This is a genomic window from Streptomyces sp. NPDC045955, from assembly GCF_056430805.1.
This window is the reverse complement of record NZ_JBWKKY010000033.1, coordinates 1-55816: the sequence shown is the minus strand read 5'-3', so window position 1 is coordinate 55816 and position 55816 is coordinate 1. Positions and strand designations below refer to the sequence as shown.

At 68.2% G+C, this 55816-nt stretch carries 55 protein-coding genes and 12 pseudogenes (1 of these 67 cut by a window edge); 32 read left to right on the top strand and 35 right to left on the bottom strand.

Translation table 11 applies throughout. The annotated features are described in order from the left end of the window. Together AC07F0_RS38165 and AC07F0_RS38160 are read right to left on the bottom strand one after the other, a co-directional pair. Positions 1-594: pseudogene (locus AC07F0_RS38165) on the bottom strand (IS5 family transposase); it reaches 264 nt to the left of the window's first position. Positions 595-653: 59 nt separating this feature from the next. Beyond that, the gene (locus AC07F0_RS38160; protein ID WP_478984757.1) at positions 654-989 is read right to left on the bottom strand and encodes a DUF6233 domain-containing protein; all 336 of its coding nucleotides are present in this window, start codon (positions 987-989) and stop codon (positions 654-656) included. 54 nt (positions 990-1043) lie between these two features. Here AC07F0_RS38160 and AC07F0_RS38155 point away from each other — a divergent pair, with 54 nt between their 5' ends. Further along, positions 1044-1382: a hypothetical protein gene (locus AC07F0_RS38155; RefSeq protein WP_478984755.1), complete on the top strand. Its 339-nt coding sequence runs from the start codon at positions 1044-1046 to the stop codon at positions 1380-1382. A gap of 129 nt (positions 1383-1511) precedes the next feature. Here the strand turns inward: AC07F0_RS38155 and AC07F0_RS38150 are convergent. Then, a pseudogene (locus AC07F0_RS38150) lies at positions 1512-1975 on the bottom strand (restriction endonuclease); the annotation flags it as partial. A gap of 102 nt (positions 1976-2077) precedes the next feature. Between AC07F0_RS38150 and AC07F0_RS38145 the strand changes: the two are divergent. Further along, entirely contained in the window at positions 2078-2278 is a 201-nt protein-coding gene (locus AC07F0_RS38145) for a hypothetical protein (protein ID WP_478984754.1), read from the top strand. Positions 2279-2287: 9 nt separating this feature from the next. Here AC07F0_RS38145 and AC07F0_RS38140 read toward each other — a convergent pair whose 3' ends face one another. Next, positions 2288-2653 (bottom strand): hypothetical protein, encoded by a 366-nt coding sequence (locus tag AC07F0_RS38140; protein WP_478984778.1) that lies wholly within the window; start codon positions 2651-2653, stop codon positions 2288-2290. A 125-nt stretch (positions 2654-2778) separates the two neighbouring features. Here AC07F0_RS38140 and AC07F0_RS38135 point away from each other — a divergent pair, with 125 nt between their 5' ends. The 3 genes from AC07F0_RS38135 (at position 2779) to AC07F0_RS38125 (ending at position 3740) form a co-directional block, all read left to right on the top strand. Then, positions 2779-3105, top strand: a complete 327-nt coding sequence (locus AC07F0_RS38135; protein WP_478984752.1) for an ATP-dependent DNA ligase — start codon at positions 2779-2781, stop codon at positions 3103-3105. Between the two features lie 100 nt (positions 3106-3205). Beyond that, complete coding sequence (locus AC07F0_RS38130) at positions 3206-3394, top strand: hypothetical protein (RefSeq protein WP_478984750.1); 189 nt, start codon at positions 3206-3208, stop codon at positions 3392-3394. Then, on the top strand, positions 3384-3740 hold the full coding sequence (locus AC07F0_RS38125; protein ID WP_478984749.1) for a hypothetical protein: 357 nt from the start codon (positions 3384-3386) through the stop codon (positions 3738-3740). Before AC07F0_RS38130 ends, AC07F0_RS38125 begins: the two co-directional genes overlap by 11 nt. Positions 3741-3844: 104 nt before the next feature. On the opposite strand, the pseudogene AC07F0_RS38120 reads toward AC07F0_RS38125, so the two are convergent. Further along, positions 3845-4051, bottom strand: a pseudogene (locus tag AC07F0_RS38120) (hypothetical protein); the annotation flags it as partial. Between the two features lie 169 nt (positions 4052-4220). Beyond that, positions 4221-4421, bottom strand: a complete 201-nt coding sequence (locus AC07F0_RS38115; RefSeq protein ID WP_388706658.1) for a hypothetical protein — start codon at positions 4419-4421, stop codon at positions 4221-4223. Positions 4422-4548: 127 nt separating this feature from the next. On the opposite strand from AC07F0_RS38115, the gene AC07F0_RS38110 reads away from it, so the two are divergent. Beyond that, positions 4549-5346 (top strand): helix-turn-helix domain-containing protein, encoded by a 798-nt coding sequence (locus tag AC07F0_RS38110; protein ID WP_478984747.1) that lies wholly within the window; start codon positions 4549-4551, stop codon positions 5344-5346. Between the two features lie 834 nt (positions 5347-6180). Here the strand turns inward: AC07F0_RS38110 and AC07F0_RS38105 are convergent. The 6 genes from AC07F0_RS38105 to AC07F0_RS38080 form a co-directional block, all read right to left on the bottom strand. Next, positions 6181-6426 carry a transposase gene (locus AC07F0_RS38105; RefSeq protein WP_478984744.1) on the bottom strand — a complete coding sequence of 82 codons (246 nt, stop codon included), beginning with the start codon at positions 6424-6426 and terminating at the stop codon, positions 6181-6183. A gap of 109 nt (positions 6427-6535) precedes the next feature. After that, on the bottom strand, positions 6536-6754 hold the full coding sequence (locus AC07F0_RS38100) for a transposase (protein ID WP_478984743.1): 219 nt from the start codon (positions 6752-6754) through the stop codon (positions 6536-6538). Positions 6755-7021: 267 nt separating this feature from the next. Next, positions 7022-7471 carry a hypothetical protein gene (locus AC07F0_RS38095; RefSeq protein WP_478984742.1) on the bottom strand — a complete coding sequence of 150 codons (450 nt, stop codon included), beginning with the start codon at positions 7469-7471 and terminating at the stop codon, positions 7022-7024. Positions 7472-7917: 446 nt separating this feature from the next. Further along, entirely contained in the window at positions 7918-8487 is a 570-nt protein-coding gene (locus AC07F0_RS38090; RefSeq protein WP_478984740.1) for a hypothetical protein, read from the bottom strand. Positions 8488-8551: 64 nt separating this feature from the next. Further along, positions 8552-9109 carry a NucA/NucB deoxyribonuclease domain-containing protein gene (locus AC07F0_RS38085; protein ID WP_478984738.1) on the bottom strand — a complete coding sequence of 186 codons (558 nt, stop codon included), beginning with the start codon at positions 9107-9109 and terminating at the stop codon, positions 8552-8554. 113 nt (positions 9110-9222) lie between these two features. After that, positions 9223-9939, bottom strand: coding sequence for a hypothetical protein (locus AC07F0_RS38080; protein WP_478984736.1), 717 nt, complete (start codon positions 9937-9939; stop codon positions 9223-9225). Between the two features lie 437 nt (positions 9940-10376). Between AC07F0_RS38080 and AC07F0_RS38075 the strand changes: the two genes are divergently transcribed. Next, the gene (locus tag AC07F0_RS38075; RefSeq protein ID WP_478984735.1) at positions 10377-10760 is read left to right on the top strand and encodes a peptidase inhibitor family I36 protein; all 384 of its coding nucleotides are present in this window, start codon (positions 10377-10379) and stop codon (positions 10758-10760) included. Between the two features lie 258 nt (positions 10761-11018). On the opposite strand, the pseudogene AC07F0_RS38070 reads toward AC07F0_RS38075, so the two are convergent. From AC07F0_RS38070 to AC07F0_RS38060, 3 genes and pseudogenes are all read right to left on the bottom strand, one after another. Then, positions 11019-11171 (bottom strand): annotated as a pseudogene (locus AC07F0_RS38070) (IS5/IS1182 family transposase); the annotation flags it as partial. Positions 11172-11203: 32 nt separating this feature from the next. Continuing rightward, positions 11204-11581: a VOC family protein gene (locus tag AC07F0_RS38065; RefSeq protein WP_478984733.1), complete on the bottom strand. Its 378-nt coding sequence runs from the start codon at positions 11579-11581 to the stop codon at positions 11204-11206. Between the two features lie 1173 nt (positions 11582-12754). After that, positions 12755-12949 (bottom strand): DUF6336 family protein, encoded by a 195-nt coding sequence (locus tag AC07F0_RS38060; protein WP_478984731.1) that lies wholly within the window; start codon positions 12947-12949, stop codon positions 12755-12757. On the opposite strand from AC07F0_RS38060, the gene AC07F0_RS38055 reads away from it, so the two are divergent. Further along, positions 12908-13456, top strand: a complete 549-nt coding sequence (locus tag AC07F0_RS38055) for a PP2C family protein-serine/threonine phosphatase (RefSeq protein ID WP_478984729.1) — start codon at positions 12908-12910, stop codon at positions 13454-13456. The two genes, AC07F0_RS38060 and AC07F0_RS38055, sit on opposite strands and share 42 nt — an antisense overlap. Here AC07F0_RS38055 and AC07F0_RS38050 read toward each other — a convergent pair. The 4 genes from AC07F0_RS38050 to AC07F0_RS38035 all read right to left on the bottom strand — a co-directional run bounded on the left by AC07F0_RS38050 (position 13359) and on the right by AC07F0_RS38035 (position 17816). Further along, a complete protein-coding gene (locus AC07F0_RS38050; RefSeq protein WP_478984780.1) occupies positions 13359-13706 on the bottom strand; it encodes a hypothetical protein in 348 nt (115 codons plus the stop codon). The two genes, AC07F0_RS38055 and AC07F0_RS38050, sit on opposite strands and share 98 nt — an antisense overlap. Positions 13707-13734: 28 nt before the next feature. Then, the gene (locus AC07F0_RS38045) at positions 13735-15027 is read right to left on the bottom strand and encodes a hypothetical protein (RefSeq protein ID WP_478984727.1); all 1293 of its coding nucleotides are present in this window, start codon (positions 15025-15027) and stop codon (positions 13735-13737) included. Positions 15028-15057: 30 nt separating this feature from the next. After that, a complete protein-coding gene (locus AC07F0_RS38040) occupies positions 15058-16545 on the bottom strand; it encodes a hypothetical protein (protein ID WP_478984726.1) in 1488 nt (495 codons plus the stop codon). Between the two features lie 143 nt (positions 16546-16688). Next, positions 16689-17816 (bottom strand): RNA polymerase sigma factor, encoded by a 1128-nt coding sequence (locus AC07F0_RS38035; RefSeq protein ID WP_478984725.1) that lies wholly within the window; start codon positions 17814-17816, stop codon positions 16689-16691. An 869-nt stretch (positions 17817-18685) separates the two neighbouring features. Here AC07F0_RS38035 and AC07F0_RS38030 point away from each other — a divergent pair. Further along, positions 18686-18907 (top strand): hypothetical protein, encoded by a 222-nt coding sequence (locus AC07F0_RS38030; protein ID WP_478984723.1) that lies wholly within the window; start codon positions 18686-18688, stop codon positions 18905-18907. Between the two features lie 309 nt (positions 18908-19216). Here AC07F0_RS38030 and AC07F0_RS38025 read toward each other — a convergent pair whose 3' ends face one another. Next, complete coding sequence (locus AC07F0_RS38025) at positions 19217-20029, bottom strand: competence protein CoiA family protein (protein WP_478984721.1); 813 nt, start codon at positions 20027-20029, stop codon at positions 19217-19219. A gap of 234 nt (positions 20030-20263) precedes the next feature. Further along, positions 20264-20599: pseudogene (locus tag AC07F0_RS38020) on the bottom strand (DDE-type integrase/transposase/recombinase); the annotation flags it as partial. An 847-nt stretch (positions 20600-21446) separates the two neighbouring features. On the opposite strand from AC07F0_RS38020, the gene AC07F0_RS38015 reads away from it, so the two are divergent. Beyond that, positions 21447-21749, top strand: coding sequence for a hypothetical protein (locus tag AC07F0_RS38015; RefSeq protein WP_478984719.1), 303 nt, complete (start codon positions 21447-21449; stop codon positions 21747-21749). A 74-nt stretch (positions 21750-21823) separates the two neighbouring features. Further along, a pseudogene (locus AC07F0_RS38010) lies at positions 21824-22205 on the top strand (helix-turn-helix domain-containing protein); the annotation flags it as partial. A gap of 323 nt (positions 22206-22528) precedes the next feature. Here AC07F0_RS38010 and AC07F0_RS38005 read toward each other — a convergent pair. The 7 genes from AC07F0_RS38005 to AC07F0_RS37975 form a co-directional block, all read right to left on the bottom strand. Beyond that, on the bottom strand, positions 22529-23509 hold the full coding sequence (locus AC07F0_RS38005; protein WP_478984718.1) for an IS481 family transposase: 981 nt from the start codon (positions 23507-23509) through the stop codon (positions 22529-22531). Positions 23510-23569: 60 nt separating this feature from the next. Continuing rightward, complete coding sequence (locus AC07F0_RS38000; protein ID WP_478984716.1) at positions 23570-23800, bottom strand: hypothetical protein; 231 nt, start codon at positions 23798-23800, stop codon at positions 23570-23572. A gap of 67 nt (positions 23801-23867) precedes the next feature. Further along, a complete protein-coding gene (locus AC07F0_RS37995; protein WP_478984714.1) occupies positions 23868-25550 on the bottom strand; it encodes an IclR family transcriptional regulator domain-containing protein in 1683 nt (560 codons plus the stop codon). Positions 25551-25686: 136 nt separating this feature from the next. Continuing rightward, a complete protein-coding gene (locus tag AC07F0_RS37990) occupies positions 25687-26520 on the bottom strand; it encodes an ABC transporter ATP-binding protein (RefSeq protein WP_478984777.1) in 834 nt (277 codons plus the stop codon). A 35-nt stretch (positions 26521-26555) separates the two neighbouring features. After that, a complete protein-coding gene (locus AC07F0_RS37985) occupies positions 26556-27353 on the bottom strand; it encodes an ABC transporter permease (RefSeq protein ID WP_478984712.1) in 798 nt (265 codons plus the stop codon). A gap of 5 nt (positions 27354-27358) precedes the next feature. Continuing rightward, on the bottom strand, positions 27359-28129 hold the full coding sequence (locus AC07F0_RS37980) for an ABC transporter permease (RefSeq protein WP_478984776.1): 771 nt from the start codon (positions 28127-28129) through the stop codon (positions 27359-27361). A gap of 98 nt (positions 28130-28227) precedes the next feature. Then, complete coding sequence (locus tag AC07F0_RS37975) at positions 28228-29202, bottom strand: ABC transporter substrate-binding protein (protein ID WP_478984709.1); 975 nt, start codon at positions 29200-29202, stop codon at positions 28228-28230. Positions 29203-29536: 334 nt separating this feature from the next. Between AC07F0_RS37975 and AC07F0_RS37970 the strand changes: the two genes are divergently transcribed. The 7 genes and pseudogenes from AC07F0_RS37970 to AC07F0_RS37940 all read left to right on the top strand — a co-directional run. Further along, on the top strand, positions 29537-30646 hold the full coding sequence (locus AC07F0_RS37970; protein ID WP_478984707.1) for an alpha/beta hydrolase fold domain-containing protein: 1110 nt from the start codon (positions 29537-29539) through the stop codon (positions 30644-30646). A gap of 1638 nt (positions 30647-32284) precedes the next feature. Next, a pseudogene (locus tag AC07F0_RS37965) lies at positions 32285-32635 on the top strand (helix-turn-helix domain-containing protein); the annotation flags it as partial. Between the two features lie 66 nt (positions 32636-32701). Continuing rightward, positions 32702-33595 carry a DNA sulfur modification protein DndB gene (locus tag AC07F0_RS37960; RefSeq protein WP_478984774.1) on the top strand — a complete coding sequence of 298 codons (894 nt, stop codon included), beginning with the start codon at positions 32702-32704 and terminating at the stop codon, positions 33593-33595. 415 nt (positions 33596-34010) lie between these two features. Next, positions 34011-34493, top strand: coding sequence for a hypothetical protein (locus AC07F0_RS37955; protein WP_478984706.1), 483 nt, complete (start codon positions 34011-34013; stop codon positions 34491-34493). Positions 34494-34738: 245 nt separating this feature from the next. Continuing rightward, positions 34739-35422, top strand: coding sequence for a hypothetical protein (locus AC07F0_RS37950; protein ID WP_478984705.1), 684 nt, complete (start codon positions 34739-34741; stop codon positions 35420-35422). A gap of 370 nt (positions 35423-35792) precedes the next feature. Next, positions 35793-36125, top strand: a complete 333-nt coding sequence (locus AC07F0_RS37945; protein WP_478984704.1) for a hypothetical protein — start codon at positions 35793-35795, stop codon at positions 36123-36125. Between the two features lie 21 nt (positions 36126-36146). Next, a pseudogene (locus AC07F0_RS37940) lies at positions 36147-36592 on the top strand (IS5 family transposase); the annotation flags it as partial. 89 nt (positions 36593-36681) lie between these two features. On the opposite strand, the gene AC07F0_RS37935 reads toward AC07F0_RS37940, so the two are convergent. The 3 genes from AC07F0_RS37935 to AC07F0_RS37925 form a co-directional block, all read right to left on the bottom strand. Then, entirely contained in the window at positions 36682-37434 is a 753-nt protein-coding gene (locus tag AC07F0_RS37935; RefSeq protein WP_478984779.1) for a hypothetical protein, read from the bottom strand. 334 nt (positions 37435-37768) lie between these two features. Beyond that, positions 37769-37939, bottom strand: a complete 171-nt coding sequence (locus AC07F0_RS37930; protein WP_356929888.1) for a DUF5670 family protein — start codon at positions 37937-37939, stop codon at positions 37769-37771. A 1190-nt stretch (positions 37940-39129) separates the two neighbouring features. Beyond that, positions 39130-39372 (bottom strand): ester cyclase, encoded by a 243-nt coding sequence (locus AC07F0_RS37925; protein ID WP_478984702.1) that lies wholly within the window; start codon positions 39370-39372, stop codon positions 39130-39132. A gap of 92 nt (positions 39373-39464) precedes the next feature. Here AC07F0_RS37925 and AC07F0_RS37920 point away from each other — a divergent pair, with 92 nt between their 5' ends. Both AC07F0_RS37920 and AC07F0_RS37915 read left to right on the top strand, forming a co-directional pair. After that, on the top strand, positions 39465-39743 hold the full coding sequence (locus AC07F0_RS37920) for a hypothetical protein (protein WP_478984700.1): 279 nt from the start codon (positions 39465-39467) through the stop codon (positions 39741-39743). 346 nt (positions 39744-40089) lie between these two features. Beyond that, positions 40090-40818 (top strand): hypothetical protein, encoded by a 729-nt coding sequence (locus AC07F0_RS37915; RefSeq protein ID WP_478984698.1) that lies wholly within the window; start codon positions 40090-40092, stop codon positions 40816-40818. Between the two features lie 435 nt (positions 40819-41253). On the opposite strand, the pseudogene AC07F0_RS37910 reads toward AC07F0_RS37915, so the two are convergent. Continuing rightward, a pseudogene (locus AC07F0_RS37910) lies at positions 41254-41465 on the bottom strand (ISAzo13 family transposase); the annotation flags it as partial. A gap of 89 nt (positions 41466-41554) precedes the next feature. On the opposite strand from AC07F0_RS37910, the gene AC07F0_RS37905 reads away from it, so the two are divergent. The 3 genes and pseudogenes from AC07F0_RS37905 to AC07F0_RS37895 all read left to right on the top strand — a co-directional run bounded on the left by AC07F0_RS37905 (position 41555) and on the right by AC07F0_RS37895 (position 42889). Further along, positions 41555-41740 (top strand): hypothetical protein, encoded by a 186-nt coding sequence (locus tag AC07F0_RS37905; RefSeq protein WP_478984696.1) that lies wholly within the window; start codon positions 41555-41557, stop codon positions 41738-41740. Between the two features lie 15 nt (positions 41741-41755). Next, positions 41756-42259 (top strand): annotated as a pseudogene (locus AC07F0_RS37900) (DUF6082 family protein); the annotation flags it as partial. Between the two features lie 33 nt (positions 42260-42292). Then, positions 42293-42889, top strand: a pseudogene (locus tag AC07F0_RS37895) (transposase). Here the strand turns inward: AC07F0_RS37895 and AC07F0_RS37890 are convergent. After that, a complete protein-coding gene (locus tag AC07F0_RS37890; RefSeq protein WP_478984695.1) occupies positions 42872-43423 on the bottom strand; it encodes a DUF6919 domain-containing protein in 552 nt (183 codons plus the stop codon). The pseudogene AC07F0_RS37895 and the gene AC07F0_RS37890 sit on opposite strands and share 18 nt — an antisense overlap. A gap of 74 nt (positions 43424-43497) precedes the next feature. Beyond that, on the bottom strand, positions 43498-45798 hold the full coding sequence (locus AC07F0_RS37885) for an FdhF/YdeP family oxidoreductase (protein WP_478984693.1): 2301 nt from the start codon (positions 45796-45798) through the stop codon (positions 43498-43500). Positions 45799-45920: 122 nt separating this feature from the next. On the opposite strand from AC07F0_RS37885, the pseudogene AC07F0_RS37880 reads away from it, so the two are divergent. Next, positions 45921-46751, top strand: a pseudogene (locus tag AC07F0_RS37880) (IS5 family transposase); the annotation flags it as partial. Between the two features lie 15 nt (positions 46752-46766). On the opposite strand, the gene bla reads toward AC07F0_RS37880, so the two are convergent. Further along, positions 46767-47708 (bottom strand): class A beta-lactamase, encoded by a 942-nt coding sequence (gene bla / locus AC07F0_RS37875; protein ID WP_478984690.1) that lies wholly within the window; start codon positions 47706-47708, stop codon positions 46767-46769. Between the two features lie 145 nt (positions 47709-47853). On the opposite strand from bla, the gene AC07F0_RS37870 reads away from it, so the two are divergent. The 8 genes from AC07F0_RS37870 (at position 47854) to AC07F0_RS37835 (ending at position 55147) form a co-directional block, all read left to right on the top strand. Beyond that, the gene (locus AC07F0_RS37870; RefSeq protein WP_478984689.1) at positions 47854-48756 is read left to right on the top strand and encodes a LysR family transcriptional regulator; all 903 of its coding nucleotides are present in this window, start codon (positions 47854-47856) and stop codon (positions 48754-48756) included. Beyond that, complete coding sequence (locus tag AC07F0_RS37865) at positions 48753-49697, top strand: serine hydrolase (protein WP_478984687.1); 945 nt, start codon at positions 48753-48755, stop codon at positions 49695-49697. The genes AC07F0_RS37870 and AC07F0_RS37865 overlap by 4 nt, the downstream gene beginning before the upstream one ends. Before the next feature lie 200 nt (positions 49698-49897). Next, positions 49898-50272, top strand: coding sequence for a response regulator (locus AC07F0_RS37860; RefSeq protein ID WP_478984685.1), 375 nt, complete (start codon positions 49898-49900; stop codon positions 50270-50272). Between the two features lie 17 nt (positions 50273-50289). Further along, positions 50290-50646 carry a response regulator transcription factor gene (locus AC07F0_RS37855; protein WP_478984683.1) on the top strand — a complete coding sequence of 119 codons (357 nt, stop codon included), beginning with the start codon at positions 50290-50292 and terminating at the stop codon, positions 50644-50646. 118 nt (positions 50647-50764) lie between these two features. Continuing rightward, positions 50765-52867, top strand: a complete 2103-nt coding sequence (locus AC07F0_RS37850) for an ATP-binding protein (RefSeq protein WP_478984681.1) — start codon at positions 50765-50767, stop codon at positions 52865-52867. A gap of 301 nt (positions 52868-53168) precedes the next feature. Further along, positions 53169-53636 (top strand): hypothetical protein, encoded by a 468-nt coding sequence (locus AC07F0_RS37845; protein ID WP_478984680.1) that lies wholly within the window; start codon positions 53169-53171, stop codon positions 53634-53636. Between the two features lie 4 nt (positions 53637-53640). Beyond that, positions 53641-54642, top strand: a complete 1002-nt coding sequence (locus tag AC07F0_RS37840) for a peptidase (RefSeq protein WP_478984679.1) — start codon at positions 53641-53643, stop codon at positions 54640-54642. Positions 54643-54661: 19 nt separating this feature from the next. Then, positions 54662-55147 (top strand): hypothetical protein, encoded by a 486-nt coding sequence (locus AC07F0_RS37835; RefSeq protein WP_478984677.1) that lies wholly within the window; start codon positions 54662-54664, stop codon positions 55145-55147. The last annotated feature ends 669 nt before the right edge of the window (positions 55148-55816 follow it).

Genomic DNA, 55816 nt, shown 5'->3' with positions numbered 1-55816 from the left:
GGAGTCGTACGCCTTGTCTGCCCCGCACTCGGTCGGGTCTCTTGCGGGGCCGCCCGCGCCCCAGCCGGGGGACCCGGATCGCCTCCAGAACCGGTTCGAACTGCGGGGAATCGCCCCGCTGTCCGGCCGTGATCAGCACGGACAGAGGCTTCTGGCCCTGCTCGACAGCGAGGTGGATCTTGGTGGTCAGCCCGCCTCGGGAGCGTCCGAGGCCGTGGTCGGCAGGCTCGACGGCAAGGCCGCCAGGCGGCTCCTTTTGCATATCCCCTTTTTCGACGCACCGGCTGCGTGCTGGCGGGCCCGGCAGACTGTGGAGTCGACGTTCACGTCCCAGGTAATCAGGCCCTTCGCGTCGGCCTGGGTCTGAAGCTGAGTGACGATCCGCGCCGAGGTGCCATCGCGCTGCCAGCGCCTGAACAGGTCATAGACCCGGTCCCACGGGCCGTACCGCTCCGGCACACGCCAGGGGGCACCAGTCCGGGTCCGCCACCGTATGCCGTCTATCAGCTGCCGCCGCGTCCACACCGGCGGACGGCCCGGCTTGATGCCCTGCGGCAACAACGGCTCCGACCGGGACCACTGGCCGTTCGTCAGGTCACCACGCCCCCCAAGCCACGATCATCGACGATCAAGATCCACTTTCGCAACAGACCCTAGGCCTCGATACCGAGCGCCGTGTCCGGCCTGCACTTCGAGCACGCCGGCACCTGATGACGTAGCGCGTCGATGGCCTGCGCCCTGGTCGCCGGCCTCACCCGCTTGCCCGGGTCCCAGCACTCCCCCGTGTGTACGGCGACGATGTTGCTGCGGTCCAGACCGCGCTCGATCAGCCACTCAGGCTCGGGTGGGCGCCGCGCTTCGCCGACGCGCCGCTCCACCTCGCGGGCCTCCTCGTCGGCGATCCACCTGCGGGTGCGGGTCAGGTCGCGCTCCTGCACGCGCTCCAGGAAACGGAGCAGCGCGAGTCGCGACACCCCTGAATCGTTCATGCGTTCGATTCTATGATCGTGGCACCACACAGCCCACCCCACCCCCAGGAGCACATGAACCACGAGGAGGCCGCACTCAAGCTCGGCGTCGACCCGGCCTCCCTCACCCCCGCCCCGCTCGCGCCCGGCTTCGCCGAGACCTGGGCGCGGATGCAGGGCGAGCCGCGCTGCTCCGTCTGCGGCCGGCAGTCCCGCACCAGCGGCGTGCTCCACGACCCGCCCCACAGGCCCCGCTGGTTGGACCGGTGCCGGGAGTGCTTCCTCGCCACCCCGCCGACCCTGCGCCGACCGCTCAGCCAGGCCATCACCGACATCCGGGAAGCATCTGCCGACGTGGGCCTGCGCGCGGTCCTCTACACCGAGGACGGCTGGCACGACGACCTGAGTGGATGACCCCGAGCGTTCTCACCTCACCCTGCCCGCCGGCGGCCGGATGCTGATGACCGGCTGGTGGGCCAAGGCCCGGGTCGAGCGGCAACCACCGGCCACAGTCCCGACACCGAGGCCAACAAGCCGCCGTATTCAACTCAGAGACGTTGGCCGCCTGGGAGGCGGTACGGCCCGCAGCAATTCCCACAGCGGCCGTGAGCCCGCCGCCCACACGGCCAGCGTCTGGCGGTCCACCACATGCAGCCGCTGCTGCTTGGCGAAGTCCGCGGCCGGCGCGGTCACCCTGCCGTTCGTCACGATCACCGCGACGTCCGCCCGTGCACCGGCCTCGCTGTCCCGTTGAGAACCTGCAGATCCGGCGTGCCGACTGCCGAGCCACGCACGCCGTGGCGGCGGTGCTTGCACTGGATCACCCAGCGCTGCCCGAGCGGATCCGTGGCCTTCACGTCCGCGCCCAGGTCACCGCCCCCGCCGACCCGCTGCGCGTCCCGGCAGCGGTCCCGGCGCATCAGGCCCCGGACCGCCTCCTCGAACTTGGCGTAATGCAGCGCGTCCAGCTGCTCCAGCCCGTAGCGCAGGCCTTGCGTGCGGACGGCAGCCTCTAACCAGTCAGAGGATGATCGAACAGCCGTGTCATTCACGCCGTATCCTGCGGTCGAGGCGATCGGTGCCGGCCGCTCAGAACAGGACACTTGACGATGACGACTCCCGCGCCGCCGGTCACCGAGCCCGACCCCTCTGCCATGACCTGCCCGGGCGATCAAGTCGGGCCGTGCGCCACGTGCCAGCGCAAGACCCACAAGTACGGCCGCGGCGGCTGCCCGCTGTGCCAGTGGTGCATGGCCCCGGCCATGGAGAAGTGGGGCCCGGGCGTCCGGTACATCAACACGCGCTCCTGACGAGCACCTTCAGCGGTCCGTGCGGATGCCCCGGAAGCCCGGTCCGAGCCCGCGACGCCTGGGCGGCCTTCGCCCCGTGCCACCCGTGGGTACCGACGCCGCGCTGTCCCGCCCCGGCGCTTGGTCGTCCACGGTGATGCCCAGGCGCCGGCGCGCTTCGGCGGGGGCGGTCGCCACCGCGGCGAGGGCCTGCGCGAGGTCCTCTCCGATGCTGCCAAGGGTGTCGGCGAGGATGTCGATCGCGTCGAGGACGTCCTCGGCTGCCGCCGTGCTCCAGCCGTCCGGGTCCGCGAGGTCCGCGAGGTGACATGCGCTCTCGACGACCTGTTCGGCTGCCTTCTCCACTCCGGGCCCGGCCTGCACCGACAACTCCATGACCACACAACGACCGTTCCGCTCGAAAGGGACCGACGAGCAGTGTCACACGGGGAGCTCACCCTGCCCGCCTGAGGCGGTGCTCGCACTCGAACGGCGGCCGGCCAGCGTGGAAGGCATGGTGCGTGACGTGGACGCTGCCGGAGCCGATGCTGACCTCGCCCGTGCCCGATCCCGATCTTCGGCCCGGCTGGGCCGCGGAGCCGAAGGTGGACGGGTTCCGGGCCCTGGTCTCCGTCGATGCGGGGAAGGTGGTGCTGCGCTCCAGGCGCGGAACCGCGATGGCCTCCGCGTTCCCGGAGGTTTTGGCCGGCGCCGCGCAGTTGCCGGACGCGACCGCGCTGGACGGCGAGCTGGTCGTGTGGGAGGAACGGCGGCTCGCTTTCGAGCGGTTGCACCCGCCGGCAAGGCCCCGGATGCCGCCTCCGCTGGCAAGCCGAAGATCTGCGTGACCTCGGCGCTCGGCAAGAACAGCAGGCTCGCCAAGCTCGCGGAGAAGTCCACGGCGAACCAGGATGTGCAGCGCGAGATGACCAGCTCATCAACAAGCTCATGGACGGCAACGACCAGCCGGGCAGGGGTTCCCAGGCGCTGTCACACGGCATCCGATCCCTTCGAAGCGACAAGGGCGCACGGCTCTTCTTCCGCGAGGTCGACGGCGGCTTCGAGATCATCGGTAAGTCCGACAAGCCGCACGAGCCCCACGTCATCAAGGAGTTGCTGAAGATCTATGGCTCATGAGCCACTGGTGACCGTGGAGACGGCCGACTTCTCCGTCACCTATGTACTCGCCCTGGATGACGACGCCGACACTGTCGAGGACGTCGACGCGGTCGTCCGCGCCCGTGGCGGCAAGGGGTGGACCGCGACGTTCATGACCCTTCGGAAGATCGCCGAGGTGATGGACGACCGGTCCACCACCGGCGAGTGCGCCGACGGCCTGTACCTGCGGATCCCTGACCTCGTGGTCGTCCGTGAAGGCGGTCTGGACGCCATGACCAGAGCCCTGGTCGACCTCTTCGGCGAGTACGGCATGGACACCGACGTCCTGCCGCGCTTCGAGGACGAGGAAGGCGAGGACGACTGACCCTGGGCACCCGCCCACCGGCAGAAAACGCGTCTGTGCCCCGCCGGGTCGAACCCGGCGGGGCACAGTCTGTTGCAGCTCCCGGAGAGGCCTCGGAGGCGGCGTCAGTCGGTGATGTACTGATGCAGCCCCGGCACGGTCAGCGTGCCGCCGAACTGGCCGGCCAGGGTGACCTTCACGTTGGTGAAGTAGATCAGCGGGATGTTCAGGCGCGGCGGGTGCTCCGGGTCGAACGTGACCGGGATCAGGCCGAGCAGGTTTCCGGAGATGCTCTCCGTGTACATCACCGTCTTGTCGTCGTTGATCGTGGTACTCCATGGTGGCCCGTGAGGAGGGTAGAACGACCAGTAACAGCGACGGGCCAGGCTGCTCCGGGAGTCTTCGCCCGGCGGTGGGCCCTTGAAGGGCGTTCTAAGGTTCGGCACCGGACCGACGAGGGTCTCGATCCCGGGCCGAGCCGGGAACAGGACTGCTGCGGCGTCAGGTGAGAATCTGGGCGAGCACGCCGGTGATGGCGGCGGCGAGGGCGAGGACGGCGGCGAAGGCCGCGCCAGCGCGGGCGAAGGCAGCGGGGTAGGTGGCGCCGTCGAGGCGGGCGAGCACACCCGCCGTCGCGCCGACCAGGAAGGCGAGCACGACGACCAGGGCGGCAGTGAGCAGGACGACGGCGACGTGGTTCACGGCGATCTCCCAGTAGAGGTCGGGGCGTTGACGCGACCGACTTTCCTGGAATCGGTGTCAAACGTGGTTGATCTGAACAAAGCTATGTACACCTGGACACTGGTGAACACCCGACGCTGGGGGGCGTGTGAGCGCGGAGAACCTTAGGCCTGAGGAAGCTCTCGTCGAGCTGCGTAGGCAGCTGGCCGACAAGCAGGCCAGCATGGAATGGGACAAGACCCAGCTCGCCCGCAAGGCAGGGGTGAGCCGCGGCACCATCCATAACGTCTTCGCGGGACCGGTGCCGAGAGCGGACACGGTCGCGCGGCTGGCCAGGGCGTTGGACTTGGACACGGGCATCCTGCTCAATCTGCGGCGGATCGCGGCTGGGGAAGCCATGGCCCCAGTGGGCGCCGGGGTGCCCAAGCCCGCCGAGAACCGGCCGCGGTTACTCTTCCGGGCTGGCTCCGCCGTCGGCAGTGCCGTCGCGCTCCAGTTCACCGAATCTGGCCGGTTCGAGGAGTTCCTGCAAGCGCTTCGGCTGATCGGCCTGGAGGAGGCTGAAACCGCACCGCTGCGTGAGATCAGGACCCGGCTGGGGCAGACCGACAAGGCTGTCCCGGCCGTCCTGATGGCGTACTCGGGCGTGCTGGACGAGGTGATTGCTCTGGTTGAGGAGCGGACCTCGCGCGCCGAGTTCCGCTGGTTCAGATTGGGCAAGCTCCTGCAGGGCATCGCCTTCGTCTCGGTGGCGGAGTGGCCGTCGGCTCCGGACATCGAAGGCGCGCGGACCGAGCTGTTCTATCTCAGTGACGCCGTTGACATGCCGGAGGGTCTGCGGGCCGAGGTTAAGGGCTACTGTCGGGTGGAACTGCCCACCGTCGAAGAGATGGACATGTTCGAGGACGCGGAGCGCCTCAGCCGGGCCTTCGACGCGATCCTCTGAGCCGTACTCGGGAGCAGGAACCGCACCCACTGTCGGCGCGACCACTACAATGGCCCGCTCCATGTACTGCTGCCCTACGGCGACGCGATCGGTGTTGACGGCCGCCACCTTCTCCAGCGTCCCGGCGAGGTCGTTCCAACAGGCGTCCGGCAGTTAGAGGTCGTGCTGGAGAATCGGATCGTCGGACAGCACCAGCTAGTCGACGCGCACCGACAGCTCCGCCCGGTAGGCGATGGCGTCGTCGACGGCGTCGTGGACGGCCAGGAGCGCGGGCCGGTGCCCGTCGAAGGTCACCGAAGGCCTCTTGGGCGTCCAGGGCGCCGTCCCACAGCTTTCCCGGCGCCTTGTCCGCCGGCGCGGACACCAGCCGCAGCCACACGGGCGCGCCCGTACCGGTGCGGGCCGGAGCACCCAGGGTGCGCCCGGCCCATCCCCAGAACTCCCCGCCCGGCTCGGTCTGCACGTCAAGGGCCGTCGCGGCGAGGGCGTGGTGGGCGCGCATGCGGCGCTCGGTGTCCGGGTCAAGGGAAGGCGAGTATCACCAGTGATCTCCCGCAACTTGGCCGGTCAGGGAGGGTTGAGCGACGGCGTCGGCTGCCTCCCTCCAGTGTGGCGCACTGGAGGGAGGCGATGAGGACGGCCGTCACTCCTGGGCATGACGCGACCGCCATAACGCACGCCATTGCGGGGGCAGGCCCGGCCGGATGAGGTCAGCGAGCTCCTAGTCGACCATGCCGGGGAGCTCGCCGCCGTGCAGCGGCGCGGAGGCCATCACCCGCAGGCCCGCGCCCACGGCAGCGGGGAGCGGGCCACGGCCGTGAAGGGCCTCCAAGGTTAGAGCGAGCTTCTCCCGGCACAGCCGACGAGGCTGCCGGTGTAGCCACCGCCGGCCCAGACGAGGATGATGTCGCGGTGCAGGCGGCGCAGCCGGGTCAGCAGGCCCGCCGCGGCGTCCCGGTCGCCGATGTTCGCGGAGGTGACCGCGACGACCAGGAGCAGGCCGAGGGTATCGGTCACGATGTGCCGTTTGCGGCCCGGAACCTTCTTCGCGCCGTCGTAGCCGCGTGAGGCGGCTGGCACCGTCGCGGCGGCCCGCACCGATGCGCGTCGATGATCCCTGCCGTGGGCTCGGCCTCGCGGCCCTCGCGCTCACGGACCTTCCTGCGCAGCCGGTCGTGGAACTCCGCGATCAGCCATGCTCGCGCCAGCGGCGGAAGAAGGCGTAAACCCGGGCCCATGCGGGGAAGTCCGCAGGCATCGCCCGCCAGGAGATCCCGCCCGCGACCAGGTAGCGGACCGCGTCCAGCAGCTGGCGGTGGCAGTAACCCTCGGGCCGTCCGCCCCGTCCTTGAAGCCAGGCCGGCACCGGCAACAACGGCCGGATGGCCGCCCACTCCTCGTCCGTCATGTCCTACGGATACCGGCGGACCCGATCGGGATGATCGGCCGCGTTGCCGTACACGTGCGCGAGGCAATCGCACGACACGGCGGGCGAGTTGAAGTCAACGGGCTCAGGCGCGTACAACAACGGCAAAAGGGCCTCCTACCGCTCGGAATGGGATCGCACCCCCGAGCTACCAGGAGGCCCTGCCTTCATGCGCGTACCGCCGGAAGATCACCCGACCTGGAACTCCGTTCGATCCACACGTTCCAAGATCGGTTGAGAGGCGACTCATCAGTCGACATAAGGCCAAATCTGGACAACCCATACCTCGAGGGGATCCTCATGCGGCCCTTCAGGAGGGAAGGGGTCGAGTGCCAGCAATGCCTCAACGTGATCTCGCCCTCGGCAGAGCAAACGCAGGTGATAGCGCCCCGGTCGCAGCGGGATCTCGCCGTAGCAGACGCCACTCAAGTCGACCACCGCGAGGCGATCTGCCATCGGAGATTGGAAAGCCCGTTCATATTCCCAAGAGCCTGATGGCTGAGGAGCGGGTCCGTCCCACACCTCTAAACGCACCAAAGGGTAAAAATCGTTGTCGCTGGAGGTAAGACTCCAGCCTTCCCCCGGGATCTGAACAATGTCGTCCTCAGCCGGCGCTTGCTCGAAGAGGATGGGGCCGATCTGGATGGTCCTGTAGGACACGCGCGGACGGACATCAACGGCGTTGATCAGGGTGGCCACTTACTCTCCTCACCATCGAGCGAGCAGGACCCGTCAGGCTAGCCCCGACTTGAACTGAAAGCCCACTCAAGTCATCTCGCAACGGCCACAGACGGGCACTCACCCCTGCCTTCAAGCACGTACCGCCGGAAGATCATCCGACAAGGACCCCTATTCGACCCACACGTACCAAGATCGGTTGATATACGGCTTCTGAGGACACCGGCGTTCACGACGTCGGTGCCGGTGGCCGCCGTGGGCCGCAGGCGGGACCGCGCGCAGTAAAGGCCGTCTGTGAAGGCACGCCCCAACCGAACGGCCCAGCCAGTACGGGCGCGGCGGGTCGGAGAGCGGCACCGTACGGGCAGAGGATCAGCTAGTGAGGCAGGGAGTGCCCCTGCCAGAGCAGGTGTTGTGCGGTTGGGGCGGCTTTGCCGCCCCAACCGCACAACACGCATGATCGCGAGTCAGGAGTAGTCGCCGCGTTCGGCCCGGTGCAGGATGTCGCGTTCCCGGCCGGTCTGGGTATCGAGTGAGTCCTCGTCGTCGATGACGATGGTGTCCTCGGCCTGTCGAGCTCGCACCTGGGAGCCGTAGGCGTCTGTCGCCTTCAGCAGGAGAGCGTCCTGGCGTGCAGCGGGCCAGCTCTGGATCAGGTACGACTCCACGACTTCGTCCACCGTCGTCTGGTCGACGGCCCTGTCCCGGCCGCGCGCGTGGACACGCAGCCGGTATGAGCCGGGGCCCTGGGACGCCAGCGAGGGCAGATCCACCGGATCGTCCATGAAGGACGTCACGAGCAGTTCCCCGGAGGGGGAATGGCATGAAATCTCAGCGATCTCTTCCCAGCCCAGGGCGGGATCGGGCCGCTGCGAGTGCGGCTCGACCGTGACCTGGACGTCTCCGGTGTGGATCCCGGTGGTCACCTCGATGGCTCCACCATCGGCGGACACCAGGCCCGTGCGGCTTGCGTCCAGGTCGTCGGCCGCAGGCCCTTGCGGGTCCGTGATCTGAAAGAGGTGGTACTCAGCGTGCACCAGGGCTGTGCCTGTACGGGCTGGCTCATTCACGGTGGCCTCGTCTGGCCTCATCTGGCTGGGTCTACCTGATCCATACCAGGAACCGGTCCCCTTCCAGTACACGGCTGTAGGTGTAGAAGCCCTTGAGATCCTTGCCAGCGTCGGTGTTCTGCTTGGCATTGACCATGCGGCGGCTGAACTTGCCATTGCCGTACTTGGCGCCCTGCCAGGTACTGGCGAAGGGGTACTCGTCGCAGAACTTGCCCGGCGGGCGCTCCAAGCTCGACGGGCACGCCTTCTCCCGGTTCTCCCTGATCTTCTTGCGGTCGGTAAGCCGTGTCAGGAAGTTCGTCGTGCCGTACTTGCCCGGGAGGCCGGTGGCCTGGGCGTCCTTGATGTGCTTGGCGATTTCGGGCCACGGCCCGGTCTGGCTGTAACTGATCACTGGCACAGCGGCGAGGTTGACACAGCCGACCTGGCGGGGGGCGCCGGGGAGTGCGTTGTCACAGCGGACGTCCACGGTGGACAGCTTCATCGGCTCAGACGGCGCCACCCACTCCCGGTTGCTGAACGTCCAGGAGGCGACGCTCCGGCCCGTTCCCCGCTGCTTGGAGGCACCGGTGTTGATGGTGGTGTCCATGAAGAACTGCCCGTAGGGCTCGGCACTCTTGGAGATCGCTTGGCCCGGGAAGCTCTTCTTCGGAACCTTGCACTTGCCGATACACGAAGCGCTCCCAGACACCGTGGTGCCAGTCACTGCCCTCCCCACCGCTTCGTCTCCAGCAGCCTCACCTGGTAGGCCCATGTCTTGGAGTCGCGGGCCGAGAAGGAGTAGCCGATGACGATGTACTTGATACCGCCGATCTTGCGTCCCGTGCGCACGTCTTCGACTTCAACCCCACTGCGCCAGATGCCGCAGCCGCGCATGCGCTCGATGTACCACGTGGAGTCCACTCCCTCGTCGATGCACCACTTGGGTTCCTTCCACGGCTTGGCCCTGGCTGCCGCGACCGCGGTGTCCGACTCGTCGGCCGGTGCAACCGACGAGGTTTCGTCTTCCGCAGCAGTCTGCGGCGTGGCTTCTGATCCGGCCTGCCCAGCGTCCGGTACGGCCGCCAGGACGGCTGACTCAGCCGCAGAGGTGTCGGCAGGCGCCTCGAGTTGTGACAGAGCAGCCTGTTCGTCGGAGGTGAGCTCGACCGCTGGCTCCAGGGGCGACGCGCAGGCCGCGTACTGTGCACCGGGAGTCTCGGCAACGTCCTTCACCCGCTCATCGCAGGTCGCCTGCCGGCCGGCGGCCAGCCCGACGCGCTCTCCGTCTTCCGCGGCGTCCGGGGCCGCCTCCGGTTCCCCAACCGTACTCTCCGCGCCCAGGGCCAGGTCTTCCGCCGAAGGTGCGGCGTCCGGGTCACCGTCGGCGGCCTCCGACTCCAGTGACACCTCATCAGCGACCGGATCGGTCAGGGCCACACCCGTGGTCAGCGAGGTGTCCGCACCCGTTTCCGGCTCACCCGCCGCGTAGAGCGACGCCCAGATGACTGCCCAGCAGCCCCAGCGTCACAGCCCCAACGGACAACAGTGTTCTCGGTCTCAAGTTGTAACCCCCTGTTTGGTCCAAACAGCGCGAACCCACCCACTCATGTGGCATGTCCGCGCCGGGTCAATGTGATCAAAGCACAGGGGACTGACAGACAGGCAAGAAAATATTCTTCAGCGACGTCCCCCTCAGGCGCCGGGACCCGGCCCTTGCCCTGGCTTTCCGAGCTTGGCCAATTGCCCGCAGCGTGCTGATGTGCCGCGCGAACCCGCCACCAGGCAGGGGCGGTTCCATTGGAGTGAACCCGCAGGCAATCATGCCCGGAGGGCGCCCGGCGGTCAGTATGTGTAGTGCCGTGATCAAAAATGTGATGCGTGCCGGGGCCGTCGCCGCTCTGGCCCTCCTGCCCTTGGCCGCTCCAGCTGGCGCTTCCAGCGAGGTCGGCGTGGCGCGGGCCGGGATCGACTGCCCGTCCGGCTACGTGTGCATCTACCCAGAGATCAACTTCGGCGGCCAGCCCTGGGTGCGGCGTGCCGTGGACGGCAGCGTGAAGGACCTCCCCTCCGCAATCCGTGATCGCGGCAGCTCCATCCGCAACAACTCCGACCGCACCGCCCGCGTGTACGAGAAGCGCAACCCCAGCGGCCGGCACGTGTGCGTCACCCGAAGCGGCGGCTCCATCCACGACCTGCGCGGCTACAACCTCAACGACCAGACCCGCTCCCTGAAAATCAACCGCAACGACTGCGGCTGACCATCCCCCACTCCCCCATCCCGGCGCCCGATGCGTGCGCAGCAGTCAGCCCCCGCCCGGCAAACATCACCGAGCGGGACTGATCAGCCTGCCCGGTCGTAAAGGGCGTCGCCTACGCGGCGAAAGGCTCTGCAGGGCTTCAGCCAAACGATCTTCCCTGCAGGCAATAGGTGAGGCCCGGGGACACTGTCCCCTTCACAACCACACTCCTCCCAACACTGCTGGCCAGACTCGTATTTCGGCAGTCCGCCCCCGTGTTCGCATGTAGCGGTGGTTGAGACGGCGGTAGCCGGTCAGCCAGGACATGGTGCGTTCGATGACCCACCTGCGACGGCCGAGCCGCTCGCTGGAGTCGATGCCCTTGCGGGCGATACGGACGCCGATGCGTTTGCCCCACAGCCATCGCCGCAAGCGAGTCTTGCTTGCATGACGTTGTGACCTCCTCAATCAGCCTCCCCAACGATGCAAAAGGGGTGCCCGACCGGATCGGTGAGAACGCGCGCCCTGACCCCATGAGGTTGATGATCCGGTTTGCCCGCACCCAGCTCCAGCAGCCGGGCTTCGACCTCTTCCAAGTCCTGCTTGACCTTGAAGCACATGTGAATCTGCTGAGGAACAGTCTGTGCAGGCCAGCGCGGAGCCCGGTAGTCATCGACCCGTTGAAAACCGATGAAGACTTCGTCCTCACAGTCAAGACCGGCGAAGTCAGCGTTCGACTTGGGATGAAGTTCCAGACCGGTGGCCTGCTGGTAGAACGCCGCCAAAGCGAGCGGATCCGGGCAGTCGAGGGTTATCGCGCTCAACTTCATCTGCAAGGGCATGACGCCTCCGGGACGATCAGTGGACTCCGTGATGCTCACCCTAGAGACGGCTGCCTACGGCTGAGTGAGAAACCAACCCCCTACATGTCCCCCCAGGCGTAGGCATCGCAGGTCGGAACACGTTGCCAGCTGCGGGGGTGTACTGGTTCGTCGTCCACCACGAGTCCCTATCGACTTCCTCGCCCGCCCACCCCCACTGCACCATCTCCACTTCCTCTCCCGGCCGGAAAAGTGCTCCTTCCAACGAGTTGGCGTGATGTTCTTGGCAGATGCGGACGTGGGCGCGCACGAACCAGCCCCGCGTAGCGAAGTGTCGAGGCGACTTGCGATCGGTCATTCAGTAGTCGCCGGCGCCGGCCGCGAAGCTCCACTGCACCACATTTGACAACCGCCGCCGCGGCCCGCTCCAGTCCTACGTCGACTGACCCACGGCACCCAGACGGCTACCGCCTGCACGTGGAGGTGTGGAGCGGGCCCAGGGGCAGTTGGTGCTTGATCGGAGGCATTCCACCGATCGGGTGATCGCGGTAGATCGGTGCTGGTCATAAGCTGGTCATCGGGCTCCAGTGACGGTAGGAGCCTCCCAACGGTGTGGTCCCTGCCCAGCGCGGGGACCACTGTGAAGGTCACGGCGCCCCAGCTACCGGGCAGCCCCTGCCCGGGGCCCCGACCGCGGTCGGCTTGCACCCGCTGGACCCGGAGTTCACCGAGATTGGGGCTTCCGGACGCCGGTGGGATGTGGAGTCGATCCTCACGGTGACGACCGGCGGCTCTGTGGCCCTGGAGTCTCCGGTCAAGGTCTCCGAAATGTCCGGAGTCGTTCTCGCTCCGGGCGTCGTTCATTTGACGTACTTCGCCGACAACCAGGGCCGTCGGGCATGGCGGAGCTCTTTGTGGCGTCTGACGGCGTCGGCCTGGCGGATGTACTTCCACCAGGCCACTTTGAGCGGGTTGGACCGCCGCCCGCAAGGGCACGGCGGCCGCCCAGCCGAATCGGGCGGCTTCAGCTGGCTGTGGCTGGTGCCCTGAGCGCCCACGCCGGGCGCGTGTGGCTCAGTCGCCGTACAACCAGCTGTCGTACCCGGCGCCGTCCGCCAGGTGGTGCAGCCCGAAGGCGCCGGGGGACAGACCAGGACCAGCACCCCGATCCGCAGCAGGACCGGGCCGCGAGAGTCACGAGACCAGCCTGGCCCCTGACGGTGCGCCGGTCGCGACAGCGACGGATGTCTCCCCCGCAGGCCACCAGAAGAAGAGCCCGATGAGGATCCCCACCGCGGCTATGAAGGCGGCGACCAATCCGACGACGGCGAGGAACGTCGTCCGGTCATGGTGGTGGCTGAAGGACAGGAAGTTCTTGGACCAGGCCATCGCCTAGCAGTTCGGGCCCGATCATTCGTCACAGCGCAGATGATGGACCTGGACACCACCACCGGCCACCTGCAATGGGTCGAAGCCGGCCATCCTGCACCGCTGCTGATCCGCAACCACGATGTCGCCGGGCCATTGGAAGGCGCCACCACACTCCCGGTCGGGCTGGACGGAGAACTCCCCACGATCAGCGAGTACCAACTCCAGCGCGGTGACCAGGTGCTGTGCTACACCGACGGGGTGATCGACGAGCGGGATGCCGAGGGAGAGCTGTTCGGTGAGGAACTGGGCGGCCGCTGTATCGGGCGATCGCCGCTGCGAGCAGCAAGACTGGATCGCGTAAGGCGCTCCCTGTCGAGGGCCTGGGGCCTGTCTCCCCGGCGACAGCCGGGGAGACAGGGCGGAAGCGTCAGCGCGGACGCCGGGTCGCCAGCCAGAGGCAGATGCTGGGCGGTACGGCACCAGCCAGTCCCGCAATCAATGCCGCTTGCGCTACCGGCTCGCTGAGCGTGGGCAGCGGCCCGGTGACCCGGCCTGCGGTGGTCGGAATCGTAACCTCGCAGCCCCGCTCGGTCATGGATGTGCCGCCGCCTTCGACGAGGAGCCCATGGCCGTCGTCCATGCACCGCTTGGCCCCGATGGCGTTGGCCCCGAACCACAGCAGCGCGGCCAGTATGACCAGCAGAAGCGCACCCGCCAGGCCCGCTCTGCGGAGGAGGCGGCTGCGATCAGCGTCCGGGTGTTCGTGTGCGTTCATGCGCGTATCCTCTTCGACGGGGCGGACGTCAGCGGTTGGCGGGGCAGTCGTAGGTGCCGTTCGCCTTGTAGGTGGGCGAGCCGCCCCGCACCCAGTCCGCGCAGCTCGGCACGCGCCAGCCGCGCGACTTGCCGACCAAGGGCTCGGTGCCGGAACCAGGCCGGTCGTAGTTCAGCCCCGTGCAGGAGCTGCCCGGCTCCATGCCGAGGTCGTTGCAGTCGTTGCTGATCTTCTGGGCGCCCAGGTCGTACGGTGAGCTGGACTTGTTGCCCTTCTCCGCGGCGATCCAGAAGTTGTAGGCCACCCCTGCGGTGAGCTTCTTCGGGTAGCCGATGCCGACGGAGAAGTCGAGCTTCTGGCAGGAGTCGGTGGTGTCGTCCCAGTCCCAGTAGGCCGCGGCCGCGCTCGGGAAGTTCCAGCCGTACTTCACTGCGTTCCACTTGAACCCGGTCGACCAGCCGGCCCAGAACTCCGTGTAGGCGCTGTCCGCACAGTAGGGACGGGTGAGGTCCCACAGATCGGTGTTGTACAGGGACATGTTGTGCTCGTACGCGAAGTCGTCACCGAAGGCGGCGATGTCGCTCGCGGAGTACCAGCGGAGGTAGTGCCGGAACTTGCGCGGCATGTCCGTGGGAGTCTCGTACGGATTGTTGTATGCCCGCATCGTCCCGTACCACGGAGCCCAGGCGTTCGAGATGTTGGCTGAGGTCGTCGGCTGCTCGACGGAGGACGATGAGGGCGACGGCGAGGAGGGCGCGTCCTCGCGGCTTTCTTCGGCAGCCGCCTTCATGGCGTCGCTGCGGCCCAGCAGGGCCTCCCTGGCCCGGGTGGCGTCGGCTGCCTGTTCGAGGGTTCCGAGGGGCAAGCGGTCTACGGACTCGGAGTCCGAGTCGAAGGTCTTGGCCTCGGCGAGCACCGGCTCGAGTGCCGTCAGATGGGCGGCGGGCACTTCGCCGTCCACGACGACCAGGAAGACCAGCGGCTCGACGCCGTACTGCCCGACGACGCTCTCGCGCATGCTTTCGATGGCCTGGTCGGCGGGGACACCGGGGCCCGGCTGGTCGCCGCCGCCGACCTCGCCGGTGTAGCGCAGCAGGAGCGGCTTGAGCCCGGCGAGAGAGACCTTGAGCTCGTCGAGGGTCTGGGGTACGGCGAACAGCAGCCGTGTCACCTTCGGCTGGGTCTGGGGGGCGGTCACCGTGGCGGAAGTTGGGGATGGTTCGTCGGTGGTCTGGGCGGTCGCCGCGGCGGCGGGCAGCAGGGTGAGGGTGAGGCAGCTGGCCGTGGCCGCGGCCCACATGGTCAGAGAACGCAGTTTCATGGGAGTGTCTGCTCCGGTATTTCGGTGTCGTCAGCTCTTGGTGTGGGACAGCACATCGCCAGTGCGGGCGTCGATCTCGAGACGCTCCACATCTGGCACCTCAGCCCCGGGGCGACCGGTGAGACCGCGGTCGACGGTGACCGTCCAGCGGTCGGCGTTCCAGGTGTCGGCCACGGCGGTGGCGGCGCCCCGGTCGTCGCCGATCGCGGTGCGGGCCACGTGGATCGCTTTGTCACGGTCGACCGTGAAGGCCGAAGCCTTCCCGGCTGCCGCTCCCTGGGTGGTTGATAGGTAGGTGACGGCTCCGGTACGGCGGTCGATCTCGGCCGTCACCTGGCGCGCGTCCGCGTGCCCGTCGTCGCCCACGGGGCGCCAGGTCAGGAGAGTGAGGGCGTCACCCTCCAGGTGGCTGATCGGCTCTGCGGCCGTCAGCTGCCAGTTGCTGTCCCATCCGGCAACATTGCGCTGGACGAACTCCTGCGCGACCGCACGGGTCTCGTCCACGCCGAGCCGTACCTCACCGCTGGTCGCCGGGGTGCCGACGAGGTCCACCAGCGAGCCGTCGGCGGCCGACCGGTACTCGACTCCCTCGGCGGTTTCGACAGTCGTCAGCGGCTCGCCCTCGGGACCTTGCGTGGTAGTCGTACGGACCGGTGTCAGGGCGGCGGTTGCGGTGAACTGCGGGGTAGCGACGGGCCGGCTGTTCAACGGCTCGCCCTCACCCGCCGGCTTGAGCTTGACCGAGCCGGGAGCGGCCGCGGCACCTCGGATCACGTAGCGGTCCCACCCGCCCGCGGAACCTTCCTTGGCGACGAGGTCGGTCCGGGCCCGGGCAAGCGCGGTGGACACGGTGACGCCCGTGGTGGCGTGGTAGGAGAACCGGCTCCAGAAGTAGTTGCCGGAGTAGTTCGTCGTACTGGCCGCCGTGCCGTACGCGGTCGCCGGATACATGACCAGGCCGGAGAAGCTGATGGCCGAGTCGATACCGCGGGAGACCGCGACCTCGTTGAAGTTCCCGAGCTGCCCGGACTGCGCGGTGTAACAGCCCGCGAGGATCAGCAGCCGCATGTCGTCGACATCGGCGTACGGCAGGTACTCGGTGAAGAACCGCAGGTTCGCGTAGAGAGGCACGAGATCCTGCGTCCGGCCGGCGGCCACGATCGGGTCCTGGTCGTCCGAGGGCCCCTCATCGGTCTGGAAGATGCCGCCGTTCGAGTGCCCGAACAGCGCGAAGACACCCGAGTCCAGCCCGTCCGTCCACGCGTCGTCCGCACTACGCCCGGCGGTGTAGCTGGTGCCCGTGTAGCCGACCGAACGGGCCGCGTCGCGGAACGCCGTAGCACTGAGCCGTGTGTCCAGACCGTCATTGAACCGCATGCCGATGCTCGTCTCCTCGACCGCCGCCGCGTGGGCGGACGGGGTGCCGACGGTCGCGGCACTCAGAGCGCAGACAAGCGCCATCGGTATGGCGAGCAGCCCACGGCGGCGCTGCCACCGAGCATGGCTTATGTATCCCATCAACTCTCCGCTTCTTCTGCCGCACCAGGTGGCGCACTGGTGCTGTCACCTGCTCTACGGAGTCAGGTGGCAGCTCCCTCGCGAAAATGCCGAAGTCTTTCCACACCTCGCGCACATGGGGTGCGGACGGGACGGCGCCAGGATCAATCCAGCGGCAAGAGTGGCGGATTCACCGACGGCAGCGGACCGGGCAGACCCGGCACGTCAGCGTTTGGCCGTGCGACGTCATCCGGCTCGAGCGCTGGTACGGGAAGGGTTGGTACCGAGGGCAGGGACGGCACCCGGGGTACAACCGGTAGGACAGGTACGGGCGGCAGCGCCGGTACGGCCGGCAGCGTCGGCAGTTCGACGGCGGGCACGCCGGGCAGCGGCCCCTGATCGGATGCAGGGCCGCCACCTTCACCGGGCCCGTCGTACCCGCGTGAGTCGTCGGCCAGCCGGCTTGCTGTCTCTGCAGCGGCACGCACACCCAGGCGCTCCTGGCCGGCGACCGCGGCCGAAGTGGCTGAGGGCCGAGCGCCCGGCTCCTGCGGCGACGACACGGACACGACGTCCGCTGCGGCGCGGGCCGCCCGCCCGCCTCGATCAGGCCGAGAAACGGGCTCTGCATCGGCTCCCGGAGACAACATCAGGACGAGCCCTGCGAGCATCAGCGCCCCCGCGGACGCCAGGATCGCAGGAGACACCGCCGTCGGCGTACCCCCGTTTATGCGTGGACGACCCCGCCACAGGCCCACGGCCACGGCGGCCAGCGTCGCCGCCAGTGCGGCCCGCAGCGTCCGCCGCGCCCGGCCCAGCAGCGACTCGGCGGCCTTGTAAGTCAGCCCCATCCGCTGCGCGACCTGAGCCACGTCCAGGCCCTGCGCCTTCAGTTTCAGCGCCACCCGCTGGCTCTCCGGCAGCGCGGCGCCCTGACGAGCGAGCCACCGCGCCTCCGCTTGGTCGCACACGACTTCCTCATGTGGTACGACGCTGGGTGCGCTCAGCATCGACTCCGCACGCCGACGTATCCCCATGTCCCGGCTGAGCTGCCGGTGCTGATCGACGCACAGTCGTACAGTCACCGCAGTCAGCCACGCGCCGAGCCGGTCACCGTCCAGGTGCGGCCGCTCGGCAGCCCTGGCCATAGCCTCGTGCACCGCGTCCTCGGCGTCCTGCGGGCTCGTCGACCGGCGCCGCGCCACCCTCAACAACTGCTCACGGTGGCTCCAGATCTGCTGCCATCGGTCGACACGCATACCGGACAGCGCGGATTCTGGAAACTGACGCATACGGCACCCTCGGCTCTCAACACGGACCAGCTCGGGCGGCAATCTAACCCGGGACCACGTGACCTGATCCCACGGGCTCACCCCCGGGTACCGCCCGCTGCCAGCACCGCAACTGCAGGTCCGTACCCGTACGACTGAGCATCACCGCCGCTACACCGGAGAGCCCGCCAGTCCTCATGGCTGCGGCGTCGTCCCGTCCTGCAACCCGGCGCAACAGCAGGGCATCCGCGAGGTCCGGGGTCAGCACGGAGAGAGGACGCCGGATGTCGTCGGTCGCGTCTGCGGCCCGGCGGGGTCCGGACGCGGATGGTCCGAGACTTGGCGGCGGGTGAGAGACAGGGCCCAGACGCGGAAGTCAGCGCCGTCGCCCTCGAAGGCGAACACCTCGTGGGCGGACAGCTGCCACACCGCCGAGGCCGCGTCAGAGGCTGCCTGGTCGTCGTCGATCCGGGCGAGCTTTGAACCTTTTGCGCCGTTGCGCACCGCAGCGCGGCAGAAGCGCAGACAGCCCGTCCCGGCCGGGCCCGACACCGCACCGCATGCGGCTGCCGGCAGCCGTAGCCCAGGTCATGCGGGCTGCGCGGGTCAGGCAGGCGACGGGGGGGTGCACCTGCCTGACCCTGCGTGACAAGCACCCGCTCACGGGGGGAAAGCGGGCCTCATGGAGCCGCCCTCGCGGCCCACCTGCTACAGCGCACCGGACGCCGCAGATGTCACACCCGAACCAAGGGGACGGTGCCCGCTTCAGCAGGCGTATCCGCGCCGGGGGGGCGTGAGTGCCTCGTGGAGCAGGTCCACGCCCGCCTCCTGCCGAGGGCGAGCAAGCTTCGCGCCGCCCCGACTTGCCCGGTGCCCCAGCACTCCCCCGCGTGGACGGCGACGATGTTGCTGCGGTCCAGGCCGCGCTCGATCAGCCACTCGGGCGCTGGCGGGCGCCGTGCTTCGCCGACGAGCCGCTCAGCCTCGCGGGCCTCCTCGTCGGCGATCCACCTGCGGGTGCGGGCCAGGTCGCGCTCCTGCACGCGCTCCAGGAAACGGAGCAGCGCGAGTCGCGACGACTCTCGATCGTTCATGTGTTGGAGCAGGAATGAACCACGAGGAGGCCGCGCTCAAGCTCGGCGTCGACCCAGGCTCCCTCACCCCCGCCCCACTCGACCCCCGGTTCGCCCAGACCTGGGCGCGGATGCAGCGCGAGCCGCCCTGCTCCACCTGCGGCCGGCCGTCCCGCACCAGCGGCGTGGTCCACGGCCCGACCCACGGGACCCGAACTCGGCGGCGTACGCCTCCTCGACGGCTTGCGCGCTGCATGCCCGGGCGCGGTGGGGCGGGGCGGTTCACGGGCGGCGTCGCCGTGACGAGGATGATCCTCGGCTCCTGCACCGCAGTGGGGGCGCCGTACGTCATGCGGGTGTCGGCGGCGTGGTCTGCGTCGATGCGGCGTACTCGTCGGCTGCCCTAACGTCCTCGGGGGCGGTCCAGCCGTCGTAGCGGGTGCCCAGGGCTGTGGTGAGGGTTCGGGGGACGAGGCGACCGTCCAGAACGTCAGCAACGAACTGGGGGACCTCCCGTTCCTCGCCGTGGTCCCAGCCGGCGTGAAAGGGCCCGTGCCAGAACGGGCTCGGGTCGCAGACCTCCGAGCAGGTCACGACGCTGAACCGGCTCACGAGCGGGTGCAGACGGCTCCACGGCCCCTCCGGCCCGGCGGGACGGTACAGGCGGGCGGCGGGAACCTGAGAGAGCCAGCGCGCGGCAGAGTGCGTGAACCAGACCACGCCGACGTCGTCGTCCTTGTAGCGGCGGGTGCGCTCGAGGACGTCGTCGACGGCCGCGGAGGACAGCTGTGCCTCCAGCGCGGTCAGCCCGCCCCCGGGAGCGGTGACGAGGACGTCGGCCCGCCAGCCGCCGTGGTCGGCGATCACCTCCAGCTGGGCCTGGTGACCGGCCTGACGTACGGCGGCGGCCAGAGCTCGCTTCAGGCTCCGGTGCTCCTCCGTCTCGCCGGCGGCCGCGCAGTTGGTGCTGCGGCGGTCGTGCGCGAAGAACCGCCCGCCGCGGCCAGAGACTTTCGCGTGCATCGGCAGCCCGCAGTCGGTGCAGGTCAGCCCCGGGCGCGGCCGCACCCGGTACACCGCCTCCCATGCCATGCCGGCACCGAGACCTTCGAGGGTCGCATCCAGCGTCCCGTGCCCGTACAGGCGGGCGGTCAGTGGCATCAACACCCTCCCCTCGCTGATCGGCCGACAGCCATCCTCTAGTCTGCCCGCCTATCAGCCGCGAAGTTGGCCCGTCCGCACGTGAGTTGCGGGGCGGGCCCGGCACCCGTCGGCGCGTGTCCAGCGGCACGCCGGCGTCGGCGCGGAGCTGGGCGTAGGGTGTGTCACGTCGTTGACGACTTGGGTTTCTGGCCGTGTGTTGGGATGTGGTGGAGACCGGTTCGGGGTCTGTGCTCAGGCCGTCGTGGGCTGACCGGTGATGCCGGTGATTTGCTCCCAGACGGTGAAAACGGAGGGTCATCTCGGCCCGGTAGTGGGGGCGGCCATCAAGTGGCGGCGAGGTCGGGAGTGGGGTGAAATCCCGCTGAACGCGTACAGGAGCAGCTGGGCTGCGCCAACGCCACGGAAGCCCTTCATCGCCCGTTCGCGCTGCCTCGTTGGCTGGTGGCTGTTCTCCGCCCGGTTGTTCAGGTACTTCGACTGGCGGTGCTCGACGGAGGGCACGACGTCGCGGTGGGCCGCGCCGTAGGAGCGGAGATTGTCGGTGATGATCACCCGCGGCACCGCACCTGTGCAGCCTGCCGCCCATCTCGTCGACGCCTGCAAAGGCGCAGGCGCCGCACCGCTGCACAGCTGGTGGCATTCCATGGGGTGATCCGCGGCCGCCTGGCTCCGGTCCCAGCCGACGCCCCGATTGCCTCAATCCACAACTCCGCATGCCCTACGGAGGCGTTCGGTAGTGGCGACCGGGCTGACTCCACGCCATGAAGCCCCAGCGCGTTCGTGCCGAAGCGGGTTTCGATCGATCCGATCTGGTGACCTTCCGCGTGGCTGAGTTGCTGGGGCCATGGTCGGCCCCTGCACGCTCTTCGCTACCATCCCTGCGCATGACAATGCGGGGGTGGCGACTGGGTGTCGTGGGGGTGCTGGCGGCGCTCTGTGTCTCCGGTCCAGGACAGCCGGAGGTCATCCGTACGGCGTCGGACCTCGGCCCCCTGCCGGCCGACCGCTACGACTACACGCCGCAGGACTACCAGCGATCGCAGCGAGCATCAGCGCTGCTGGTCCGGCAGTGCATGGCAGAGCACGGCCACCCGGACTTCCCGCTCGACCCCCGCTACCCCACCGATCCCATCGTCGCCACCGCGGTCAGCACCGACTACGGCGCCCTGGATCTCGCCGCCGCCCGCCGCTGGGGCTACGGCTGGGACCCGGCAAAGTCGCGGGCTCTGAGACCGAAGGGCCGCCGGATGACCAACGCCGAGTATGCGGACTTCCCCACCTGCAACGCGGAGGCGAGCCGGCGGCTGATGCACGGCATCGACGTCAAGCGGGACTGGCTCTACGCAAGTACACGGGCGATCGAGATCGACAAGGCCGTCAAGGGCGACCCGCGCCTCCGTGCGGCGTGGGATGAGTGGTCCCGCTGTGTAGCAGAACAAGGATCACGCGCTATCCCGACCCCGTCGCGGCATACACGGACACCGCCTGGCAGCGGGGCAGCGACGGCAACACCCGGCATACGCCGCGGGAGCGGGACACCGCCGCTGCGGACGTCACCTGCAAGCGCCGCCACCATACGGCCGAGCTCTGGCACGCTGTCCGGGCGCGGAAACAGGCCGCGGACATCTCCAGGCACGATGACCGCTACGCCGCCGGACTGCAGGCGCTGCAGACATACCGGGCCACCATCGCCGAGGTGCTGCGGAAACTCGGCTAGTGCTCTGACCGCATAGGTTCGCCGGGGTGGCGGTTGGATGTGCGGTGACGTCCGATCCGACCGCTGGAGGCGCGGTGGCCGAGCCTGTCCGTGTGCGCAGACTGACTGACCAGGAAGGGCAGCGGCTGGAGCAGATCGTGCGCCGGGGCAGCACCAATTCGGTGCACTACCGGCGCGCGATGATGTTGTTGGCCTCGGCCGGCGGGAACCGGGTGCCGGTGATCGCCCAGCTGGTGCAGGCTGACGAGGACACCGTGCGCGATGTGATCCACCGGTTCAATGAGATCGGCCTGGCCTGCCTGGACCCTCGGAGGGCGGGAGGCCGTCCCCGCGCGCTCAGTCGTGACGACGAGGATTTCGTCGTCACGACGGCCACCACCCGCCCCACCAAGCTCGGCCAGCCTCCGCTGGTCGCTGCGCAAACTCGTCGCCTACCGGCGGAAAGTCCACGGCCGAAACTCCTCCAACTTGCCACTGCGTAAGGGGGCTTCTCATCAACCCGCGGGGGCGGGCTGGGGTCGCGGAAGGTGCCGTCGCGAAAACATCTTCGAAGAACACGTCCGCTCGTCGTCACGCGCAGAGGAGGACTGGGTCTGGTGCTCCCCAGGTCGTCCGGCACGGACTGTGTCGCCCCTAGACATCAGTTGTGTCCATCAACCGGGGATCGACAAGCCAGTGCACACCCACTGGCGGCTGAAGACCTGTTCAGCTACAAGGTAGGCTAGGGCGATCACGAACTGGCCGGGCAGCTCGCTGTCGCATGATGGCCATGGTTCCTGCTACTCCCCATCGAGGCTTTCACCAGGCAAGTGTAGACCTGGAGCGTTGTTCACACGGCTGATCGGTGGGTGGCCGCCGAGTGCGGTGTGGCAGCGGTGGTGGTTGTAGGTGTGGAGGAAGTCTGCCAGTGCGTCGGTGCGTTCGGTGTTGCTGGTGTAGGGCCGTAGGTAGGCCCATTCGTCGAGCAGGGTGCGGTTGAAGCGTTCGACCTTGCCGTTGGTCTGCGGCCGGTAGGCGCGGGTGAGCTTGCCGGTCGCGCCGATGTCGGCCAGGGCTTGCCGCCAGGCGAAGCTCTTGCGGTAGGGCCAGGCGTTGTCGGTCAGGACCCGTTCGATGCGGTCGATGCCGCAGGTGGCGAAGAAGGCCGCGGCCCGGCGGAGGAAGTCTGCACAGGTGGCGGCCTTCTCGTCCGGGTGGATCTCGCTGTAGGCGAGGCGGCTGTGGTCGTCGACGGCGGAGTGGACGTAGTCGAAGCCCACGCTGTTGCGCCGGGCGCGGCCGGCCTGGCGGCCCAGGACCTTGTGACCGCCGCCGTCGGGGATGCGGCCGAGTTTCTTGACGTCGACGTGGATCAGTTCACCGGGCCGGTCGCGTTCGTAGCGGCGGATGACCTCTCCGGTGGGCCGGTCGAGGAAGGCCAGACGGTTCAGGCCATGGCGGACCAGGACGCGGTGCACGGTCGATGCGGGCAGACCGAGGATCGGGCCGAGGCGTGCGGGCCCGAGTTTGCGGTTCTGGCGCAGCCGGCAGACGCGGGCTTCGGTCGTGGCAGTGGTTCGGTGCGGTGTCGTGCGCGGGTGGCTGGAGCGGTCGAAGAGCCCGCTGTCGCCCTCGGATCGCCAGCGTCGGATCCACTTGTGGGCGGTGGGACGGGAGATGCCCATCTCTGCGGCGACGTGCGCGACGGGACGGCCGGAACGGACGCGGTCGATGAGCAGTCGCCTGCCGTGAACGGTCAGCCGGGCATTATGGTGGGACATGAAGGCCTCCGTGCGGTGAAGATTCGACACCTCCACCACACACGGAGGCCTTCGCCATGATCAAGCCCGGCCAGCGTTAACAACGCTCGTGATCAATACAACTAGGTCGCGAGTGCGGGCGAGCAGGGCGGCCAGTTGCGGCTTGGTGGCGAACAGGACGTCGTCGGGGACACCGGTGAGCAGGGGTCGTTCCTCGTCAGCGGCCACTCGACGCCGAGGTATGCGGAGGACGGCCTCGCTGATGATGGCGTCGTCGGCGTCGGCGCCTTCCGGGTGGATGCGGCGGACCAAGGCCTACTCCTGCTCGTCCAGGACGGCGTCGCCGCCCAGAGGGTCAGCTCGTCACTGCCCCGGTCTCTCAAGCAATCGGCACGCGAACGAACCGACCAGTGACGTGCAGGTCGTCCTCCAGACGAGCAGCTGTGGCGCGCAGTTCGGGCACGATGTTCATCACGCACTCCGCAACCGAGCGGCGACTGCTGTGCATGTGCACGTTGATCGCCGCGATGACGCCGCCGTCACGGTCGCGGATCGGGACGGAGATTGAACGGAGCCCTTCTTCGAGTTCTTCGTCCACCAAGGCGTACCCGTTCTCCCGGACTCGTTCGAGAATCGCCTCGAGGTCGGTGGGCCGGGTGACGGTGCGGGTGGTCAGCGCCTCCATGCGCACGTGAGTCAGCCGGGCGGAGCGCTCCTCGGCTGACAGGCTCGCCAAGAGGATTCGGCCTGCGGAGGTGGCGTAGGCGGGCGCGCGGGTGCCCTCAGCGATATCGACGTCCATGATGCGGCCCGCGGCCACCGAGACCGCGCACTGCACATGGTCGCCGGCCAGGACGGCCAGGGACGTGGAGTCCTGCACCGACCGGGTGAGGGAGGCGAGATGGGGGCGCGCGATGCGGGTGAGTTTCGTCCTGGACAGCGGTGGATAGCCCAGGGCCAGTACCCGTGAAGTGAGCCGGAAGACCCGGTCGTCGACCGTCACATGGCCGAGATGCCGGAGGGTTATCAGGGCGCGGCGAGCTGTGGCCCGGGGCAGGCCGGTGCGTTCGGCGACCTCGGAGAGCGTCAGCTCCGCGCGGCCCTCGCCGAAGGCGGTGACCACGGTCAGGCCACGGGCCAGCGATGTGATGAACTCCCCTCCCAGTTCCTGTTTGGACGTACTTGTCCAGGCGGCAAGACCGGACGGGCCACTTGGCGGTTCGGGCGGCGGGGCGGCAGCCAGTTCCCGTTCCATGGCAGCCACCGCGGTGCGGAGTCTGGGCAGTAGCGAGTCGCGCAACGAGTCCGCGCTGTGCCTGCTGATGTGGCTCACGGCACTTGCCGCACAGGCAATCCGGCCGTCCGGCGCGCGTACCGGAACGGATACCGCCACAAGGCCCGGCTCGATCAGTTGATCGTCCAGGGCCCAACCGTCCAGTCGCGCCCTTTCCACTCTCTGTTCGAAGTCCCCACCCGCAGCGCTGTGCGAGCGCGGGGGGATGGCCGGGAAGCCGAGGTCCTCGGGGTCGGCGAGCCGCCGCTCTCGCCACCGCGCCCAGTCCTGCGCGCGCCATTCGGTTGCCAACAGCGGGCCAGGAGCGGTGCGTTCGGCGGGCAGGAGATCGCCGATGCGGAAGCTCAGCGACAGGACACGCCGACGGATCGCCTGGTGGATGAAGCGGATGCCGTCACCGTCCGCCACCGCGAGGGACACCGACTCGTCGAGCGCGTCGGCGAGGTTGTCGGCCTGCTGGCTCAGCAGGTCGGGGAGGCGCAGTGCTGCCAGGTAGGCGTTGCCCAGCTCCATGAGGCGGGGAGCCAGAACGGCGTTGTTGCCGTCCAGGCGAACGTACCCCATGCGGGCGAGTGTTCCGGTGACCCGGTCGATGGTGGAGCGGGCCAGGCCGGTGGTCCGTCCCAGATCGCTGAGCGCGGCCGCTCCTCCGGCGTCCGTGAGTCCGCGCAGCACAGCGATACCGCGCATGAGAGGGGCGACGGCCTCCTCCGGTGGTGCGGGCATCGCTGTGGGGTCGGCTGACGACACTGCGTCGATCGATCTCATGGGCTCCCCGCGGCGGCTGTCTCGTCGTTGCGGCCCATGATGCCTGGTGAGTGTGGAGTGCCGACACAGAGCGGGTGCGGCCCCGTGTGCGGCGGGGGCGGGACCTCACCGCACCCGTTCGGGGCCGACCGGTGTGTCATGACTCCGTGTTCTGCAGGGCGAGGTCGCCACTGCGGTCGGCCGTGGCCGGTTCCGCGTCGCCGTTGTGGTGCTTGGCGCGCTGGATCTGCTCGTACACGTGCGCACGCAGTTCGGCGAAGCGCGTGCTGGAGCGGGTGTGCAACTGGTCGCGCTCGTCGGGGAGGTCGATGGTCAGATCCTCCTGCACCACGGTCGGTGAGGTGGACAGGATGATGGTGCGCTGGCCGAGGTAGACGGCTTCGTCGATGTCGTGGGTGACGAACAGGACGGTGACGCCCAGTTCGTGCCACAACTTCCGAATGAGGTCCTCCAGTTCGGCGCGGGTCTGCGCGTCGACGGCGGCGAAGGGCTCGTCCATGAGCAGCACCTTCGGTTCGAAGGCGACGGCGCGGGCGATGGCTACGCGCTGCTGCATTCCTCCGGAGAGCTGCCAGGGGTAGGCCTCGTGGGCGTCGGCGAGCCCGACCACCTCCAGGGCGTGGTCCACCAGCTCCTTCTCCCGGGCCTTGCCGAGCTTCTTGCGGCGCAGCGGCAGGGCGACGTTGTCGCGGACGTTCATCCAGGCGAACAGGGAGCGGCCGTACTCCTGGAAGACCACCGCCATGCCGGGCGGGGGCCCGGTGACCGGACTGCCGTCCAGGCGTACCTCGCCGGCGGTGGGGTCGAGCAGTCCCGCCATGCACTTCAGCAGGGTGGTCTTGCCGCATCCCGAGGGGCCGACGAGGCAGACGAGTTCACCGGCACCGATGTGGAAAGTCAGGTTCCGCAGGGCTTCGACGTTGCGGTGCCGGCCGGTGTAGATCTTCTGCAGGTTGCGTACGTCGAGCATCGACGTCTCCTTGTCGGGTTGCATCGGGCACGGTGTCAGGGGTTGCGCTGCGCGCGGCGCAGGCCGTGGTACCAGGCCAGGACCCGGTTCTCGGCGAATCGGAACAGCAGGGACAGGACGAATCCGAGCAGGCCGAGCAGCAGCACTCCGCTCCACATCTCGGGGATGGCGAAAGAGCGCTGGAACTGGACGATGGTGAAGCCGAGTCCGTTGCTGGCTGCGAACATCTCGCTGATGACCATGAGGATGATCGCGATGGACAGCGCCTGCCGCATGCCGGTGACGATCTGCGGGCTGGCCGACCGCAGCACCAGGTGCCGCAGGCGTGCGGTGCCGGTGATGCCGTAGGAGCGGCAGGTGTCGCCGAGCACTTCGTCGACGGCGCGGACGCCCTCGACGGTGTTGAGCAGGATCGGCCACATGCAGCCGCTGACGATGACGAGCACCTTCATGGTGTCGCCGATGCCCGCGAAGAGCACGATCACCGGCACCAGCACCGGCGGCGGGATGGCCCGGAAGAGTTCCAGGACGGGCTCCAGTACGTCGCGTACGACGCGGCTCATGCCGATTACCAGGCCGAGCCCCACTCCGACGACGACGGCGAGGAGATAGCCCGCGGTGAGCCGGATCAGGCTCGGTACCACGTCGGACAGCAGCCGCTCACCCGTCCAGACCTCACCGAACTTCTGCAGGATGGTGGAGAGCGGCGGGACGTAGAAGTCGGTGCTGCCGGCGGTGCCGAACCACCACACGGCGAACAGAACCGCGGGCAGGCCCAGCGCCAGCAGGGCCCGTCGGCCCACCGCGAGGATGGTTGTCGTCATCCCGGTCATCCGGCTCACCTCTCCCTTCGAACGGATTGGTGCCAGTGCAGCGCGCGTCGCTCGACGGCGCGCGCCATCAGGTTGATCGCGACGCCCAGCAGGCCGGTGACCAGGACCAGGGCGTAGACGCGAGGTACGGCGCCGGAGCTCTGCGCCACGGCGATCTGGTTGCCCAGCCCCGGCGCGCCGATGACGAGTTCCGCCGTGATGGCGAGCACGAGAGCCACGGTCGCGGCCAGCCTCACCCCCGTCATCACATACGGCAGCGCGGTGGGCCACATGACGTACCTCACCCGCCCCCGGGTGCCCAGCTGGTAACTGCGGGCGGTGTCGTCCGCGACCGGGTCGACGTCCTGCATGCCGGCCAGCACCTGGACGAGGACCTGCCAGAACGAGGCGTACACCACGAGCAGCAGCTTCGACCTCAGGTCGGTGCCGTAGAGCAGCACAGCGATCGGGATCAGGGCCACGGACGGGATCGGCCGCAGGAACTCGATGGTGGAGGAGGTGACCGCTCGCAGCACGGGCACGGAACCGATCACGATGCCGGTCACCACCCCCGCCACGACGGCGATGACCAGGCCCAGGCCCCACCCGGTCAGGGTGTCGCCCAACGCGGTCCAGAACGCGTCCTCGGCGAGCAGATGCCACAAGGCCTCGACCGTTACCGAAGCGGGCGGGAGGTAGTCGGCGGACACCAGAGGGGTGTGCGGCAGCACCTCAAGCAGTGCCACCAGCCCGGCCAGGCCGGCCAGTCCGCGCAGCGGGGTGACGGCTCCCTCCAGCGAGCGCCGGACCCGGCCGCCCCCCGGCCCGCCGGGACCCGTGTCGGTCCCGGCGGCAGCGAGCGTCTTCGTCAGCACAGGAGCGCTCCCGGACCTGGTCATGAGAACAGGGCGTCCAGGTCCGGCTTCTTGCCTCCGAAGATGCCGTCCTCCTCGCCGAGCGAGGCCAGCTTCTCCAGGGAGGCCATGTCGTACTGGGTCGGCCAGGTCGGCAGCGTCAGGTTCTTCAGCACCTCACCGTCGATCTTGGTGTAGGTGGTGAGTGTCTGGCGTGCCTCGTCGGGGTGTTCGGAGGCGTACTTCAGCGACTCGGTCATGGCCTCGGTGAACTTCTTCACCAGGTCGGGGTTCTCCTGGAGGAGCTTGGTGGAGGTGAAGTACGTCGCGATGGTGAGGTTCGGGTCGGTCTCGGCGAACGGCGAGGCGATGACGCGGGCGCCCTGGCCCTTGGCGATGGTCAGCGCGGGCTCGCCCATCCACGCGGCGTCCACCTGCCCGCCCTCCAAAGCGGCTGGCATCTGGTCGAAGGGCATCTCCACGAACTTGACCTTCGAGGGGTCGCCGCCGTCCTTGCGCACCACCTCGCGGACCGTGGTGTCCCCGATGTTCTGGAGGGTGTTCACCGCCACCTTCTTGCCGACCAGGTCCTTGGCGGACTTGATCGAGCTGTCCTTCTTGACGGCGACCCCGCTGATGTCCTTGCTGGTGTCGCCGGTGGAGGCGGTCCCGTTCACCACGGACTTGATCGGCACACCCTTGGTCTGGGCGATCATCAGCGAGGTGACGTTGCTGAAGCCGAACTGGAACTGATCACTGACCACGCCGGGGACGATGGCCGCGCCACCCTGGGCGAGCTCCATCTTCAGGTCGATGCCGCGCTTGCTGAAGAACCCCTGCTTCTGCCCCAGGTACAGCGGGGCCACATCGACGATCGGGATGATCCCGACGGTGACCTGCGTGGTCTTGCCGCCGCCCGACGGCGAACTGCCGGTCGAAGACGACGAGGATCCACATCCGGCCGCTGCCGCGACCGTCACCACAGCTACGGCAAGACCGAGAACACGCCTTCGCATAAGGCCCCTCTTGGAGTACGTGCGCACTGCGCACAATGGTTCGTTTCCCGAACAGGCAAGCGGGACGCTAGGCCTCCACCGCGATGCGGTCAATAGGTGATGCGAGGCCAGCCTCCGGAGACCCACCCGGCCGCACGGCACCGACTGAACCGACTCGCCCCACGGCATTGACAGCAGCCCACTACGACCCCAAACTCACAGCTGCCTCAAAGAGTGAATAACACTTCACCACGCGAACGGATGCTGTCCGGGGAGTCCTCCGCGCCTTCAGGGCACGCGGCAACCTCTCTTCCACGGGGCGTCCTCTCCCGCATCGTTCGAGGAGCGAGTGAGCATGCTGCTTCGATTGCGACAAGGCACATCACCGCACACCCGCCGCACGCGATCATGGCGGTCGCACGCGTCATGGCGCGTCCCTTCGCTGCTGGCCGCGGCAACAGCCGTTCTGTTCGCCGCCACCTCTGCCGGGGCCGCCGCCCCCACTGCCGACGCCCGGGCACAAGCGGTGGAGGTCACGAAGGACCTCGCCTACGCGCCCGCCGAACCGCCCGGCACCCAGGGCCACTTGCTGGACCTCTACGTGCCGCAGTCGCAGCAGCCGGTGCCCCTGGTGATCTTCTCCAGCGGCTCCGGCTGGATGGCGGACAGCGGACGCCAGGGCGCGGACGAGGCCGCCGCACAGCTCAACCCACACGGATTCGCGGTCGCCGGCGTAGCGATCCGGTCCAGCTCCCAGGCACAGTTCCCGGCTCAGCTGTACGACATCAAGAGCGCCATCCGCTGGCTGCGCGCCAACGCGACGACCTACAACCTCGATCCGCACCGCATCGCCATCATGGGCGACTCCTCCGGCGGTTGGACCACGGCGATGGCCGCCGTCACCGGGGGCATCCCCCACCTGGAGGGCGACGTCGGCGTACGCGGACCGTCCAGCGCCGTCCAGGCTGCCATACCGTTCTACCCGCCGACCGACTTCCTCCAGATGGACGCGCACATGCCGGACAACTGCAGGACGTTCAACGGGGTGTTCGGGCTCACCGACTGCCACAGCGACGCTCGCTCACCCGAGTCGTTGCTGCTCGGCTGCCCGATCAAGGACTGCCCCGGCAAGGTCGCGGCAGCCAGCCCCCTCACCTACATCGGCGGCCGGTCCACCCCGCCCTTCCTGATCTTCCACGGCGAGCAGGACCCGTTCGTGCCGTACCACCAGAGCCGCCTGCTCTTCGAGAAGCTGGCCACCGCAGGGGGCGAGGCACGCCTGGTTTCCTTCCCGCACGCCGGACATGGACCGTTGCAGGACATGCTCGGCGACCAGGACACACGCCGGGACGCCTACGAGGAGACCGCCCGAGGCGGCCGGATCACACCGGCACTTCCCGTAACCCCCTCCTGGCAAACGGTCGTCTCCTTCCTGGAGCAGCGGCTCCAGCCGACACCGCAGTAAGCCGGCCCGGACGTACATGCCCGACGTTGCCCCCGACCGCTCGACCCCCGACTGCGCCATGCAGATCGCAGGGCCTCGCGAACGGGCGCGTCCGGCACGTACGTCCGCCGCGCCTCGTCCGATCCAGCACTCGTCCGCGTGCAGGAGGTCGCAGACCCTTCGTCCGGGAACCGGTGACAGCGCAAGAGACCAACCAGGCGGTGGCTGGGCAATGCGCTCAGCCGGCTACGGGTACTTCGTCCTGGACAGGGGCGGCAGCTCCGTCGAGGACCGGGTTTTACTCCTTGGCGAAGGCTCTTCAGAGGGTCATCTCGGTGATCGCACCGCCGAGGTCACAGCAGACCAACAGGCCGAGGGCGACAGCGTTCTGGAACTGGTGCAGATCTTCTGAGGGTACCTCGTTGGGGTGATTCGCAGTGATTGGCCTGCCTCCCCAGCCCCACTGCGGTGCACACCTCCTTGCACCGCAACGGCTCCTCAGCTTCGGCGAACGCCACCAGGATCCGCCGGTAGGCCGGCGAGGTCGCCGTGGCGTCCCCGGACGCCTCCGCAGCGAGCATCACCGCCGCCAGATCCGTCCACGGCGCCACCGCCGCCTCCACGTCCCCCACCGGGGCCGCGGCCACCGGGCCGTCGAACAGCACCTCGTCCACGTCTCCCGCGTGATCCGAAGCCGCGATAGCTCCGCCTCCACCTGCGACAACTCCTCGGAAAGCCCGGTGATCTGCTCGCGCAGCCGATCGGCCCGGCCACGAGCTGCCACTTCCCTGGCCTCAAGCGCCTCGATCAACGACGGCACCACACCATCCACCCCGCAACGGTGCCCGCGCCCACGGCGGGCTCAACGCCGACGACGGTAGAAGCCAGCCCGGGCAGCCACACCGCAGAACCCTGCGAAATCACCCCAACCAGGCACCCCCACAAGATCTGCACCCTTCGGGGATCTGCCCGGCACGCGCTCGGGTGAGCAGCACTGCCGCCGGAATACCGAACTGCGCTCGCCTCTGCAAACTGGACCAGGCGCAGCGCAGGCGTTGCCGCACCGCTGCGAAGCCGGGCCCGGGGGCTGGCAGCGGATAGCGTCCACGCTGCATGTAGTGCTCGCAGGCTTCCACGTCGTGTGGTCAGGACGAGGTCGTGGAGGTGGAGGCGACGGCGTGTCGGGGCGTCTGTGACCTGGCCCGGGCGGGCGGCGCTTTGGAGAGAGGTCGTGGATTCCCACGAGAAGCGCACCACGCGCGATCCGCGTGCGTGCTGTGAGCATCTCAGTCTGTCTGCCGGGGCGCAGTCGCTGTTTGGACGCAGGTGCACTATCCGGGCACCAAGTGGCCAGTGATCTGCTCCGTTGCGGTGGGGCATGCGTTCGTCGGCGGTGGATCACCGGGACAGCTGTGCACCAAAGCTGCCTTCTGGCCTTGGGCACGCTCTCGCTGGGTGTCAGGATCTGACGAGTCGGCATCGCAACCGCCGTGTAGGTCACCTTACTTGTGGAATCTCCCACGTCAGGAGCAGCATCATGCACAAGAGACGATTTCGATCAGCGGCGTGCACGCCCAGTGCGCCATGCGCGCTTGAGCTCATGGGGCCGGGCGAGGTCGCGGTGGTCATCGTCATTCTCGTTCTGGCTTCGACCATGGCATGGGCGGGTTCTTCACCGCTGACCGTCGTGGAGTTGCTGTTCGGCTCCGGTGTGCTCGCGGTAGGCGCGTCTCGGCACTGTCGCCCGTGCGTTGCAGCGCCCCGACGGAGGTAGGTCTGGGCATGGGACGCCCTGAACGAAGGATCACCGCAGATGCTGAGCCGTCGTTGTATGCACTGGCCATGTGGCTGCGTGCTCAGCGTCATCGAGCTGGTCTGACCTATGAGGAGATGGCCGCGCTGACGCGTTACACGCACAGCACGCTCTCACGCGCGGCAAGCGGACGCCGTGTCCCTCGCATGGGGGTCGCTGAAGCCTACGCCCGAGCGTGCCGGTCGGATGTGGCCGAAGCCCGTCGGCTGTGGCGCCGGGCCCGACAGGCTGGGGCACGGGCCGGTGCAGGAGCCGTGCCCGGAGTGGCAATTCGACCCGAGTACGTGTCGGATTTCGCCGAGCTCCATACCGCGATGATCGGACTGCACCAGAGCACGGGCGTGCTGTCCTTACGGGAACTGGCGCAGAGGGCCGGCAGCCACGGCGAGCTGCCGCCCAGCACGCTCCACCGCATCATGCACCAGCAGGGTATTCCCTCCCGGCGGCACCTCGTGGCGTTCGTCAGGGCGTGCGGAGCCAGCGAGAGAGCCCTCCAAGAATGGACCGCCGCGTGGGATCGCGCCAGCGGACGCGACCACGGGTGGGCGACCGTGCCGTCCACCGCGGCAGTTCATCTCAGGCCGACGCCGCCCTCGCGTGCAGGAGCAGGCCAGGAGAGTCTGGTAATCCTGACGCGTCTGCTGGCCCGGCATGCGGCTCCGTTCCTCGGGGTCGTTGAGACGGAGCGAAGCGTTCTTCCGGCCGGTTCCCGGAAGCTGTTCACTCTGAGCGCGCTCTATTACGCCAACCAGACACTGCTGCACGGCATCACGGCCAAAGGCGCGCGCCGTCTGCAGCTCGCGGACGTGTACTGGGAGGCCGTGGACAGTGTGATCCCGCAGTGGGCGCTGGTCCGCAAGCGGATCGTCCCGGCTGGCGAGATACGCCGGGAGTACCTCGCCAGCTACGGCATCGCTCTTCGAGCCTTGGGGTCAGTGGGGAACGCCTTGCTCAACACATCACACGATGTCGAGGAGTGGGCACCGTTCCTGCACCGGCTGAGTGGTGTCGATTGGGCACGGACGAACCCGGACTGGGAAGGCAGGATGCTCATCGGCAGACGCGTGGCCAAGAGTTTGCACCATGTTGCTCTCACCGCCGACTACTTGCACGAGCGGGTAGGACTTCCTCGCAGCCGGCTGGGCGTTTCGGCGTAAGGGCCGTTGCGTTGCGCGGTTTCGGCGGTGAGGGCCGAAGTTGCTCACGGCATGGTGCCATCGCGCAGGGACCACGGCACCCATGTCTGACTGCGGCTGTGCGCATGCACCCCAGGTTTCCTTGCGCTGCATTGGCGTGATCGTGCCATGGGCAGGCCCTGTGCACGGACACTCCAGCGCGAGGTGGTGGGTGGTCTGCAGCCGCCTTCGTCAACCTGACGTTCCGTTGTCACTCCATCGATGCCTGACAGTGTCATCAGACTGCAATGAGCGGAAGTGTGCCGTTGTAGAGCGGTACTGGCGGGCTGCCGGTCCGCAACGGCGGGCAGAGTTCGCGGCTTCTCTCTCAGTGCGGTCTCTGCTCGCGTCTGCGTAACGCTAGGGTCACCGGCACAGGTTGAGGAAGGGGGGAAGGGTGGCTCATCAGAGCTTCCTGCTCAACAGCGCCAGACATTTGCGGAGCCTGGTGGCCGAGGACGAAGAGGCAGTGCAGGCTGCAGCCAAGCGGGTCCAGGAGGCCCAGGAATCGCTCGAGGACGCCAGGCTGCGGGCAGAAGCCTCGCGAGAAGTCCTCGAGAGCGTGGAGAGCCGCTTGAGCAAGGTGGTGGGCCCGCCCCTGGCATCGCAGGACGTGCTGTTCCCGTCGGCCACGGCCGAGGAGAACGTCATCATGTCATCGGTGCCAGTGGTCGATCTGATCAGGGATTTCCTGCGGTCTCGCGGGGAAGCGACCACGGGGGAGATCATCGAACATGTCCGCCAGTCTCGTCCCTTGACCAACTCCTCCAACGTCAGCCCCGAGTTGAGCCGGCTGGTGAAGATGGGCGACTTGGTCCGGCCACGACAGGGCGTGTACTGCCTCTCCTCAACCGCTAGGTCGCAAGAGGGGAGCGCCTGACCGAACAGTTCTCGGACAGCGCAAAGCACCGCCGGTCGGCCCCGACGGTGCTGTGATGCGCGCACGAATCAGTCTGATGTCACGAAACAACCCACCGATTGGCTCTGCGCGTGCCCACTATAGCGAGCATGCGCGGACCCGCGCGGGTGGGTCGTTCACCCATTTCGAAAAGCGGTACGCATGTTCGTATATCTTGCTCGAATCCCGGTGCCTCCCGCGCCGGTTCACGTGAGGGAGGCCTGTTGATGACGACCGTCACGGACACAGATAGCCGGGTTCTACCGACCGGTCGGGCTGGCCTCCGCCATCAGCGCGAGGTATTTCTTGGCGCCGTTCGACTCAGCGGCCCAGAGCGTCTTGTCGTCAAGAGCACGCACGTCGCCAAGCACGTCGGTTTGAGTGGCGACACCGTCACCGAAAGCCTGCGCTTCTTCGACACGCTGGGCATCGTTACCGGCGCTCGCGGTCGCTACGCCGCCACCGAGGAAGGTGCTGCGCTTGCAGAGGTATGGCCCGTTGATGAGACGCGTGCTCGGGTGATGCTTCACCACCTCTTCGAGGGCCATTGGGCCACAACTGCCGCCCGGACTGCTCTGGCGCAGGGGCCGGTGGAGGCGGAGGCTCTGGCTCAGCATCTTCAGCTGGGCCTGCCTGGGCACCCCCGTCGTGGGCTGTATGTCGTGGAGTGGCTGATCGAGGGCCTGGTCATTCATCCCGACCGGCATGGCAGGGTCTACGCACCGAGCCCCGGCCTGGTGCCACCGGCCTCTCTGCTTCCTCCACCGCAAAAGCCTGAGCATGAGCCGGCCAATGGCTACGTGATGGGCATGTGCAACGAGGAGCTGCGACGGCTTCCCACGCCGCAGTACGTGTCGGTGCTGCGGAGCTTCAAGGCCATGCTCGAGCAGGTCGACGTCGTGCAGACCTGATGCCGCAGACGCTGCCCGAGCATGGATCGAGCGACGATCCAGGGTCCTGGGCGGCCAGCCCGTGTGGCGTTCGGCTTGCCATCGGGCAGGCGCCGCCCTCTCAGCCGTCGTCCCAGCGGTCCGGCAGGGGTGCCGTCCGCGGGATGTCTCCTCCTTACTTCCTTCGGGAGTCGTGATGCAGTTGTTCAAGAAGCAGTGCCCGGCGTGGCTGACGCTGACAGCAGCGGTGCTGTCGGGCGCTGTGCGGGCCGTCGTCAGTTTCGTCCTGAATCTCACCCGGCATTGACGCATCGTCAGAACACGTAAGCCCTAGGCCTGTCTGACAAATGATCTCTGCGAAGCTTCGTTGTCCGAGGCTGAAGGAGGGGTCATGGAAATTGAGCTGGAACTGCACTCGGGGCGACCCACGCGGAAGGGTTCGTCCCGAGACACCTTGCTGCGGGGCTCTTACGGGCATGGTAAAGCGTTGTCGAGGGTGCTGAGCACCCTCGGCCGGCGTGGCTTGGGCAAGTTCGGCTGGGTGGATCCGTACGGCGACACTCCGTTCAACGAACAAGAATCTCAAGTCGCCCGCCAGGAAGTCGCCGCCCTGACACAGGAGTGTACGGACTACCAGCAGAAAGCGGCTCTGCTCGACCTTTCCGAGCTTCTTGAAGCGTGTGCGGAGACGCCGGGCAGCTACTTGTGGTTCATGGGTGACTAACCGTGCTTGATCATAGATCCTGTGGTTGGCCGGGGTGAGTTGACGGATGTGGCGTGGGAGCGGATGGGGCCGCTGCTGCTGCGCGTTGATGGTCGTGGGCGGCCATGGCGGGATCACCGCCAGGTGGTGAACGGCGTGCTCTGGCGGTTACGGACCGGGGCACCGTGGCGTGACCTGCCCGAGCGTTACGGTCCCTGGCAGACCGTCTATGAACGCTTCGCCCGCTGGTAGACGGACGGAACCTGGGCAAGGCTGCAGGAGCACGTGCAGGTCAAAGATGACGCGGTGGGCACGGTGGACTGGACCGTTTCGGTGGACTCCACCATCAACCGTGCCCACCAGCACGCCGCCGGAGCCCCTAAAAGGGGGCGCAGGCACCGGACAAACTGGAAGATCCGCCGCATTCGACGATTGGCCAGGCACTCGGCCTGGCCATCGTCGTTACCCCAGGCAACGTCAACGACTCGTTCGAGGACGCACGTGCGGGGCAGTTTCCGGGACGTGGCGGTGGTGCAGCTCGCTGCTGCGCCCTGTCGCCCCCACCCGCGGGGGCACGTCACGCAAGGGTTACCGGCAGGGCCGCGGCGTGCAGACGCGGTCTGCCGACTGCCAGTTCCAGGCTCATTGCTTGTTCGCGGGGGGCCTGTGAGCGCGTTGCAGTTCGCGTTTTGAGGTGCGGCGCGGGGCGGGGATGGCGGCGGCTGCAGGTGTCTGCGTCTGCGGTCAGCACGGTGTCGCAGTCCAGGCAGGTCCACTGTTGCGCCGGTTTGGCCAGGGTCTGTTCGAGCAGGGGCAGGTCGGCGGAGGGGACGTCCTGCAGATAGCGGGCGGCTTGGTCGCGGACAAGGAGATCGGGGTCGGCGAGCAGCGGCTGGAGGTTGCGGTAGTCCTGGCTGTCGGCGCGGGCCGCTGCGTGCGCCTGGGCGGCTCCGGCCCGGACGACGGCGTCAGCGCCGGGGAGGGCCAGTTCGGGCCAGTGGCGAGCGAGGAACCTGGCTGTCTGCATACGGGTGTGTGCGTTGAGGGCGGGCAGTGCTGCTACGAGTCGCTCGGCGAGGCTGGGGGGCGCCTTCGGTGCTGTGGTGCCTGCCAGGGCCAGAGTGAGGGCGACGAGCCAGGTGTTGCCGTGCTGCACAGCCTGGAGGACGAGGTCGTCTGCCAGGGCGACGGTAGTGGGCGTTCTGGCGGGGGTGCGGCTGCCAGGCTGGTAGAGGAGGCCCCAGTCGGGCCATTCGGGGTTTTCTTGTTGCAGGCTGCGCAGTTGGGCGCTGACGAGAGCGCCGTCATAGCCGCAGGCCTCGAGGGCCAAGCGGAGGATACGCCGGGTCAGCTCGGGTTTGTTGCCGTGCTGCCTTGGGTGGAGTCATCGCCGCGAAGTCCTTGATGGCCAGGGCGTCGATGAAAAGCGGCTGCCTCGTCCAGGTGCCATGACTGGCTCGGGGTGAGCTCGATAGGGGCGTCGTCCAGCTCCGTCATCAGTTCGAAGAGGGCGGAGATGTCCTTGGCTAAAGACGGCCCCTAGTACTGCAGCGGCAGGCGTTCGCCGACCAGGTTCCGCTGCTTCGGGGCCCCAGCTTGGGCTGGGACATGCCTGTGGGTCCCGGGCGTTCCCGGGACCCACAGGTTCGCTGCTGTTCGGTGGTCTACCAGCGATACCAGCGGCCCTTGCGGCCGCCTGTGTCCGCAGTGCGCATCACGAAGCCCAGCAGCCAGACGACCAGCACGATGACGGCGATCCACCACAGTGCCTTCATCGCGAAGCCCGCGCCAAAAAGGATCAGAGCCAGAAGCAGGACGAGTAGCAGGGGAACCATAGTTATCAACCTCCGTCGCTCCTTGTGCCCAGCGATTCAAAGAACACACGGTCGATCTGCCTGGTTTCTTCACTACCCTTACGGGAACTGGGCCCAGTTTCGTCACGGGCATACACCTCACGGCTGGCACGGGGCGCCCGGCGCATCCGCACCGTTTCCAACAGCTGGGATCAGGGGGTTGAAGCAGGGAAAACGCTGCTGCAAAGGTCCCCTAGCCCTTGTGTGGAGTGATGTCAATACATGACACGCCATCAGCAGTGTGAGGGGGTGTCAGTCCAGTCCCCCGGGTGGCTCAGCGCCCCGGCCAATGTTCCTCTGGAGTCAGTGATGTGATAGCCCGTCAGGAAGGCATCCTTGGGCCTTCGAACACCCAATCGGCCTCATTCGTTCACCCCTTCAGCCACATTCTGAAGTGGCGACAGATAAGGGTAGAAGTATTTTCATTCATGGTCGGCTGCTCAGCTGACATCACTAAGAGATGGAGGAACGGAATGCCTGAAAGAAGGAGAGGCGGAGCGCGTAGGCGTGCCGTTGTCGCGATCGCTGCGTCGGTGGGTGTCACGGCCCTGGTTGCAACCGGTGTGAACTACGCCTCGGCTTCCAGTTCCGTCCCACATGCCGCCCCGTCTGTGGAGGAGGCCGCTGCCTCGGTTCCCTTCGGAGGCGACGGCCAGACGCACAACGGCTTCAGGAACGACGAGGGACGGATCCACGTCAACGAGCGAACGTATTCAGCCGAGCCGGGTGTGTGCACCGCCGTGATCAGTAGTCCCGCCACCAGCTTCAACGTCCGAAACGACAGTGACAGGACTGTCGAATTCTTCTCTGGGATCACCTGCGACAATGGCGGCGCAATCGCGACTATTGGGCCCCGAAATTCCAGCAGCGCAATCCCCGGCACGACGGTCTTCGACGGGGCTGTGGTGCCTTTCGCGCTTGTCGGCAGCTTCAGAGCGATCCACGACCACCACTGAGCTTTCGGCTCCTGTGCCTGTGGGTTGAGACTTCGAACACCTCCCATCGTCGACGCCATCAAGCAGGTCCCGCCCAAGGTCAGCTGACACACCCTCAGAGCTTGCTGCCGCCGCCGCAGCTCCGTCCCACGGCCGAGGAAGCCTGCCACGCGTGCCCCGCCGCCCTCACCGACCATGCGGTCGGTGAGGGCGGCGGGGCAGCGGGCGGGTGGTCCTTTACAGGGCGTGGAGGTGGGTGAGGAGTTGGAGGGTGTCGGAGTTCAGCCAGTACTCCACGAACTTGCCGTTCTTGATGCGCAGTGTGTCGGTGCCGGTGAAGGTGACGTCGGTGCCGGGCTGGGCCTTCGACCCGGGGAAGCCGCCGGCGTAGGTGCCGGTGGCCGTCCAGTGGTGCGGGACCGCAAGGCAGGCAAGCAGCGCCTCTACGGCCTGGACGCCCGCGGGCTGCGACCGGTCCACGAGTGGACCGGCGGATTCGAGCGGTTCTGGAACGAGAGCTTCGACCGGCTGGACGAGTACGTGCAGGACCTCAAGCAGGCAAAACAGGAGGAGTGACCGATGGCAGCGACAGGACGGGAAGTCCTCACCTCGAGGAAGCGGTGGAGGTGCCGGCGGTCACCGGCCGGTGCACCCTGTCCGGGGGCCGTTGGCACTCCTGGTACGACGACACCGTCATCGACGGCCCCCGCGGCCTCGACATCGACCACTTGGTCCCGCTCGCCGAAGCCTGGGACTCCGGAGCCTCCGCCTGGACCAGGCAACGCCGCGTCACCTACGCCAGCTACCTCAACGACGTACGCGGCGGCCCGGTCTGCTCAGAACAGCCTTGAGCTGGCTCGACCCAGCCCTCAGCCCCTGGCCCCGGTCTCCTCGTCCGTCTCGAAGTCGGCGATCACTGGCAGTGCGCCGCGTTACGGCCACGAGCCGTTATCCGGACGGAACTCGGGCCGGCCCTCTCCCTTTCGCCAAGGCGCGGCAAATTTCCAGATAAGGAAGGTTTGACCGAGACTTGGTCGACCGGACATCTCTCCGTGGCCATCGGCCCTCTAAGATCTGCCTGGGCTCGGTGATCTTCCGGCCCCGCCCGCCCGGTTTCGGACGTACCCGCCTTTCGGCTCGCACGCACCCCCCTTCCCGCCTGGCGCGGCGCAGTGTGCGACTTTCTCAAGGATTTTGATGCGTCTCGCGTCCCCTGCCGTCAAGGTGCTCGCCGTGGCGGCACTCCCGCTGGCCCTCGCCGCCTGCTCCTCCGGTTCTTCTTCCAGCGGCTCTACCGCAGCCGCCAAGCCCGCCGCGACCAAGGATCCCAACGCGAATCTGCTGACGGGTTCGCAGTTGAAGAAGGCCCTGGCGCCCGCGTCGTACTTCCCGTCCGGATTCGCCGCCGATCCCAGCCTCGCCAGGGACACCGGAAACACGTACCAGACGCCGACCACCAAGAGCGCCGCCAAACCCCACTGCGCCGGCCTCGGATCCACTAGCTGGATCAGCCTCACCGGCGTCGAGGGGGTGTCGTTCGCGCAGAACTCCTACATCAACAAGAACACGTCCGCCGAACTCGACCAGGAGATCGACGTCTACCGCGGCAGGACCGCGGCTGACGTGGTGAAGGACTTGGCCAAGGTCGTCGCCGCATGCCCGAACTACACGGACTCCGACACCCACAGCACGGTGAAGGTCACCGGCGCCTCCACGGCCGGGCTCGGGGACGGGGCCTACACCATCACGCTCACCGACAGCGCCTGGGAGAGCGGCACCACGCTGATCGCCACCCGTGTGGGAACAGCCGTCGTCAGCGTGCTGTCCACGGACGGCAGCGACAACGGCGCCGCGAGTGCCAAGAAACTGACGCAGCAGATCGTGGCGTCGTTGAAGGTGCAGAGCAACAAGGCGAAGCAGGGCTGATCACCCTGCGCCGACAGGCGATTCGCCGCCCGCCGGGCCGCCGGACACGCGTCGGCGGCCCGGACGCGCCGTGGATCCGTCTGCGTAACGGAGGGCCGTGTCGTGGGCACGCGAGCTCTCGGCTGCTGACCCTGCTCCCCATGACATCGGCAATCTGCCGCGACTGAGAGCAGCGCATCTGGCGCCGTGAGCTGCGCCGGTGTACGAGGGAAGTGGCGTGGCGGTCTTGCAGGCGGACACGCCCACGCCGGCGGACCAAAGGGCAAAGGGCAACTCCGCTGCCGCAAAGCCATCCGAGTGGCGTCGGCCGCGTGGCCCCCCTACGTGTGCATCTACCCAGAGATCAACTTCGGCGGCCAGCCCTGGGTGCGGCGTGCTGTGGACGGCAGCGTGAAGGACCTGCCCTCCGCGATCCGTGACCGCCTTAGCTCGATCGGCGAGAGGTTCGGCGGCCAGGGCGACCCGCAGATTGAGCACGGTGGCCAGGACCTGTTCGGGGAAGGCGAGCCGGGGCGGACGACCGCGCCGTGTATCGCCGGCGGGGTCAAAGTCCGTGTGAGGGCGTCCAGTTGTTGCCGGGACATGCCGGTCAGTGCGGGATCCGACAGCAGGGCCTGGTCCCACCCGGGGGCCGGCTCCACTGGGGCAGGCTCGCCTGGGGGTGATTTTCCTGATAGTTCGTCATCGGTCTGCGGCTGCAGTATCAGTGGCTCGCCGGGTGGGCAGGGCTCTGGGGATGGTCGCCGCTGCGGCGGCCGTGCTGGCGGCGCTGTTGTTGTCGCCGTTCGTGCTGCAGGACGTCTCCGGTTCCAAGGGGGTGGACTGGAACAGGCTGAGCCAGATCGGTGCGGCGTACGGCTTCACGTCGGCGATCGTCTCGGCGCTCGCGTTGGCCGGTGTTGCTGGTTCGCTGATTGTTTAGAACCGGCAGGCCAAGGCGGAGCAGGTCCAAGGGATTCGCAGCTACTACCTCGAGCTCGTCCGCCTGGAACTTGACGACATGGCGCTTTACCAGCCTGTCTGGGGCGACACGGACATCGCCGATCCTCATGAGCGGAAACGGCATGTCTACGCCGACCTCATGATGAACTACGCGTGGATGGGCTACGAGATCGGGACCATTCGCGAGCCTCTCCTGCGGGACATGCTGTCCGGGATGTTCACCGGAGAGGCTGGGCGGTGCTACTGGAGCAGGGCCCGAACCTCATGGACCGCCAGTTCGTCGGGAAGCCGTATCGGTCGTCGCTTCCTGGCCATTGTGGGCGAGGAGCACGCTCGTGCTATTGCTGCCGGACCGCCGACGCGCTCGGCCGTCGCCCCCAATCCGCCTGACGTGCCTGCCGCAGGAGCGGCGCCCGCATGGCGGACAGCGGCCGGCGTAGCCCTGATTGGCCTGGGTACCGGCTTGGCGCTCGGATCACTTTTGCGCAGCCGACGTTAAGGGCTGTCGGGCACGGGTTGGATGATCACGGTTGTGACTGGTGTGATCACGGCGTCGGAGCCGTCTTGGATAGCCCCGTTCTCCGGGCTGAGCCCGCGCTGCTTCGTGAGGTTGGTGACCGCACTACGGCGTGAGGGGGCCGACGCGGCTGGCCGAGGACGACCCTGGAGCCTGCCCCTTATCGTGGACGGGCACCCTCGTGCCCACCCGCGACCACGAGGTAGCCGAGCAGTCCAGGAACTATCGGTACTCCACCAACCATCAGATCGTGATCGACGCTGACAGCGCGGACTCGTCGTCGTGGTCGGTCGACCGCTGCCCGGCAACCGCAATGACTGCAAGGCATGGGAGCTGTCCGGCGCCAAGGACGCCGTCGGCAGGACCACGGTGATCGCGGATGGCGGCTGCCGGGGCACCAGTCTGGTCATTCCGCATCGACGCGGGCGCGGTCAGACCGAATTGTCGGCGTGGAAGGAGGAGCACAACGCCTCACACCGCAAGGTCCGCGCCCATGCCTTCGCCCGTATGAAGGGCTGGAAGATCCTCCGCGACTGTCGCCTGAAAGGCGACGGAGTCCACCACGCCGTGCGTGGCATTGCACGCCTGCACAACCTAGTCCTCACGGGATGACACGGCTGGTCCCACCGGGTCAGCCCTCTGCGCCTCAACCCGTAGAAGATCGTTTGCGGGACAACCCTCAGGGAGCCCCGAACACCTTCTTGATCTCTTCGTTCCAGTGCTCGTTGCACCCAAGGTACCGGGTGATCGACTCGCAGCCGTCGGCGAGCCGGTCCAGCGACCTGCGCAGCAGTTCAGGCCGGGTAGACCTGCGGGAAGCGGGAGATGATCTCGCCGTAGTCGACCAGGTCGCCGTCGACGTCCGGCGGGGCGGCCTGCCGGTGACGCGAGCCCAGCCTGCGGATGTTGCGGCCAGCGCGTAAGGAGGCGGCGGACCAGTCGAGGTTGCCTCCAGCCTCCCCGTACGACCAGCCCGGCCTCGGCGGCCCGCGCGCACAGGGCCCGGGCGAGCGCCGGGTCCGCGACGAATCCGGAGACGAATGCCCGCTGACGCCACGGCAGTTCATGGAACGTGGCAACTTCGCCGGGCTGTGAGCCTTCGGTGAGGAACCCCCCGTCGTCGGCGGCCGCGAGGACCTCCACCATGGTCTCCGGATCCGGGCCGCCAGGACCGAGGCCCCGACCTGACAGCAGGGTGAGTCCCGCCTCTGACCTGACCGTCACACCGAAGCTCCCCCGTCGGAGGGTTCGATGCGGATCACGATGGATTTGGTCACCGGCGTGTTACTGGTGTCGGCCGTGGAGTCCAGGGCGACCAGCACGTTCGTCTCCGGGTAGTAGGCGGCGGCGCAGCCGCGCGGCGTCGGATAGCGGACGGCGCGGAAGCCGGGGGCGCGGCGTTCACCGTCCGGGTTGACGCTGATCAGATCGACCAGGTCGCCGTCGTGGAGGTGGAGGTCGCGGAGGTCCTTCCGATTGAGGAAGACGACCCGCCGTCCTCCCTTGATGCCGCGGTAACGGTCGTCGAGGCCGTAGACCGTGGTGTTGAACTGGTCGTGCGACCGTACCGTCGTCAGCAGCAGGTGTCCCGGCGGAACTTCGGGCGCGGTCGGTGGGTTGACCGTGAACTGCGCCTTGCCGGTCGACGTGGGAAAGGTGCGGGAGTCGCGCGGTGCCCGGGGGAGCATGAAGCCGCCGGGCTGCCGGACGCGCTCCTCGTATGCGTGGAATCCGGGGCAGACGTGCTCGATGTGGCGGCGGATCACGGCGTAGTCGTCGCGCATGCCGCGCCAGCCGAGGTCGTCGCCGAAGAGAGCGTGCCCGAGGTCGGCGACGATCGCGACCTCGCTGCGCAGGTGCGGTGATCCCGGAAGGAGTCGTCCGTGCGACGAGTGCACCATGGCCATCGTGTCCTCGACCGTCACGAACTGCTCACCGGAGACCTGCCGGTCGCGCTCGGTGCGGCCGAGGCAGGGCAGAAGCAACGCCTCGGTGCCGTGGCACAGATGGGACCGGTTCAGCTTGGTCGCGACGTGGACGGTGAGGGCGCAGTTGGCCAGCGCGGTCTCCGTGACCTGCGTGTCCGGCGTGGCCGCGGCGAAGTTGCCGCCGAGGCCCATGAACACGTCGACCTCACCGTCGCGCATGGCCTTGATCGAGCCGACGGTGTCCAGGCCGTGGGCACGGGGCGGATCGAACCCGAACTCGTCGCGGAGCCTGTCCAGGAACGGTTGCGGCATCCTCTCCCAGATGCCCATGCTGCGGTCGCCCTGGACGTTGCTGTGCCCGCGGATCGGGGCGGGCCCGGCACCGGGGCGCCCGATATTGCCGCGCAAAAGGAGGAAGTTGACGATCTCGCGGATGGTTGCCACGGCGTTGCGGTGCTGGGTGAGGCCCATCGCCCAGCAGACGATGACGCTGTCCGCGGCGAGCACGTCGGCCGCGCATTCCTCGATCAGGCGGCGGGGCAGGCCGGCCATCGTCTCGATCTGCGACCAGTCCAGGGCACGCCATGCCGTGGCGGCCGCTTCGAAGCCGTCGCAGTACCGGTCGATGAAGTGGTGGTCGAGCACGGAGCCCGGCTGGGAATCCTCCCGGTCGACCAGGGTACGGTTCAGGCCCGCGAAAAGGGCCAGATCGCCGTTGATGCGCACCGGGAGCCAGCGGTCGGCGAGCTGCGTGCCCGGGCCGACCAGGCCGCGCGCGGTCTGTGGGTTGTGATAGCGGCCGAACCCGGCTTCGGGGAGCGGGTTGGCTGCGAGGATGCGGGCGCCGCGCCGCTTGGCCTGTTCGAGCGCGCTGAGCATGCGGGGGTGGCAGGTGCCAGGGTTCTGGCCCACGATGATGATCAAGTCCGCGTAATCGGTGATGTCGGAGATCGTGATGAGACCTTTTCCGACGCCGATGGTCGCGCTCAGGGCCTCGCCGCTCGACTCGTGGCACATGTTCGAGCAGTCAGGCAGATTGTTCGTGCCGAGCCTGCGCGCCAGCAACTGGTAGAGGAAGGCGGCCTCGTTGCTCGTCCGGCCGCTGGTGTAGAAGACGGCACGGTTCGGATCGGCGAGGCCGAGCAGGCGATCGGCGGTGAGGGCGAGCGCGTCCTCCCACGAAATGGGCGCGTAGTGCGTCGCGCCGGGGGCGAGGTGCATCGGCTGGGCCAGTCGGCCCTGCGACTCCAGCCAGTGACCGTCCCGCTCCCGCAGGTCAGCGACGGAGTGCTCGGCGAAGAACGCCGCGTCGACGCGTTTGCGCGTGGCCTCCCACGCGACGGCCTTCGCGCCGTTCTCGCAGAACTCCGCGATCTTCCGGTGGTCGGGATCGGGGTCGCCCCATGCACAGCTCGGACAGTCGAAACCGTCGACGTGGTTCACCTTCAACAGCGTCTGCAGACTCCGCTTCGGCCCCATTTCGGCCATGGAATACCGCGCGGATTCGGTGATGCCGTGAATTCCGACGCTGGCCTTCTCGGGTCCTGACGAGGTCACATCCGATACGGACGGGTTGATCGGTTTCTCAGCCATGACTGCCTCTTTGCCCTATATGTGGACTATCATATGCGAAAGCAAAGTCGACCGCAGCCGTCGCCTCACTCCGAGCAATTCGCGGCCGCCAGAACAGCCAGTCTTCTACGTATCGGGGCAAACTGCAGCCAGGTCCGGCACCCTCACCTGACGTCGACGAAGTCGCCGGCCGGCGATGGGCCGACCACCGCCGCACTCTTGAGGCCATCGCGTGGAAGTACCGCACCAACTCGCCCTGGCGGGACTTGCCCGACGAGCTCGGACCGTTCCAGACCGCTCAGAAGCGGCCGATCAGATGGGCTGTCGACGGCACCTGGGAGATGATCCTCACCGCCGTCCTGGCGGCGGCGGACGCCGATGACGACATCGACTGGACGGTGTCAGTGGACTCCACGGTCGTCCGGGCTCACCAGCACGCTGCCGGAGCACTCAAAAGGGGGCGGGCCCGCACCGGCGAGCCCGCCGATCACGCGCTCGGACGCTCCCGCGGTGGGCTGAGCACCAAGGTGCACCTGGCCGCAGACGGCCGCGCACGGCCTCTGGCCTTCACCCTCACCGCAGGCCAGGCAGGTGACGCACCCGCCTTCGAAAGCGTCATGTCCCGCATCCGCGTGCCCCGCAGCGGCCCCGGAAGGCCACGGACCCGGCCTCTGGCCGTGCTGGCCGACCGGGCCTACTCTTCCCGCGCCATCCGCAGCCACCTACGGCGCCGGGGAATCCGAGCTGTCATCCCGCAGCCGTCCGACCAGATCGGCAACCGCCTGCGGCGGGGCCGCCAGGGCGGCCGCCCACCCGGCTTCGACCCCGAGGCCTACAAGCAGCGCAACACTGTCGAACGATGCATCAACAGACTCAAGCAGTGGCGCGGCCTGGCCACACGAACCGACAAGCTCGCGATCGCCTACCAGGCCGCACTCCACCTCGCCAGCATCCTCATCTGGACCCGACGCCGACCAAAGAGACAGAACCTAGCGGCCCAGGGCGTCGGCCGCCACGGTGGCGGCCTTGGCGATCAGGGCGTCGCGGCGGTCGGCTCCCTGCTTGCCGCGGGTGGACATGACCGCCATGACGATGGGGTTGCCGCCGTCCTCGGGCCACACCACGGCGATGTTGTTGCGGCCCCCGTATCCGGCGGAGCCACTCTTGTCGGCCACGTCCCAGTCGTCGGGAACACCCACCCTGATGAGCGTCCGACCGGTCATGTTCGTCGTCATCCACTGCCGGAGAAGCTCGCGTTCGTCCCGTTTCAGGGCGTCGCCGAGCAGGAACGCCCGCAGGCTCTCTGCCATCGCACGCGGTGTGCTCGTGTCGCGGATGTCGCCCGGTGTGCCGTCGCTCATCTCCGGCTCGTACCGGTCCATCTCGGTGACGTCGTCGCCGAACTCCTCCAGCACCTTCTCCAGGCCGTCGGGGCCGCCGAGCTCGTCGAGGAGCAGGTTGACCGCCGTGTTGTCGCTGTACCAGAGAGTGGCGGCGCAGAGCCCCCGCAGACTCATGCCGGTCTCGACGAAGTTCTCGGACACTGGCGAGTCCGCGACCACGTCGTCCCGCGAGTACGTGACCACCTTGTCGATGCCGTCCGTCCCGTACTTCCGGAGGATGGCGCCCGCCGCCAGCGCCTTGAACGTGGAGGCGTACGCGAACCGGTCGTCCGCCTGGTAGCCGACCGACCGGCCCGTGCCAGTGTCCAGGGCGTAGACGCCGAGCCGCGCGTCGAACTCCCGCTCCAGTGCCCGGAACTTGGGACCGGTGGGTTCAGTGGCCGCAGCCGGCGATGTCGACCGCTTCGAGGCGGCCGGTGAGCCGGGCCCGGACTCGGTCTGCTGACCGCACGCCGGAAGGGCGGCGAGCGCGAGTAAGCCGGCCGCCGCCCAGGCGGCGCCCCGGCGGATGCGAAGCGGGTACGTCATGGAATGGACCTCCAAGCCGTCGAATGACAAGTGGACCGTGCGAGCCCGGGGAAAGCCCTGGGCGGCGACCACTCTCCGGCCCATGGGTCGCCGAGGTCCAAGACGCGGACGTTCAACTCCATGCTGTTTTGGCATAGTAGGGCGCGTGGATCTTGTTGCGGCATGCCGCGCGTTCGTCAGTGTGAGCGAGCACGGCAGTTTCACGGTGGGCGCGGCAGCGGCCCGGACGGCCCAGTCCGTCGTGAGTCGCCGCGTCGCCGCGTTGGAGCAGCGCCTGGGCGAGCGGCTGCTGGACCGGTCGTCGCGGGCGGTGACGCTGACGCCGTTCGGCCGGGACATGCTGCCGTCGGCGAGGCAACTCGTGCAGTCGGCCGATCGGTTCGAGAACGAGGCGGAGGCCGCGCGGCGCCGGCCACTGCGGCTCGCCGTTCCCGCCATCTGTCCCACCGGAGCCCTCGCCCGCCTCATCGCGGAGGCGCACGGCCACGGAGTTCTCCTCGACCCGTGTCCCGCAGGGCCCGCGGAGCGGTCCGACCTCGTCACGTCCCGGCATGTGCGTGCGGCGCTGCTCGCGGTGGCTCCCACCGAGGCGGCCTGGACGGTGCCGCTGGGACTGGCGGTCGCGGACGACCCGCAAGGGCCGATCTACCTGGACACCCTGCGCCCCGGCCGGGCCGACCGCGACCGGCGGCCGCGGCGCGTGTTGCTTCAGCCGGAGGACGACGTGCCGCACGTCCGGGACCGTCTCGTCCGCCTGCGCGACGCCGTCGGGCTGCGCCCGGCCCAACTGGCCGTCGCACCCGCCGTGGCCGCCGCCGCGGCGGACGTGCTGAGCAGGGGCGACGCGCTGCTGTGCTCGGCCGCACAGGCCCGCGAACTCCGCCTCCACTGGCGGCCCGTCGGCGAACTCGGCCCCGGCTTCGCACGAGGCTTCTCCCTGGCCGTGGCGGACGAGTCGGACGCCGATGCGATCCGCCTACGCCAGGCCTGCGCGTACGGCATCGCCCGGTGCCTCGGCGCCACGGAGCACGCGGAGGCAGCCGCATGACCACGGGTACCGAGAGGCTGCTCGGGGAGCTTCGCCGGACGCTGCGCGACGGCGGGCTGTACGGCTCGTTCCTCGTCCGGGACCTGGAGACGGGCGACGAGATCGGTATCGACCCCGACATCGAGTTACCCGTCGCATCCCTCGTGAAGATCCCGCTCGCCCTGGTGACACTGGAACGCATCCGGCGCGGGGAGCTTGACGGCGCCGCGGTGATCGTGGTGCCGCCCGGGCGGATCACGACCCCCGGTCCGACCGGCCTCAGCCGGTTCCAGCACGCCGCCCACATCGCCGTGGAGGACCTGCTCTACCTCAGCACCTGCATCAGCGACAACAGCGCCGCCGACGCCCTCTTCGCACTCACCCCGCCCGACCGGGTCGGGGCGGTCCTGCACGAGTTCGGGCTGCGCGGCATCGCCGTCCGGCACACCATGCGCGAGTTGATGGAAACCCCAGTGGAGCGTTTCGACCCGGCGGACGTACACCTCGCGCACGCCCTCGCGATCGGCGCCGGCACCCCCGGGCGCGGCCACCGGGTGCCGCAACTCGACATCTCACGTGCCAACACCGGGACGGCGCGGGCTTTCGTCGACCTCCTGCAGGCACTCTGGCAGTCGCGGCCCGGTACCGCGGGCGCCGCACCCCCGGCGATCCACCCCGACGTCGCGGCGCGGGTGCGCGGCTTCATGGCCAACAACCTCGTGCGCAACCGCCTCGCCCCGGACTTCGACTCCGACGCCTCCACGTGGTCGTCCAAGACAGGCATGCTGCTCAACCTGCGCCACGAGGTCGGTGTCGTCGAACACGCCGACGGCCAAACCTATGCCGTGGCCGTCCTGACCGAGTCACGGGTGGCCGCCGGCAGGCAGCCGGGCGCCGACGCCCTCATGGGCCAGGTGGCCCGGCGCCTGCGTGACGAGCTCCGCGGAGCCCGTCTGACATGACATTCCGCGGCCCCGGCGGTTGGTGTGGCGTCCTGGTGACGGCCAGGGTCCGTCGTAACGGCGCAAGTGGCTTGGCGGCGGGTCAGGTCTGACGTCGCCAAGAGCGGATCCGACATTTCGTCACTAGTTGCCCAATTCGCCCAGAATCCGCCATTTCGTCAGTAGAGTTTCGGGGATGGTGCCATGGAAGGGAAACGTGGATGGCGTCTCCGCATGTACTGCTGATCGAGGACGATCGGGATGTCAGCGTCCTGCTCAAGCGCCATCTGTCCGGGCTGGGGTGCCGGGTGAATGTGGCGGAAACGGGTGAGCAGGGTCTGGAGCTGGCATTCGCCGATCCGCCGCAGATCGTGATCATCGACATCCTGCTTCCGGGCATTGACGGCCGGGAGGTGGTGCGCCGGCTGCGCGCGGATGAGCGGACCCGAAGATGCCACCTGGTCGTCTCCTCGGTTCTCGATCCTGAGGATCTGGTGCATCTGACGACGGAGTTGCTCGCCAAGCCGTTCGGGCTGGCGTCGATGACCCGGATGGTCGACCTCTACCAGGCTTCCGAGCAGCGGCCGGAGGAGTAGTGGCGTGTGTTCTGGTCGTGGACGACGAGCCCGACCTTCGGAACTTGGTGACCTTCAAGCTGTCACAGCGCGGTCATGAGGTGACGGCCGTGGCCGACGGTAGGGCGGCGTTGCGGGTGGTGCGCGAGGCGACGGTGGATGTGGTGCTGCTGGACGTTGTGATGCCGGGGATGTCCGGCATGGACGTGCTGATGGAACTGCGTTCCGATCCGAAAACCGCGAAGCTTCCGGTCATCCTGCTCACCGCCCGTACCCAGGAGGGGGATGTGGCGGCCGGGTTCTCAGCGGGGGCCGATGACTACCTCACCAAGCCGTTCAGCCTGCGCGAGCTGGCAGACCGCGTGCAGGCCGTACTGGCCCGGGCGGAAGACTGACGGCCCGACAGCCGCGCAGGGCTTTAAGGGTGCCCCACGCAACACACCGCGCAGTGGCGCGGCAAGCCCGACCGGGATTCGATGCCACACCAGGCCGCAGACTGGAGGGGAACCGTTCGTGACCAGCAAGCCAGGGTGGAAGGATGACTGCGTCGCGCGGCGGCTGACGCTCGCGTTCGGTGTCATGACCGCTTTGATCCTCCTGGTCGGGGCCGGTGCCCTCACCGGGGCATTCCTGGAGAAGGCCACCCAGGATCAGATCATCGACCGGGTCCAGCCGGCTCTGCTCGACAACACGCACCTGCACAACCAGGCCGCCCACATGCAGCGTTCCATGCGCGGCTACCTGATCACCGGCGACCAGGCACTGCTGGCCGACTACCGCCAGGCACGCGCAGGCTATCCAGCGATCCTCTCCGATGCCCGACGCCACACAACCGGCGAAACCGAACACAGCCTGAACCGGCAGGACCAGCAGCTCCAGGCATACCTGCGCGTGACCGACCAGCAGGCGCAGGCCTCCCCCCGAAGCGACCAGGCGGCCCAGCTCACCCGCGAAGGCAACCGGCGCTTCGAAGCGTTCGAGGCCACCAACCACCGCCTGGAAACGCAGCTGACCGGCGAAAGCGAGCGGCTGCAGCGGCGCGCCGACGCCATCGTCACCGCCGGCGGCGCGGCACTGGGCGCCCTGCTGATCGCAGCCCTGGCCATCGCCCTCTACACCGCACGGCGCACCACCCACGCCCTGGTGGGGCCCCTCAGATCAGTGGGTGACACCCTGGGCCGGCTCACCGGCGGCGAGCACGCCGCGCGCGCCGCGGAGCAGGGCCCCGCGGAGATCCAGGAGGTCGCCCGCTCGGTGAACCAACTGGCCGACGAATCCGACCGGCTGCGCGGCATCGAGGCGGAACGTTACCGGCTGTCGGAGACCGTCCGGCAGCTCGGCGTGCGCATCCGTGAGCGCCTCGACGTCGACGACGTCCTCAGCGCCGCCTGCACCGGCATCGGCGAGGGCCTGGACGCCGACTACGTCTTCACCCTCCTCATGCAAGACGACGACCCTGACGTTGTTCCCGTCGCCCGGGCCTGGTCGGCACGGGAGGGCATGCTGCCCGGCGAGCGTCAGCGGGCACTGCCCCCCATTCCCGCGGACGTGGTGCGCGAGCACTACCGTCAGGGAACCACCTGGACGGTGCCCGACCTGCCCCGCTACCTCACCGAAACCACACCGGTGCCCGGGGCGCCAGGCGACTTCGCCCGGATCGGCCTGCCGGCCTCCAACCGCGCTGCAGCCACCCAACTGGGCCTGCACTCCCTCGTGCTCATCCCGATGGGTGTCGGAGAGGAACCCATCGGAGCGGTGTGCCTGGCCCGCACCCGCCCCGACCACCCCTGGCAAGCGGTGGAGACCGAGATGGCGGAAACCATGGTCACGGGCGTCGCCCGCGCCCTGCACACCTCCAAGCTGTACGAGCAAGAAACCCGCCTGGTGGAGGAACTGCGCGCCCTGGACCGGACCAAGAGCGACTTCATCTCCACCGTCTCCCACGAACTGCGCACCCCCCTGACCAGCATCACCGGCTACCTCGAACTCCTCAAAGACGAAGACGTCGGCCCCCTGACAGAACCCCAGCGGCACATGATCGACGTCGTCAACCGCAACGCCCACCGCCTGCGCGCCCTGATCGAGGACCTGCTGACCCTCTCCCGCATCGAATCCGGCAAATACACCTCCCACAAGGCACCGGTCGACCTGTGCGAGCTCGTCACCGCAGCCGTCGACGTCATGCGTCCAGCGGCCCGAGCAGCCTCTGTCCAGCTGCACGCGGACTGTCCCGAGCAGCCCCTCGTCTGCGAGGCCGACAGCGACCAGGTCGACCGGGTGCTGATGAACCTGCTGTCCAACGCCGTCAAATTCACCCCCGCCGGCGGCCAGGTCCGCGTACGAACCACCGCCCAGGACGGCCAGGCGATCCTCACCGTCAGCGACACCGGCATCGGCATCCCCGCAACCGAGCAGGGTCAGCTCTTCACCCGCTTCTTCAGAGCCTCCAACGCCACAACCCAAGCCATCCCCGGCACCGGCCTCGGCCTGACCATCGTCCACACCATCATCACCAACCACGGCGGCACCACCCAAGTCCACTCCACCGAAGGCAAGGGCACCACCGTCACCGCCACCCTGCCCCTGAGCGCAACGCAAGGCAGTGCCCCGTTATGAACCAAGTGGTTTCGTAAGCGAGAAACGACAAGGCCAGCGCCTGTTTCGGTGACTCTCCGTTCCTTGCGGTTCGACACCGAGATCCGCCGGATCGTCTGCACCGCCAATGAACGATGGTCCAAATCGGTGAACGCCCGGTGCGACCGAGGGAGACGCTGTACCGCGCCGTGCCCACCTTCGATGTCGGTGGTAGATCCTCTGGCATCGATGGATCGGCTAATCGGGAGATGCGATGAGATTTCCGTCTGTGGCGGCCGTGGGGACTGCGTGAGTGGTGGTGGTCGCTGGGGTGAGCCCGGCGGTGGCCGCGGACACCGTGGTGACTTTTGCGGTGCAGGGAGCGCAGCTGACGGTAGCTGCTCCGGCCAACGCGGTTCTGCCGTCGACATCCATCGGCGGCAGAACGACGGGGCAGCTGGGGACGGTGACGGTCAGCGATCAGCGCGGTGTGGTGCCCGCTCCGTGGACGGCGTCGGTGGCTTCGTCGGACTTCACCACCGGCGGGGGGTCGGCCAACGAGACAATCGCTGCCGGCAATGCGAGTTACTGGTCGGGTCCTGCCACTGCCACCAGCGGCAGCGGCGTCTTCACCCCGGGCCAGCCGACCTCAGCGTCCGCGGTGACGTTGGCCGCCGCCCGCACGGCCTTTACACACACAGGCGGCGGCGGTGCCAACTCGGCATCGTGGAACCCGACCCTGATCGTCGACGTGCCGCAGACAGCCGCGGCCGGCCTGTACACCGGCACCGTCACCCATTCGGTGGCCTGACTCTATGCGGCGGCTGCTGAGCTGCCTGCTGGTGGCCGCATGCTGCGCGCTCGGTGCCGGCACCGCTGTGGCCCTGCCGTCTCCTCCGGACACCTCCGAGGACAAGCCGGTCCGGCTGGGCATCAAGCTGCTGGAAGCCCCGGTCGACCGGCGGCAGGACCCGCGCGCGTCCAGCTACATCATCGACCATCTCCCGCCGGGCGCGGTGATCCACCGCGACATCCAGGTCGTCAACGACAACCCGAACCCGATGCACGTGACGCTGTACCCCGGGGCCGCCACCATCCGCGGCGGCACGTTCACCTTCGCACCCGCCGGGAAACGCAACGAAGTCGCCAGCTGGATCTCCCTTGCCCGCGCCCGGCTCACGTTGGATCCGTGGCAGAAAGCCGCGGTCCCGGTCACCCTCCGCGTCCCGCGCACCGCAAGCGCCGGAGAGCGCTATGCCGTCATCTGGGCCCAGCACCATTCCAAGCCCGGGCCCGGAGGAAACATCGGCATGGTCACCCGCGCCGGTGTGCGCGTCTACCTCGACATCGGCCCCGGCGGAGAACTAGCCTCCTCCTTCCGCATCACCAGACTCATCCCGGCCCGCACCAAAGACGGCCGGCCGCAGCTGCGTGTGCGGGTCCACAACACCGGGGCCCGCGCAGTCGATATCAGCGGCAGCCTTCGCCTCGACAACGGACCGGACGGGCTGACCGCCGGACCTTTCACCAACGACCGTGTCCTCACCCTGGCCCCACGCCACAAGGGCACCCTGGCGTTCACCCTGGGCAAGAGCCTGCCGAAGGGCCCTTGGAAAGCGGTGGTCACCCTGCAGTCCGGCATGCTGAAGCAAACCGCCAGCGGCCGCATCAGGTTCCCTGACGCCGGCACGGGCCATCCCGTTCTCGCCGTGCTGACCTCCACGAGGTCCTCACCGCTGGTGTGGATCCCCATCGGTCTCCTCGCCGCAGCACCACTGGCCTACGCCGTCCGCAAGCGACTGATCAGAAAGCGCTGAGGGAACCCGAGTGCGCCCCGTGGCCCTCCTGAGCGCGGCCCTCCTCACCACTGCGGCCCACCCGGCAAACCCCGCAACCGTTCCAGCACAACCAGCCCGCACCCTGACCATTACCGCCCCCACCACCGCCAACCTCGGCACCGCCGCCATCGGCGGCACCCGCACCGCCCAGCTGGGCACCATCACCGTCAACGCCCAGGTGACCCCCAGCTGGACAGCGACCGTCACCGCCACCAACCTGACCACCAACGGCGGCACCATCCCCAATGGAAACATCCGCTACTGGTCCGGCCCCGCCACGGCCACCTCCGGCACGGGGACCTGTACCCCCGGCCAGCCCACGACGGCCGAAGCCGTCCCACTCAACGCCGCCCGCACCGCCTTCGTCAGAAACGGCGGCAACAACACACATAGCTGCAGCTGGAACCCCACGCTGACCATCACCGTGCCCAGCACCGCCGTCGCCGGCACCTACCAAGCCACCATCACCCACTCGGTCGCCTGAAACCGGCAACTGCCGCACATGGCCTCCCGGACGCCGACGCCACCGTCACACTGCTGACATGCGTGGACGGGTGGGTCTTCGACCGTCTGGTGAGCGGCGAGAGCGTATCCGACTGGGACATCGCAGTCTGGTAGCAGCGGCGCTGTGCTGAACCCCCTCCCCGCACCAGGCGGGCCGCCGGGCGCGCCCGGCTCATGCGACCTCAGGCCGTGATGACAGAGTCCACGACCCGTGCGAGCTGCGCCCGAACTCTCTCGATTCCCCCCGCTCATACCGGACAGACGAGCCGGCCGGTTGGTGATCTCGACCACCGTTGTGTCATGTCGAGCTCAGAAACAGGCACTGAGAGGTCGTTTTCACCTGGACTGCCCGCGTATCCAGAGATTTCAGACCGCCAGGTTGTGGTGCTCGTGCTGCTGGAGCTGCGGTTTTGAGACTTGCTGGTCAGGTGGGGTGACAGGTGAGGCGGGAAGTGGCTTGTGTCTGTCTCATCCCAGGGCGCCCGGCCTCCGCGGCCGCGTGCTTCCGTTGTCGGGGGGGGGGGGGGGGGGAGAAAGAAAAAAAAAAAAAAAAAAAAAAAAAAAAAAAAAAAGAGGGGGGAGAAAAAAAAAAAAAAAAAGGCGGGAGGGAGGAGTAGCAACCCACACTTTTTCTCCTCCCTGTGTTTGG

What these genes read in the sequence shown, in the direction of transcription:
- AC07F0_RS38160 (WP_478984757.1), bottom strand. Translation starts at nt 989, where the DNA reads ATGAACGATTCAGGGGTGTCGCGACTCGCGCTGCTCCGTTTCCTGGAG.
- AC07F0_RS38155 (WP_478984755.1), top strand. Translation starts at nt 1,044, where the DNA reads ATGAACCACGAGGAGGCCGCACTCAAGCTCGGCGTCGACCCGGCCTCC.
- AC07F0_RS38145 (WP_478984754.1), top strand. Translation starts at nt 2,078, where the DNA reads ATGACGACTCCCGCGCCGCCGGTCACCGAGCCCGACCCCTCTGCCATG.
- AC07F0_RS38140 (WP_478984778.1), bottom strand. Translation starts at nt 2,653, where the DNA reads ATGGAGTTGTCGGTGCAGGCCGGGCCCGGAGTGGAGAAGGCAGCCGAA.
- AC07F0_RS38130 (WP_478984750.1), top strand. Translation starts at nt 3,206, where the DNA reads ATGGACGGCAACGACCAGCCGGGCAGGGGTTCCCAGGCGCTGTCACAC.
- AC07F0_RS38125 (WP_478984749.1), top strand. Translation starts at nt 3,384, where the DNA reads ATGGCTCATGAGCCACTGGTGACCGTGGAGACGGCCGACTTCTCCGTC.
- AC07F0_RS38100 (WP_478984743.1), bottom strand. Translation starts at nt 6,754, where the DNA reads ATGACGGACGAGGAGTGGGCGGCCATCCGGCCGTTGTTGCCGGTGCCG.
- AC07F0_RS38085 (WP_478984738.1), bottom strand. Translation starts at nt 9,109, where the DNA reads ATGGACACCACCATCAACACCGGTGCCTCCAAGCAGCGGGGAACGGGC.
- AC07F0_RS38075 (WP_478984735.1), top strand. Translation starts at nt 10,377, where the DNA reads ATGCGTGCCGGGGCCGTCGCCGCTCTGGCCCTCCTGCCCTTGGCCGCT.
- AC07F0_RS38065 (WP_478984733.1), bottom strand. Translation starts at nt 11,581, where the DNA reads ATGCCCTTGCAGATGAAGTTGAGCGCGATAACCCTCGACTGCCCGGAT.
- AC07F0_RS38055 (WP_478984729.1), top strand. Translation starts at nt 12,908, where the DNA reads ATGGTGGTGGCTGAAGGACAGGAAGTTCTTGGACCAGGCCATCGCCTA.
- AC07F0_RS38060 (WP_478984731.1), bottom strand. Translation starts at nt 12,949, where the DNA reads ATGGCCTGGTCCAAGAACTTCCTGTCCTTCAGCCACCACCATGACCGG.
- AC07F0_RS38050 (WP_478984780.1), bottom strand. Translation starts at nt 13,706, where the DNA reads ATGAACGCACACGAACACCCGGACGCTGATCGCAGCCGCCTCCTCCGC.
- AC07F0_RS38045 (WP_478984727.1), bottom strand. Translation starts at nt 15,027, where the DNA reads ATGAAACTGCGTTCTCTGACCATGTGGGCCGCGGCCACGGCCAGCTGC.
- AC07F0_RS38040 (WP_478984726.1), bottom strand. Translation starts at nt 16,545, where the DNA reads ATGGGATACATAAGCCATGCTCGGTGGCAGCGCCGCCGTGGGCTGCTC.
- AC07F0_RS38035 (WP_478984725.1), bottom strand. Translation starts at nt 17,816, where the DNA reads ATGCGTCAGTTTCCAGAATCCGCGCTGTCCGGTATGCGTGTCGACCGA.
- AC07F0_RS38025 (WP_478984721.1), bottom strand. Translation starts at nt 20,029, where the DNA reads ATGCCACTGACCGCCCGCCTGTACGGGCACGGGACGCTGGATGCGACC.
- AC07F0_RS38005 (WP_478984718.1), bottom strand. Translation starts at nt 23,509, where the DNA reads ATGTCCCACCATAATGCCCGGCTGACCGTTCACGGCAGGCGACTGCTC.
- AC07F0_RS37995 (WP_478984714.1), bottom strand. Translation starts at nt 25,550, where the DNA reads ATGAGATCGATCGACGCAGTGTCGTCAGCCGACCCCACAGCGATGCCC.
- AC07F0_RS37990 (WP_478984777.1), bottom strand. Translation starts at nt 26,520, where the DNA reads ATGCTCGACGTACGCAACCTGCAGAAGATCTACACCGGCCGGCACCGC.
- AC07F0_RS37985 (WP_478984712.1), bottom strand. Translation starts at nt 27,353, where the DNA reads ATGACCGGGATGACGACAACCATCCTCGCGGTGGGCCGACGGGCCCTG.
- AC07F0_RS37975 (WP_478984709.1), bottom strand. Translation starts at nt 29,202, where the DNA reads ATGCGAAGGCGTGTTCTCGGTCTTGCCGTAGCTGTGGTGACGGTCGCG.
- AC07F0_RS37970 (WP_478984707.1), top strand. Translation starts at nt 29,537, where the DNA reads ATGCTGCTTCGATTGCGACAAGGCACATCACCGCACACCCGCCGCACG.
- AC07F0_RS37950 (WP_478984705.1), top strand. Translation starts at nt 34,739, where the DNA reads ATGACGACCGTCACGGACACAGATAGCCGGGTTCTACCGACCGGTCGG.
- AC07F0_RS37945 (WP_478984704.1), top strand. Translation starts at nt 35,793, where the DNA reads ATGGAAATTGAGCTGGAACTGCACTCGGGGCGACCCACGCGGAAGGGT.
- AC07F0_RS37930 (WP_356929888.1), bottom strand. Translation starts at nt 37,939, where the DNA reads ATGGTTCCCCTGCTACTCGTCCTGCTTCTGGCTCTGATCCTTTTTGGC.
- AC07F0_RS37915 (WP_478984698.1), top strand. Translation starts at nt 40,090, where the DNA reads ATGCGTCTCGCGTCCCCTGCCGTCAAGGTGCTCGCCGTGGCGGCACTC.
- AC07F0_RS37905 (WP_478984696.1), top strand. Translation starts at nt 41,555, where the DNA reads ATGGTCGCCGCTGCGGCGGCCGTGCTGGCGGCGCTGTTGTTGTCGCCG.
- AC07F0_RS37890 (WP_478984695.1), bottom strand. Translation starts at nt 43,423, where the DNA reads ATGGTGGAGGTCCTCGCGGCCGCCGACGACGGGGGGTTCCTCACCGAA.
- AC07F0_RS37885 (WP_478984693.1), bottom strand. Translation starts at nt 45,798, where the DNA reads ATGGCTGAGAAACCGATCAACCCGTCCGTATCGGATGTGACCTCGTCA.
- bla (WP_478984690.1), bottom strand. Translation starts at nt 47,708, where the DNA reads ATGACGTACCCGCTTCGCATCCGCCGGGGCGCCGCCTGGGCGGCGGCC.
- AC07F0_RS37865 (WP_478984687.1), top strand. Translation starts at nt 48,753, where the DNA reads ATGACCACGGGTACCGAGAGGCTGCTCGGGGAGCTTCGCCGGACGCTG.
- AC07F0_RS37860 (WP_478984685.1), top strand. Translation starts at nt 49,898, where the DNA reads ATGGCGTCTCCGCATGTACTGCTGATCGAGGACGATCGGGATGTCAGC.
- AC07F0_RS37840 (WP_478984679.1), top strand. Translation starts at nt 53,641, where the DNA reads ATGCGGCGGCTGCTGAGCTGCCTGCTGGTGGCCGCATGCTGCGCGCTC.